45 protein-coding genes and 1 tRNA gene (1 of these 46 cut by a window edge) are annotated in these 57,671 nt (G+C 54.2%); 19 read left to right on the top strand and 27 right to left on the bottom strand.

What is annotated here, in order from left to right:
* Together BUE18_RS14790 and BUE18_RS14785 are read left to right on the top strand one after the other, a co-directional pair.
* A protein-coding gene (locus BUE18_RS14790) for an acyl-CoA reductase (RefSeq protein ID WP_073476885.1) crosses the window boundary here: on the top strand, window positions 1-1,358 show its 3' portion. 313 nt of this gene lie to the left of the window's left edge; the window shows 1,358 of its 1,671 coding nt (coding positions 314-1,671); its start codon lies beyond the left edge, outside the window; its stop codon occupies window positions 1,356-1,358.
* Between the two features lie 22 nt (window positions 1,359-1,380).
* Complete coding sequence (locus BUE18_RS14785) at window positions 1,381-2,613, top strand: oxidoreductase (RefSeq protein ID WP_073476884.1); 1,233 nt, start codon at window positions 1,381-1,383, stop codon at window positions 2,611-2,613.
* A 16-nt stretch (window positions 2,614-2,629) separates the two neighbouring features.
* Here the strand turns inward: BUE18_RS14785 and BUE18_RS14780 are convergent, their stop codons facing one another.
* Both BUE18_RS14780 and BUE18_RS14775 read right to left on the bottom strand, forming a co-directional pair.
* The gene (locus tag BUE18_RS14780) at window positions 2,630-4,627 is read right to left on the bottom strand and encodes a PAS domain-containing hybrid sensor histidine kinase/response regulator (protein ID WP_073476883.1); all 1,998 of its coding nucleotides are present in this window, start codon (window positions 4,625-4,627) and stop codon (window positions 2,630-2,632) included.
* A 306-nt stretch (window positions 4,628-4,933) separates the two neighbouring features.
* Complete coding sequence (locus BUE18_RS14775; protein ID WP_073476882.1) at window positions 4,934-7,228, bottom strand: methyl-accepting chemotaxis protein; 2,295 nt, start codon at window positions 7,226-7,228, stop codon at window positions 4,934-4,936.
* 446 nt (window positions 7,229-7,674) lie between these two features.
* On the opposite strand from BUE18_RS14775, the gene BUE18_RS14770 reads away from it, so the two are divergent.
* From BUE18_RS14770 to BUE18_RS14760, 3 genes are read left to right on the top strand one after another with little or no spacing between them, the layout of a single operon-like run.
* Window positions 7,675-9,168, top strand: coding sequence for a B12-binding domain-containing radical SAM protein (locus BUE18_RS14770; RefSeq protein ID WP_083611041.1), 1,494 nt, complete (start codon window positions 7,675-7,677; stop codon window positions 9,166-9,168).
* Between the two features lie 15 nt (window positions 9,169-9,183).
* Complete coding sequence (locus BUE18_RS14765) at window positions 9,184-10,593, top strand: B12-binding domain-containing radical SAM protein (protein WP_170868375.1); 1,410 nt, start codon at window positions 9,184-9,186, stop codon at window positions 10,591-10,593.
* The gene (locus BUE18_RS14760) at window positions 10,590-11,843 is read left to right on the top strand and encodes a B12-binding domain-containing radical SAM protein (protein WP_073476879.1); all 1,254 of its coding nucleotides are present in this window, start codon (window positions 10,590-10,592) and stop codon (window positions 11,841-11,843) included. The genes BUE18_RS14765 and BUE18_RS14760 overlap by 4 nt, the downstream gene beginning before the upstream one ends.
* A gap of 42 nt (window positions 11,844-11,885) precedes the next feature.
* On the opposite strand, the gene BUE18_RS14755 is transcribed toward BUE18_RS14760, so the two are convergent.
* From BUE18_RS14755 to ectA, 6 genes are all read right to left on the bottom strand, one after another.
* Complete coding sequence (locus tag BUE18_RS14755; protein WP_073476878.1) at window positions 11,886-12,227, bottom strand: hypothetical protein; 342 nt, start codon at window positions 12,225-12,227, stop codon at window positions 11,886-11,888.
* A gap of 319 nt (window positions 12,228-12,546) precedes the next feature.
* Entirely contained in the window at window positions 12,547-13,428 is an 882-nt protein-coding gene (locus BUE18_RS14750) for a YitT family protein (protein ID WP_073476877.1), read from the bottom strand.
* A gap of 84 nt (window positions 13,429-13,512) precedes the next feature.
* Window positions 13,513-14,931: an aspartate kinase gene (locus tag BUE18_RS14745; RefSeq protein WP_073476876.1), complete on the bottom strand. Its 1,419-nt coding sequence runs from the start codon at window positions 14,929-14,931 to the stop codon at window positions 13,513-13,515.
* Between the two features lie 35 nt (window positions 14,932-14,966).
* Window positions 14,967-15,359 carry an ectoine synthase gene (locus tag BUE18_RS14740; protein ID WP_073476875.1) on the bottom strand — a complete coding sequence of 131 codons (393 nt, stop codon included), beginning with the start codon at window positions 15,357-15,359 and terminating at the stop codon, window positions 14,967-14,969.
* The gene (ectB, locus tag BUE18_RS14735; RefSeq protein WP_073476874.1) at window positions 15,353-16,633 is read right to left on the bottom strand and encodes a diaminobutyrate--2-oxoglutarate transaminase; all 1,281 of its coding nucleotides are present in this window, start codon (window positions 16,631-16,633) and stop codon (window positions 15,353-15,355) included. Before ectB ends, BUE18_RS14740 begins: the two co-directional genes overlap by 7 nt.
* A gap of 15 nt (window positions 16,634-16,648) precedes the next feature.
* Window positions 16,649-17,119, bottom strand: coding sequence for a diaminobutyrate acetyltransferase (ectA, locus tag BUE18_RS14730; RefSeq protein ID WP_280173701.1), 471 nt, complete (start codon window positions 17,117-17,119; stop codon window positions 16,649-16,651).
* Between the two features lie 421 nt (window positions 17,120-17,540).
* Here ectA and BUE18_RS14725 point away from each other — a divergent pair, with 421 nt between their 5' ends.
* The 4 genes from BUE18_RS14725 (at window position 17,541) to BUE18_RS14710 (ending at window position 25,277) form a co-directional block, all read left to right on the top strand.
* Window positions 17,541-19,364, top strand: coding sequence for a bifunctional diguanylate cyclase/phosphodiesterase (locus tag BUE18_RS14725; protein WP_073476872.1), 1,824 nt, complete (start codon window positions 17,541-17,543; stop codon window positions 19,362-19,364).
* A 90-nt stretch (window positions 19,365-19,454) separates the two neighbouring features.
* Entirely contained in the window at window positions 19,455-21,893 is a 2,439-nt protein-coding gene (locus BUE18_RS14720) for a glycosyltransferase (RefSeq protein ID WP_073476871.1), read from the top strand.
* Between the two features lie 2 nt (window positions 21,894-21,895).
* Window positions 21,896-23,215: a radical SAM protein gene (locus BUE18_RS14715; RefSeq protein ID WP_073476870.1), complete on the top strand. Its 1,320-nt coding sequence runs from the start codon at window positions 21,896-21,898 to the stop codon at window positions 23,213-23,215.
* 751 nt (window positions 23,216-23,966) lie between these two features.
* On the top strand, window positions 23,967-25,277 hold the full coding sequence (locus BUE18_RS14710; protein WP_073476869.1) for an acetyl-CoA hydrolase/transferase family protein: 1,311 nt from the start codon (window positions 23,967-23,969) through the stop codon (window positions 25,275-25,277).
* Between the two features lie 449 nt (window positions 25,278-25,726).
* Here the strand turns inward: BUE18_RS14710 and typA are convergent, their stop codons facing one another.
* Entirely contained in the window at window positions 25,727-27,577 is a 1,851-nt protein-coding gene (typA, locus tag BUE18_RS14705) for a translational GTPase TypA (RefSeq protein WP_073476928.1), read from the bottom strand.
* A 260-nt stretch (window positions 27,578-27,837) separates the two neighbouring features.
* Between typA and BUE18_RS14700 the strand changes: the two genes are divergently transcribed.
* On the top strand, window positions 27,838-28,254 hold the full coding sequence (locus BUE18_RS14700; RefSeq protein ID WP_073476868.1) for a hypothetical protein: 417 nt from the start codon (window positions 27,838-27,840) through the stop codon (window positions 28,252-28,254).
* 106 nt (window positions 28,255-28,360) lie between these two features.
* Window positions 28,361-28,615, top strand: a complete 255-nt coding sequence (locus BUE18_RS14695) for a dissimilatory sulfite reductase D family protein (protein WP_073476867.1) — start codon at window positions 28,361-28,363, stop codon at window positions 28,613-28,615.
* 59 nt (window positions 28,616-28,674) lie between these two features.
* Here the strand turns inward: BUE18_RS14695 and BUE18_RS14690 are convergent, their stop codons facing one another.
* The 11 genes from BUE18_RS14690 to BUE18_RS14640 form a co-directional block, all read right to left on the bottom strand.
* Window positions 28,675-29,316: an OmpW/AlkL family protein gene (locus tag BUE18_RS14690; RefSeq protein ID WP_073476866.1), complete on the bottom strand. Its 642-nt coding sequence runs from the start codon at window positions 29,314-29,316 to the stop codon at window positions 28,675-28,677.
* Between the two features lie 422 nt (window positions 29,317-29,738).
* On the bottom strand, window positions 29,739-32,009 hold the full coding sequence (gene topA / locus BUE18_RS14685; protein WP_073476865.1) for a type I DNA topoisomerase: 2,271 nt from the start codon (window positions 32,007-32,009) through the stop codon (window positions 29,739-29,741).
* Window positions 32,006-33,133 carry a DNA-processing protein DprA gene (dprA, locus tag BUE18_RS14680; RefSeq protein ID WP_073476864.1) on the bottom strand — a complete coding sequence of 376 codons (1,128 nt, stop codon included), beginning with the start codon at window positions 33,131-33,133 and terminating at the stop codon, window positions 32,006-32,008. Before dprA ends, topA begins: the two co-directional genes overlap by 4 nt.
* 18 nt (window positions 33,134-33,151) lie before the next feature.
* The gene (secF, locus tag BUE18_RS14675; RefSeq protein ID WP_073476863.1) at window positions 33,152-34,198 is read right to left on the bottom strand and encodes a protein translocase subunit SecF; all 1,047 of its coding nucleotides are present in this window, start codon (window positions 34,196-34,198) and stop codon (window positions 33,152-33,154) included.
* Between the two features lie 13 nt (window positions 34,199-34,211).
* Window positions 34,212-35,813: a protein translocase subunit SecD gene (gene secD, locus BUE18_RS14670; protein ID WP_073476862.1), complete on the bottom strand. Its 1,602-nt coding sequence runs from the start codon at window positions 35,811-35,813 to the stop codon at window positions 34,212-34,214.
* A gap of 152 nt (window positions 35,814-35,965) precedes the next feature.
* Window positions 35,966-36,283, bottom strand: a complete 318-nt coding sequence (yajC, locus tag BUE18_RS14665; protein ID WP_083611038.1) for a preprotein translocase subunit YajC — start codon at window positions 36,281-36,283, stop codon at window positions 35,966-35,968.
* 77 nt (window positions 36,284-36,360) lie between these two features.
* Window positions 36,361-37,656, bottom strand: a complete 1,296-nt coding sequence (purB, locus tag BUE18_RS14660) for an adenylosuccinate lyase (RefSeq protein WP_073476861.1) — start codon at window positions 37,654-37,656, stop codon at window positions 36,361-36,363.
* An 18-nt stretch (window positions 37,657-37,674) separates the two neighbouring features.
* A complete protein-coding gene (locus BUE18_RS14655) occupies window positions 37,675-38,712 on the bottom strand; it encodes a LysM peptidoglycan-binding domain-containing protein (RefSeq protein ID WP_073476860.1) in 1,038 nt (345 codons plus the stop codon).
* 210 nt (window positions 38,713-38,922) lie between these two features.
* Window positions 38,923-39,258, bottom strand: coding sequence for a hypothetical protein (locus BUE18_RS14650; protein WP_073476859.1), 336 nt, complete (start codon window positions 39,256-39,258; stop codon window positions 38,923-38,925).
* Window positions 39,259-39,277: 19 nt separating this feature from the next.
* A complete protein-coding gene (locus BUE18_RS14645) occupies window positions 39,278-40,426 on the bottom strand; it encodes a sodium ion-translocating decarboxylase subunit beta (protein WP_170868374.1) in 1,149 nt (382 codons plus the stop codon).
* Window positions 40,427-40,542: 116 nt separating this feature from the next.
* Complete coding sequence (locus BUE18_RS14640) at window positions 40,543-42,006, bottom strand: Rne/Rng family ribonuclease (RefSeq protein WP_073476858.1); 1,464 nt, start codon at window positions 42,004-42,006, stop codon at window positions 40,543-40,545.
* Window positions 42,007-42,262: 256 nt separating this feature from the next.
* Here BUE18_RS14640 and leuS point away from each other — a divergent pair, with 256 nt between their 5' ends.
* Both leuS and lptE read left to right on the top strand, forming a co-directional pair.
* On the top strand, window positions 42,263-44,854 hold the full coding sequence (gene leuS / locus BUE18_RS14635; RefSeq protein WP_073476857.1) for a leucine--tRNA ligase: 2,592 nt from the start codon (window positions 42,263-42,265) through the stop codon (window positions 44,852-44,854).
* 30 nt (window positions 44,855-44,884) lie between these two features.
* Window positions 44,885-45,412: an LPS assembly lipoprotein LptE gene (gene lptE, locus BUE18_RS14630; RefSeq protein WP_073476856.1), complete on the top strand. Its 528-nt coding sequence runs from the start codon at window positions 44,885-44,887 to the stop codon at window positions 45,410-45,412.
* A gap of 95 nt (window positions 45,413-45,507) precedes the next feature.
* Here the strand turns inward: lptE and rpsT are convergent, their stop codons facing one another.
* Window positions 45,508-45,774 (bottom strand): 30S ribosomal protein S20, encoded by a 267-nt coding sequence (gene rpsT, locus BUE18_RS14625; protein ID WP_073476855.1) that lies wholly within the window; start codon window positions 45,772-45,774, stop codon window positions 45,508-45,510.
* 183 nt (window positions 45,775-45,957) lie between these two features.
* On the opposite strand from rpsT, the gene BUE18_RS14620 reads away from it, so the two are divergent.
* Entirely contained in the window at window positions 45,958-46,680 is a 723-nt protein-coding gene (locus BUE18_RS14620; protein ID WP_073476854.1) for a metallophosphoesterase family protein, read from the top strand.
* Between the two features lie 176 nt (window positions 46,681-46,856).
* Window positions 46,857-47,354 (top strand): hypothetical protein, encoded by a 498-nt coding sequence (locus BUE18_RS14615; RefSeq protein WP_073476853.1) that lies wholly within the window; start codon window positions 46,857-46,859, stop codon window positions 47,352-47,354.
* Window positions 47,355-48,322: 968 nt separating this feature from the next.
* Here BUE18_RS14615 and BUE18_RS14610 read toward each other — a convergent pair.
* Together BUE18_RS14610 and BUE18_RS14605 are read right to left on the bottom strand one after the other, a co-directional pair.
* Window positions 48,323-49,642, bottom strand: coding sequence for a TIR domain-containing protein (locus tag BUE18_RS14610; RefSeq protein WP_073476852.1), 1,320 nt, complete (start codon window positions 49,640-49,642; stop codon window positions 48,323-48,325).
* A 337-nt stretch (window positions 49,643-49,979) separates the two neighbouring features.
* Window positions 49,980-50,489 (bottom strand): hypothetical protein, encoded by a 510-nt coding sequence (locus BUE18_RS14605; RefSeq protein WP_073476851.1) that lies wholly within the window; start codon window positions 50,487-50,489, stop codon window positions 49,980-49,982.
* A 532-nt stretch (window positions 50,490-51,021) separates the two neighbouring features.
* Between BUE18_RS14605 and BUE18_RS14595 the strand changes: the two genes are divergently transcribed.
* The 3 genes from BUE18_RS14595 to BUE18_RS14585 all read left to right on the top strand — a co-directional run bounded on the left by BUE18_RS14595 (window position 51,022) and on the right by BUE18_RS14585 (window position 53,695).
* Complete coding sequence (locus BUE18_RS14595) at window positions 51,022-52,143, top strand: epoxyqueuosine reductase (protein ID WP_073476849.1); 1,122 nt, start codon at window positions 51,022-51,024, stop codon at window positions 52,141-52,143.
* A gap of 18 nt (window positions 52,144-52,161) precedes the next feature.
* Complete coding sequence (locus BUE18_RS14590) at window positions 52,162-53,184, top strand: 4Fe-4S binding protein (protein ID WP_073476848.1); 1,023 nt, start codon at window positions 52,162-52,164, stop codon at window positions 53,182-53,184.
* A gap of 435 nt (window positions 53,185-53,619) precedes the next feature.
* A tRNA-Phe gene (locus tag BUE18_RS14585) sits at window positions 53,620-53,695 on the top strand.
* Between the two features lie 208 nt (window positions 53,696-53,903).
* Here BUE18_RS14585 and BUE18_RS14580 read toward each other — a convergent pair.
* The 3 genes from BUE18_RS14580 to BUE18_RS14570 form a co-directional block, all read right to left on the bottom strand.
* Window positions 53,904-55,232 (bottom strand): sodium-dependent transporter, encoded by a 1,329-nt coding sequence (locus tag BUE18_RS14580; protein WP_073476847.1) that lies wholly within the window; start codon window positions 55,230-55,232, stop codon window positions 53,904-53,906.
* Window positions 55,233-55,301: 69 nt separating this feature from the next.
* The gene (locus BUE18_RS14575) at window positions 55,302-55,619 is read right to left on the bottom strand and encodes a cupin domain-containing protein (RefSeq protein WP_073476846.1); all 318 of its coding nucleotides are present in this window, start codon (window positions 55,617-55,619) and stop codon (window positions 55,302-55,304) included.
* A 97-nt stretch (window positions 55,620-55,716) separates the two neighbouring features.
* Window positions 55,717-56,322, bottom strand: coding sequence for a VOC family protein (locus BUE18_RS14570; RefSeq protein ID WP_073476845.1), 606 nt, complete (start codon window positions 56,320-56,322; stop codon window positions 55,717-55,719).
* 203 nt (window positions 56,323-56,525) lie between these two features.
* Here BUE18_RS14570 and prxU point away from each other — a divergent pair, with 203 nt between their 5' ends.
* Window positions 56,526-57,251 carry a thioredoxin-dependent peroxiredoxin gene (prxU, locus tag BUE18_RS14565; protein WP_083611036.1) on the top strand — a complete coding sequence of 242 codons (726 nt, stop codon included), beginning with the start codon at window positions 56,526-56,528 and terminating at the stop codon, window positions 57,249-57,251.
* A 166-nt stretch (window positions 57,252-57,417) separates the two neighbouring features.
* Here prxU and BUE18_RS28315 read toward each other — a convergent pair.
* A partial coding sequence (locus BUE18_RS28315) for a hypothetical protein (RefSeq protein WP_211482814.1) occupies window positions 57,418-57,671 on the bottom strand: 254 nt, incomplete at its 5' end.

Here is a 57,671-nt window from a genome sequence, read left to right as displayed (position 1 = left end):
TGCCTGTTTTCTCGCCCGGGGAGGTATTGGAAAACGACTTTTCCGCCATTTGCGAGTTATACAACACGCCCTTTCAGGAGATCCTGGAGCTTTTAAAAAGCCTTGGCGCCGTGTTCGTCCAGGAACAAGCACTCCTGAACTCCCTCCGGGACCTCACGATCCACACGGCCCAACTTCCTGACCAATGGCATAACCTGGGCTTCGACGCCCTGGGCATGCTGATCGATCCTCATTCCGCGAAAGTCATGGTGGATAAGGACCTTGGCGTATGGGGACAGGCGGGTTCACGCTTTTTGGACGGCTGGGTGGAATTGCCCGGCGCCGCGCCCCTGCCTGCGCCCGTGCATTTGATTGCAGCCCAGGCCCTGGGGGCAAAGGCCCCTGCCTGGGAGAAGCGCAAGCCGTCCATGCGGGCCATGCCAACCCGGCAACTGCATATCACGGCCGGCAATGCGCCCCAGATCCCCTTTATTTCGGCTTTGCGGGCTATCCTCACCAAATCGGCGGCGGTGATCAAATCCCCTTGCGGGGCGACCCTGCCCGGCGCATTATTGTCTCTGGGGCTTCTGGCGGCGGCCCCGGATCATCCCGTAACTAGGCATTTGTCCATCGTCTACTGGCCGGGAGGAGAGGCCGCCGTGGAAGACGCCTTTTTTGCGCCCAACGCGTTTGACAGGATTGTGGTGTGGGGAGCGCCTGACGCCGTGGAATCGGTCAAAAAGCGGGCCTTATTCACCAAGGTGCTCACCTTCAACCCCCGCTATGGCGTCTCCATGATCGGCCGGGAAGCCTTTGCTGAAAGCCTGGAAGACCTGGCGGCCGCGGCCGCCGCGGATTCCCTGGTCGCCAATCAAAAAGCCTGCATCGCCTCCCAGATTCATTACATAGAAGCCGAGGAAGATCAGGCCAAATCCTACGCCCAGGCCCTGCAAAGGGCGCTGGCCGCCTTTGACCGGGCGTCTCCCAATTATGTGGACCCGTTTTTCGTCGGAGAGATCAAACGGGTCATGCGCGGCGTGCTTATCGACGGAGACTGGTTCGTCAACAGCGAGGAGGGCCGCTTTTGCTCCGGGGTCGTTTTGGTGGACAGGGAAATTCCCTTGTCCGCCGTCACCATGCAGCGCATGATCATTGTCCGAAGGCTGGATAGACTGGAAAGCGCCCTGCCCTATTTGCATTCCGGCGTTTCCACCGTCAGCATGTCGCCCCTTTCCGTAAAGGAGCGGCTGCGGGACGAAATCGCCGCCCGGGGAGTCAGCAACATTGTGGATCTGGGCCATAGCGGGACCATGTTTCCGGGTATGAGCCACGACGGCATGATGGCATTAAGCGAACTTGTGGACTGGAAAAACGGCTGAACCGCCGGAAAGGACTCCAACCATGCAATCATCCTCCATCCTGGCTCAACCTTTAATAATTGGAAAACTGACTGCGAACGGCCGGGTATTCAAGACGGCCACGTCCGAAACCCGCGCCACCGAGGACGGATTCGTCTCCGACGAACTGCTGGGCTTTTACAAGCCCATCGCCCAAGCCGGCACGCCCCTCATCATCACCGGCAATCTGTACGTGACCGAGGAAGGCAAATCCACCTACCGCATGTGCGGCGCCGATCATGTGGATAAGATTGAAGGCCTGAGCCAATGGGCGGAGCTTGTCCACAGCCAGGGCGGCCTGCTGTTCGGGCAGATCAATCATTGCGGCAGGCAGGTTATGGCCAAAGCCATGGGCCTGGACTCGGCCGTCTCCGCCTCCGGCGTGGGGGAAAAGGTCATGGGCGTCAAACCAAGACCCCTCACCCGGCAGGAAATCAAACAGGCGGTGGAAGCCTACGTGCACTCCGCCGAAATCTGCGAGCAGGCCGGATTTGACGGCGTGCAGATACATGCAGGCCACGGTTATCTTATCAATCAGTTTCTCACGCCTTATACCAATCGCCGGGACGACCAATACGGGGGCAGTTTTGTCAAACGCATGCGCCTGCTTTTGGAAATCTACTGGGGAATCCGGGAGCGCACCAACCTGACCGTCATCATGAAAATCAACGGAGCCGACTACCTCCCAGGCCGGCAAGGCCTTTCCACGGCTCAACTGACGGAAGTCGCCCGCATCCTGCAAGATGAGGGATTGGACGCCGTGGAGGTCACCGTGGGGCATTATGAATCCGGATTTCCCATGATCCGGGGGAATTTCGGGCCTTTCTTCAAAGGATTGATGGAGGAAGGGATAGGAGATCAACTGCCCTGGTTCCGGCGTTTTGGCGTGACTTGGTTTCGCCATCCCCTGGCCTTTATCTTCGACCGGATATGGCCCGCCCAGGAAGGATTCAACCTGCATTACGCCCGGGAGTTCAAGAAAAAGTTGCGCATTCCGGTCATCTGCGTGGGAGGCTTTTTAACCCGGGAGCATATGGAACAGGCCATTGACGGCGGCGCCTGCGACGCCGTGTCCGTAGGCCGCGCCATGATTGCGGACCCGTATTTGTTCAGGAATGTATTGAACGGCGGGAGCGGCCCCAAATGCTCCTTCTGCAACGCCTGCATCGCCCGGGCCGGCCGCCTGCCCGTGGACTGCTACGATCCGGAGGTTAACAATAAGAGGTCATTGATTTAAGAAGGAAAACTATGGGTTATTCAGAAGGTTGCGCATCTCCGCTGTCCAAGGCCTGGCGAATGGCGGCGGCCATGGCTTGGGTGCGCAGGGGCTTGGCAAGGAGTTGGCACGCTCCCAATTCCAACGCACGGTCCTTGCTCATAAAATGGTCGTTGCCGGTGAACAGGATGCACGGAAAATCCGGTCTGATTTCCTTGATTTTTTTCAGCAAGGCGTCCCCGGTCATTTCCGGCATGGAAACGTCCAAAATAGCCAGGTCGAATCCATCGGGATCGGCGGAAAATGATTCAAGAGCGGCGGCGCTGCTGGTGTAGGCGTCAATCCGGTATCCCAGGCGTCCCAGGGCCCTTTCCAGCAGCATGGTTATGGAATCTTCGTCGTCAACCAGCAGGATTTTTTCCTCGCCTCCCTGCGCCTGGACTGTTTCCCGTGGCCCTTCGGAAAGGCCCTCCATGTGCAATACGGGAAAATACAGGGTGAAAGTGCTGCCGTATCCGGGAAGGGTATCCACACAAACCTCTCCCTTATGCTGAGTCATGATGGTGTGCACCATGGCCAAGCCCAAGCCGGTTCCTTTCCCCTTGGGCTTTGTGGTGAAATAAGGCTCAAAAATCCTGGACGCCACATGAGGCTCCATGCCGCCTCCGGTATCCTGGATCTCCAGTTTGGCGTACTCTCTTAGTGTAACGGAGGGTAAAGAAGCCATGTCGCCGGGAACGCGGGATTCCATTTTCAGGGAAACCTTGAGCAAGCCCCCGCTTTCCTTCATGGCCTGATAAGCGTTGGTGCACAAGTTCATCACCACTTGATGAACCTGGGTCGGATTGCCCATTATCAGAAAGGGCGCCGACTCAAATTCCTCCTGAATCCGGATGGCCGCCGGAAGGCTTGCGCGAATCAGAGCCAGGACTTCTTTGACGACGTTGCTCAGATTAATGGGCTTTTGCTCCTCCTTTTCGAATCGGCTGAAGCTGAGAATCTGAGAGACCAGGCTTTTGGCCCGCCCTGTGGCGCGGACGATCTCCCGGACGCATTCGCTTGCCGGATTTCCGGAAGGGATGTCTTCCAAAGCCAACTCCGCATACCCCATCAATGGATGAAGTATATTATTGAAATCATGTGCTATCCCACCTGCAAGAACCCCTATGGCCTCCATCTTTTGCGCATGGCGAAGCCGTTCCTCCATTCGCAGAGAATGGGTAATATCCTTGGCGATGGCCAACAGGGCCACATGCTTGCCGGAGTCGTCCTTAATAATAGAGGTGCTCATGCGGGTGGGAAACTCAGCGCCGTCCTTTTTAAGATGAGTCACCTGGGCGTCATTGGCGCCGTCGTATACAGGGTCCGTCAGATTAAACCGGATCTGCGATTCATACTGATCGGGCGAATGAAATGTTCGGAGATTTTTGCCGGTCAGTTCCTGAGCGGTTTCATAACCGTGCATGTCCGCCCAGGCCTGATTGACGAAAATGACCTCGCCCTCCAAAGTAAAGATGCCGATTCCATCAAAACTCTGCTCCAAAGCCATTGCTTGAGATCGCAAGGTTTCCTGCGCCCGCCACTCGGTCGTTACGTCCCTGACAATGACCACGGCTCCCACAGGCTGGCCGTCTTTATAAACGAAGCGGTTGTTCAACAGGCATCGTAATTCCTCGCCGCTTCGCGTGCGGATGGTATAGTGCACTTCGGCGGAAATCTCTTTTCCGGATAAAAAATCCTCCATTCTTTGCTCATACAGTTCCCTGCTTTCAGGAGTCAGCAAGTCCCATGGTTTAAGGTTTAAAAACTCCTCCCTGGTATATCCTGAATAGGCGCACATGACGTCATTCACATTGGAGATTCCGCCTGTTCTGAAGTCGATTTCATAGATCCCGGCGGGAATCATATCAAACACATGGTCCAGCCTTTCCTCCAAATCGGCGGCAGTCTCCTCGGCTTCCAGGCGGAGCTTCTTCTCCTCCTCCAACTGCTTGAGGATGTCCTGATATGAATCTTGGGTTGGATGGCTTTCCACTATATTACCTCATAATAACTGATCGTTATAGTACTTCATATCATCTTTTAGCGGGAAGGCAAAGCAACCATTCAGCTTTCCGGATGTTTTTAAACACCATCTTGGCTCAAGCTGCGTTCTGCAAGGCTGGAGGCATGGCTTTTGATTGCGGAGGATCTCGTTATGAAAGGCCTAATCACAATGCAATATAATCACTGATATTTCAGATAAAATAAGGACCTAAAAACATGAAAACCGCGGCCGGTCAGCCCGGCCGCGGTATATTCCCTCATATAATGGAACGCCGTTTATGTCATTGTTGGGGGATCAGGCCGTGCCTAAAGCAGGGCGGCTTTCCGGCGCTTCCAGCATTTTTCTTTCCTGCCCCTTGAGCGCCCTCCTGGAAACGGCTTTGCCGGAGGAGTTTCCCCCCACCAAAACCATCAGTTCCTCAACGATTTGTTTCATCTGCTCGGCCTGGGCGTTTAATTCTTCGGCTGCGCTGGCGGATTCCTCGGAATTGGCAGCCGTACTCTGCGTAACCTTGTCCATTTCAGACACGGCCTTGCGTATTTGCTCATAGCCCTGCGTCTGCTCATTGGAGGCGGCGGCGATCTCGCCTACGATCTCCCCGACCTTGATGGTGGTTTCGGCCACTTCGCCAAAGGCCTCGGTTGTGGAGTCAAGCAATTGGGCGCCGTCTTCCACGCGCTTGACCGTGCCTTGGATCAGTTCCGTTGTGTTTTTGGCGGCCTCGGCGGCCCTGACGGCCAGATTGCGCACTTCGTCCGCAACGACCGCAAATCCGGCCCCTGCCTCCCCCGCCCTGGCCGCTTCCACGGCGGCGTTCAAAGCCAGCAAATTCGTCTGAAAGGCTATCTCGTCAATCGTCTTGATAATCTTTGAGGTTTCAGCGCTGGCGTTGGAAATTCCCTCCATGGCGCCGGTGAGATCCTCCATGGTCTGGCTGGCCTTCTCCACCACGCTCTTGGTTCGTTGCATAAGCACATCGGCTTGATTGGCGTTTTCCGAGTTGCGCACGGTCATGGAGGCCATTTCCTCCATGGAGGAGGAGGTTTCCTCCAGGGACGCAGCCTGCTTGGAGGCGCCTTCGGCCAAAGACTGGCTGGAGCCGGCCACCTGATTGGAAGCCGAAGCCACCTGATCGGCGCCTTCACCCAAATTTTGGCTGATTCTTGTAAGCACATTGACAATGCCACGTGCAATGACTATCGCCAGAAATAGTCCGGCAATGATCGCTGCAAGCCCCACGATGCTGACGTTTCTTTGCGTGCCCTGGGCGGCGTCCAGCATGACTACGTCCGTCATGATGTTTTTCTTGGCCTCCTGACGGATTTCCCCCAGCAGCTCCTGAACCGTCCTCAGGCTGGGCATGGTCTGGGATGCGTATATTTTATTGGCTTCCCGCTGGCCATCCAGCAGGGCCGCCGCTTCATGGTGCAAAACCTCCATGGCCGCCTCGGTTTTTTCCAAAGCGGGCAGGGTTTGTGTACGATAGGCTTGCAAAGCCTTATCGCGCCCGTCCATCAATACGGCTTCCGCGTCGATGGCCTGTTTAAAGTATTTTCCCACCTCTTCCAAGGCCGGCAAAGTCACCATGGTGTATACATCCCGGGCGGAGAAGGCGTCTCCGGCTTTTAAAGAAGCATCGATGTCCATGGCTGATCTGTGCAAGGCTTCATGGGGCGCTTTGCAGGCGTCCAAAGCCTGTTTTAAAGCCGGAAACGAAGCCATGTACTCCTGAGCTTCTTTGGACTGCAAAAACTTGCCAAAGGCGCATTTGGCGGGATCGGTCTGTACATCCAACGAATTTTTACGCTCCAGAATGGCCTGAGACACTGTTGCGGCCCAAACCCTGTGGTCGTCCAGCCTTTGCTGCAACATGACCATCAGCCCGGGATGGATTTGCCGGTACTCGGATTGAATCAGCTTTGCGGATTCATGAAGCTGCCTGTGAGGCTCCTCCAACGCCTTAAGCAGGGGCGCTAAAGAAGGATTTCTCGCCACCGCCTGCTTGGCTTCCTCTCCGTAAAGCCACTTGCCCAGAGCGCACTGATGATCATCGGTGATCACATCCAACTTTGCATGGTTTTCCAGGAATAAATCATCAATGGTTTCCATCCACTTAAGATGATCTATCTGGCGAGCCTGCAAATAGGCGGGCAAATTCGGATCCGCAGGCTGATACGCCTTGCCAATGGAGATGGCTGATTCGTGCAGTTTGGCATGGGGCTCTTCAATCCGCTTGATAATCGGCGCCAGGGAGGGAACCAGAGCTTCGGCATTTTTACGCCCTTCCCCATAAAGCCATTTGCCGAAACCGCATTGGTGGGGGTCGGTCTCCACATGCAGTTCCGTGATATTTTCGTCCGTAAGCAACGCGTTGACGGATCCGGCCCAGTTCAGGTGATCCACCTCGCGTTGAGCCAAAACGCCGTCCAGCTTGTTGCCGTCTATCACCATGCCGGCGTTGCGTACTATACCGCCTACCCCGGTGAAACTCAGCAGCCCTACGGCCGTAAGCAAAACCAAAACCACGGCAAAGCCAAATGCAATTCGTTTGCCTACAGTCATTCGTTGCCAGAAGGAATTACTCTCCATTTTAGGCTCCAATCATCATTAGTTTTTTTTCGACCATCCTGCATCCGGATTCAAAGGTTGCATTGTCAAGTATTTGGCCTCACAACGCATTATAAACATGGGAAAATCCATTCCCGGCCCCATTGGCGATTTGGCCGCGTCTTCCCGCAATACCCTGAAAAGCCGGACAAGATTTCACAAAATCGCCGCTATGTCCGAAATAAAAATTTCATGTGAACACTGTAGAAGCAATATTCAGGCCAATTTAAAAAATACCGCGCAAGCCCGCTTGCTTATCAATAGTTGATAAAAAATAAGACGGTTACAAAGACAAAACACCCAAAACCATGCCAATTTCTTGTCGAATCCGCCAAAATTGTGACCTGTCCAATTCCACGATTGACTTTCAACGGCCATGGACCTAAAACTAATCCAAGACTCACCTGGAGGGGGGATTCGGGAAACCAATGGCAGATGCAGTATTGATTTATCCTTACATAGGGGACATGGATGTGGTTCGCGACAAACCCCATCTTCCCTTGGGGCTGATCCAAACAGCCTCTCTGGCGGCGAAGCATTATTCATTTTCCATCATTGACCTTCGGATCGAATCCGATTGGCAGGCCAGATTAAAAAGGGAGCTGGCGGGGGGCCCCTTGTTCGCGGGCCTGTCGGTCATGAGCGGGCAGCCGGTGGCCAGGGCCTGGGCCGTATCCCGTTTTATCAAGGAACACAGTGATATTCCGGTCCTATGGGGAGGCAATCACCCCAGTTTAAGCCCTCAGGAAACCCTCCAGGACCCCCACATAGACATGGCGGTCATAGGAGACGGCGAGGAAACCCTTTTGGAAGCCATGGACAGATTGTCCGCGGGAAAATCCCTGAAAGGCGTCCGGGGGATGTGGTTCAAACAGGACGGAAAAATTGTACAAAACGAATTGCGTCCGCCCGTGGACCTGGACTCCCTGCCCCTGCCCCCTTACCACCTGGTGAATGTGGAAGACTACGTGCAGGTCTATCGGGGCAAGCGCATGATCAACCTGGAAAGCTCCAGGGGGTGCGCGCACCGGTGCAGGTACTGCTATCACACGGGCCAGTCGGGAAATCATCGCTTCCGCGCCATGAACGCGGAAAAAACCCTGGAGCGCATGTTCTGGGCCCGGGATTCCATGAACCTGGACGGCGTGTACCTGGTTGACGACAATTTTTTCCTGAATAGAAAACGAAGCGCCGCCGTGGTCGACGCCTTGAAAAATCAGTCCCGCCAGTTTTATTGGCAAATCCAGGGCGTGGACGTGCCCAGCATGCTGAAGTTCGACCAAGCGGGCTTGCAGGATCTGGAGAAAAGCGGTCTCCAGCGGGTTTCCGTGGGAGCGGAGTCAGGCAGCCCTAAAATTCTCAACTATGTCAACAAGCCCCATACCGTGCCCATGCTGCTGAAGGCCAATAAGTTATGGAGCGGGTTTGGCATCTATATTTTTTACTCCTGGCTTTCCGGATTGCCCGGAGAAACCCTGGCGGACCTGAAAAAAACGGTCAAGGTGATGTTTCGAATCATGGAGGACAATCCCAACGCCAGGCTGTCTCCCATTTACAATTTTCTGCCTTTTCCCGGAACCTCCATGTGGGATGAGGTCATTGACAACTACGGATTCAAGCCGCCTGAAAGCCTGCAGGAATGGGGAAATTACGACTGGAGCCGCGTCAACGTCGCCTATCTTGACCCGGCTTTAAAGCGCACGTTGGACAACCTGTATTTTCCAAGCCTGTGCCTGGATCGCAAATTCGAGGATTTCCCCGCTCCCTGGTGGCTTCGCCTGGGAGTCAAGCTATACAGGCCCGTGGCCAAAGCCAGAATGAAGACCCTGTTCGCCGGATTCCCGGCCGAAAGGGTTGCAGCCTCCATTGCGGAAAAAATCCTGGTTGCCGGCGTCCGGATGAAAACTCCCTGGACGCTCTAATTTGACGCCATGAATATGAGCCAGAAACCGCATCTTTTACTCGTCAAGGTTCCCAGTTACAGCGACGTCATAGCGCCGCCCCTTGGGCTGGGCTATTTGGCGGCCGCCGTGCGCGACTCCGCCCGGATAAGCCTGCTGGACGGCGTGCGGCTGGGCCTGACGCCTGAAAAGCTCTACAGCATAGCCAAGTCACTCACCCCTGACATGGTCGGATTTTCCGTGGTTTCCGCGGCCAAAGACCCGGCCGTTCAATGCATTGACGCCGTCCGAAAGGCCCTGCCCAAGGCGGTCATCCTGGCCGGCGGCCCCCATCCTACCGCCATGCCCACGGAGTTTTTGGAGGAAAACGCGCCGCATCTGGACTTTGTCCTGCGGGGGGAGGCTGAGGAAGGCCTGCGCATCTTGTGCCGGGAGCTTCCGGCCCAAGGGGTTCGGGACATCTCGTCTGACGCTCTGAATAAAATTCCAGGAATGGCCGCCATTTGCAAAGATACGCTCATTTGCAGCCCGCCGGCGGTGCGGGAGGATATAAACGACCCGGCCATGCCGGCCTGGGACCTGATGCCGCCCGGCCAATACCCCAAAGCCCCCCACGGCGCCTTTTTCCGGCGGTTTCCCGTGGCGCCCGCGCTCACCAGCCGGGGATGCTCCTACGGCTGCGGCTTTTGCAGCGTCCCGGCCCTGACCGGGGGTAAGATCCGGTTTCGCGCCCCCCAACTGGTCGCAGAGGAGTTGCTGACGCTGAAAACCCGATTCGGCGTACAAGAGGCCCAAATCATCGACGACAATTTTACGGCCAACAAAGCCCACGCCCTTGCTGTCTGCAAAGCTATTGTCAACTCGGGCGTCAATCTCCCATGGACCTGCCCCAACGGGGTTCGCATGGAAAACCTGGATGAAGAACTGATCCAGGCCATGAAAGGCGCCGGCTGCTATTCCGTCTCCCTGGGCTTGGAGTCCGGCAGCGCCAAGGTTCTAAACAGGATGAAAAAGGGCCTTTCCCTGGATCATGCCGGGGAAAAGGTCGAGTTGCTGGCAAAAGCGGGGCTGGAGGTCAACGGGTTCTTTATCCTGGGATACCCCGAAGAAACCCGGCAGGATATGAAAGCCACCCTGGATTTCGCCAAAAGCCTGCCCCTGACCCGGGCCAATTTCTCCCTGTTCACCCCCCTGCCCGGCTGCCCGGAATGGGAAAGGCTGTCCGCCGATCCGGCCGCCATGGAAGGTTTGAGCACCACCTTTTCCCAGGTGGGATACGTGCCCAAGGGATTCTCCCGCTCCAGCCTTAAGCGGCAGCAAAGAAAGGCATTTATTGGCTTTTACCTGCAACGGCGGAATGCAAAAAGGCTCCTGGCCTCCTTACGCTCCAGGGAGGCGCTCTATTACTTCGCCCGCCGGGCCTGGCACTGGATGGGAGCCTCATGAACGCCGGAGCCTTGGCCATAAGCTCCCTGCCCAGGGTGCTGCTGCTCAACCCGCCGGCGTCCTCCCCGGTCTTACGGGATTATTACTGCTCCACCCGCCCCAAGGCCAATTATTACTGGCAGCCTATTGACCTTTTATGCCAGGCGGCCCAACTTGGAGGCCGCGCCCGGTTCATGATCCTGGACGCCGCGGCCCAACAGACGCCCGCCAAACAGGCGCGGAAAATCGTCCAGGCGTACCAGCCGGAGGCAATCTATTGCCTGGCTTCCACCCTGTCCTTTCAAGAAGACATGGTCTTTCTTAAGAAAATAGCGAATGAAAAAACCCGCGTGATTTTAGGGGGGGAAGCCGCCCTTGATCCGGATTTTCCCTTTGAGGATTATCCTTTTATCGATGCTCTGGCCCTGGACTTCACCGCTCCGGAATTGCCCGAGTTTATCCTGAAGGGAAAGGCCTCAGGACGTTTGCGGACCAGGGACCGGGCGCCCGACCCTCCGCCTAAAGGCGGGGAATATTCCATGGGAGTCACCCCCCACAACCTGGTGGACAACGCCTTATACAAGCTGCCTTTATGGAAGGGAGTCTTCCATTCGCTGCTGACCGATTTCGGATGCCCTTATAAATGCTCCTTTTGCAACTCCGGGCTGGACGGCCTGGGATACAAAACCAGAAATCTTGCGGAAATCGAAAAGGAGCTGAATCTTCTGAAAACCCTGGAAGCCCGCCAAATATACCTGAGGGACATGACCTTTGGGGCGGAACTGAGCAGGGGCATGGAAGTGCTGGATTTGCTGTCCCGCTATTCCTTCGCCCTGCGAGGCTATCTGCGGGCCGACCAAATCACCCCGGCGTTCGCCAAAGTCCTGAAAAAAGGCGGGTTCCTAATGGTTCAGATCGGCGTGGAAAGCCCTTCTGCTTTAACGCGGCAAGCGCTGGGAAAAAATGTTAGCGACGAGGTTTTTCACCAGGCTTTCAGGCTGCTTCAGGAACAAGGGATTGAGGCGGGCGCCCATTTTATAATCGGGTTTGAAGAGGACCCGCCCCTGGCCGCCATGGACTGCCTGACCATGGCGAAAAAACTGAACGCCGCCTATTGCTCCGTCAACGTGGTTCAGGACCGCTTGGGCGCCAGGCCCAATCTGCTTCCGGACCCGCTCCGCCGCCCCTGGTTTTCACTCCAATCCCAGGCCGCCATGGCCCTGTTCAACGCCCCCAAACAGGCAAGATTTCTATTTAGCAAACCTTGGTGAGCGAAACTTGAGGAGGGGAGTTCCGCCCTGATGGAGGGTTCTTTAAGCGTCTTCAACGGTAATCTTTTTCGCGGACAGGTCGTAAACTTCGGAATTGATTTCACATGCAAACCATTCACAGAACATTTTATAAGTCAGCTTTCCAGGAAAATTTTTGGGGTCAGTACTCCAACCCCCAAGCTCAAGCCTGAAAATAGTCTTAAAATTCCTCTTGATAAATCCCTGCGCCTCCTCAACCATGTCGTATTCGGGAATCAGGAAGACAGTGCATTCATTGCGAATATCCTCCAGAGAATAAGCTTCCTCCGGATAGAGTTTTTTAAGCCAATTCAAAAAGGGCTCGTTGGGTTTCACTATAACGGCTGATCGATTAACGCTTCTCATCTATTTCCCCTCGTTGCAGAACTATCCCAGACATGAATATTGAACTCCAATATTAGGTATGATACTTAAATGGCAAATTCAATTACTTTTTCAAGTTCTCCACACTCCTGCGCTCCGCGCCCAGGCAAGGTACTGCTTTGCCTGGGCCACCCATTATTGGCGGCGGACAAGGCGAACCGCCTATCACGATTGGGCCGATAGCCGGAACCCAGCTTCCTGTTGAGCATGCCATAGAATATGGCAGTTACTTAAATGAAACCTGGCATTAATGTCGTTACGGCTTCATCGACAATAAAACCCACGAAGCACTTTGCACTCTTTAGTACAACTTCCTTTTTGTAAAGCTGCTGCCAAGGACGGCGAAGGTGTTTTCCACGATGAAAATGGCCTGGGGGTCTTTAGTAAAGACGATCTCCTCCAGCCTCCTTAATTGCACGTTGTTGGTGATGGTCATGATCACCGGACGGGGCGTGCGGGAATAGCATCCTTGCCCCTGAAGCATGGTGGCGCCTTGATTCAGATGGGTCATGATGTCGTCCACAATGCATTGGGCTTCCTGGGAGATGATCATCACCATCTTTCTGTTGGAAAACATGGACAGGACGTAGTCAATCGTCACGGAGGCCACGAACACCGTTAATATGGAGCCGATGACCAGGTCCTGGTCTATCACCGCAGCGCTGGCGCAAAACAAAAGCAAATTAAACACAAAATAGGTCTTGCCGATACCGATGTTGTATTTGCGATTCAGGATAATCGCGGCGATATCCATCCCCCCGTTGGAGCCTAAGGTCCTGAGCACAACGCCCATGCCAAAACCCATAATCCCGCCGCATGCGATGCTGGCGTAAATGGGGTTTTCTATTCCGAAATTCAAATCCATGACTTCATAGGCTATGGTGGACACGGCCATGGCCCATATGCTGTACAGGATAAATCGTTTGCTAATATTCAAATAACCCAGGATGGCCAGGGGGATGTTCAGCAGCATGAATAGAATGCCGGCGCTGATCCCCACTCCGGCGTAATGAATCAGCAGGGCCAGGCCGAACGCGCCGCCGGGGACCAAATGCTGATGCACTGCAATGCCCTTGAGCGCGGCCACGGCGATCAAAGAGCCGGCAAAAATCAAAAACATGTTCCAAGCCGGGGAATAGGCAATGCCCCGGCTTGAATTATCAGAGCAAGTTTCGCTCACCATATATATCTTCCTCTCCATTGCTCCCAAGCAAAAAGCCGCGGTCTGCAACAGGCCGCGGCTTCTCTGTAATTCGTAATTTTTTGTTTATATGGCGCATTCCTCCACCAGAACCTGATGCAGGACCTTGACCGTTTGCTGCAAGTCGCTTTCCGGCACAATGAATTTGGCTTCCACATTGCGCCGGTCCTTTTGCATGGCAATGACGTAAACGCCGGCCTCGTCCAGAGCCCTGGTGGCGCTGGCCATCAGGCCCGGAGTGGCCATATTGCTGCCGATGGGCGAAACCATGGCCACCGGTCCCATGTCGATATCAGCCTCAGGAAATTGCCTTTTCCAGCTTCGCACCAGCTCTCCGGCCCGTTTCATGGACACGGGAAGATAATGCACGATGGTGTTGGCGCTGGTGGTTTTCGCCACATAGCGCAAGTCCTTGTCATCCAGATCCTTGCACAATTTCTGATCGTATCCCGTGAGGCCCACCATGTCCTGATCCATAAACCGGACTTCGGTCAAGCCGGTCCTTCCTGCAATGATTTCCACGCAGGGGGACTCGCTCACATAGTCATTGGTGATGAGCGTTCCGGGATGGTCCGGTTCAAAGGTGTTTTTGATGCGAAGGTCTATGCCCGAGTTCCTGAGCCCTTTGGCGGCCCCGGGATGAATGGCTTCCATGCCAAGATCCGCCAGTTGATCGGCCACGTCGTAATTGGTATGTCCGATGGTCTGCACCTTGTCCTCGCCCACCATTTTGGGATCGGCGCTGGAAAGGTGGAATTCCTTGTGGATGATTGCTTCCCGCGCCTGAGTTACGACGGCCACCTTGCTGAAGGTGATCTCGCTGTACCCGCGGTCGTAGGTGTGCATAAGGCCTTCCTTGCACTGGGTGTATCCAGTGACAATGGGCAATTCCTCGTCGTAATTGGTCCCGTCAAAGAACTTTTTGATCTTCTCGGTGAACCCCAGGTTCTCTTCTTCGCGCCACCCGGTAAGGTCCATAAAGCGGGCGTTGACGCCTTTATCCTGCAGGATCATCGTGGTGTTATAGGCGCTATGAGCCTCGCCGATTGCGGAAAGAAGCTCCCGAATGGTCAGCAAGTGTTCAGAAAGCTGAAAATGCCCGTAGGAACATAAACGATGCAGATCCAGCAGGCAGCTTCTTACGCCTTCTATGCGCTCCTTGACAAAGAGGTCCGCCTGATCCAGGTCCAACCCCAGCGGCTCCAGCTCCGCGTTGATGGAAAGCATTTTTTCGCCGACTTTGGTGATGGCGTCGCCCCAGGCCCAGGAGGAGGCGTTGTCATCCACAAACAGCCCGTACACCCCGGGTTCGCGGGTCTTTTTATGCTCCAACAGCAAGTCCGTCAGGCCCGCGTAAGCCGATACGACGATAATCCGCTGGTACAATTCCGATTCCTTACGGTTTCCTACAAGAACGTTGTCCAGCACGTCCTTGAATCGGGACATAGAGGTTCCGCCGATTTTTTCCACGGTATGGGATCTCATGGTATTTTTTTCGCCTTCCTGTGCTTTGCCTGCGGTTAATCGTCCAGAACGGGATAGGCCCCATCCTCGTCATGGTCCTCCCGGCCCGTAAGCGGAGGGTTGAACACGCATACCAATCTCAACTCTTCGCTGGCCCTGAGCAAATGTTCGTCGTGCTTGTCCAAGGCATACATGGTTCCGGGCTTTATGGGAATCAATTCTCCGGAGGGGACCAGTTCTATCTCGCCCTTTCCGTGAATGCAGTACACGGCTTCCAAATGATTTTTGTACCAAAGGTGCGTTTCCGTTCCCGGATATATGATGGTGTCGTGCAGCGAAAAGCCCATGCCGTCCTTTTTCAGCAAAAGACGGCGGCTGGCCCAGGTTCCGGTTTCGCCTTTAACGTCTGCATCGGTTCCTAAAATATCATCCAACTGCCTGACTAACATACAAACTCTCCCTTCAAACGTTCTTCTTTTTGTTCCAAAATCTCGCCGATGGCTTCGTCCACAATCCCGATGCCTTTGCGCAGAGTTTCTTCATCAATAATCAGCGGAGGCAGGAATTTCAGAACCTGATCGTCGGCGCCGGCCAGCTCGATCACCAGGCCTTTTTCAAAGCACAGGCTGGACACTTCGCTGGTAAAGCCCTTTTCAGGGATCTCCAGGCCCCAGATCATGCCCCGACCGCGGACGTTGGCTTCCAATTCCGGGTATTTGGCGGCGATTTTTTCCAACTCTTCCTTCATGACGCCGCCCTTGTACTTGACAGCCTCGCTTAGATCGTTGGTCTCCCAGTACTTGAAGTTTTCCGCCGCAGCCACAAAGGCCAGGTTGTTGCCCCGGAACGTCCCCGTATGCTCGCCGGGCTTCCACTGGTCCAGGTCCGGCCGCATGAGCATGAGGGCCAAAGGCAGGCCTCCGCCAATGGCCTTGGACAAGGTGACCAGGTCCGGCTTGATTCCGGATTCTTCAAAGCTGAAATAATCCCCTGAACGGCCGTTGCCCACCTGGATGTCATCCACGATCAGCAGGATGTCCCATTCGTGGCAAATTTCCGCCAATTCGGCCAGCCATTCGGGACGGGCTACGTTCACGCCGCCCTCCGCCTGGATGGTTTCCAGAATCACGGCTGCCGGAAGATCCAGTCCGCTGGAGTTATCGTTCAGGAGCTTTCTGAACAAATCCAAGGTATTGATATCCGGCCCCATGTAGCCGTCAAAAGGCAGAAAGCTCACGTTGCTTCGGCTGATGTGCGCTTCGTCGCGATAAAAGGTGTTACCCGTCACTCCAAGGGAGCCCATGGAAAGTCCATGGTATCCGTTGGTAAACGCCACTACGTTGGAACGCCCCTTGACCATACGAGCCAGCTTGAGGGCGCTTTCCACCGCATTGGTGCCGGTGGGGCCTGTAAACTGCACCTTGTATTGCAGGTTGCGAGGCTCCAAAATTCCGTAAACCAGGCTCTCCAAAAAACGCTCCTTGGCCTTGGTGGCCATGTCCAATCCGTGGACTACGCCCTGGCTTTTCAAATACTCGATCATGGCGTTGGAAACGTTGTCGTTGTTGTGGCCGTAGTTAAGGGTTCCCGCTCCGGCGAAAAAATCAATGTACTCCTTACCCATGGTGTCCGTGAGTATGGAACCGTAAGATTTTTCAAAAATTACCGGAAAAGCGCGAATGTAGCCCCTGACGCGGGACTCGTAGTTTTCAAATATACGCATTGTAATATCCTCTTTTTATTTAAGTTTTTGGCTTGGAACAAACCGGAAAAGAATCTCTTCCTCATGGAGCCCCTTTTCCGTTTCATAAGCTTCGATAAACGTCTCTCGCCGAACATCCAGACTCCTGTCCTCGGCGAATCGCAAAAACAGGCTTTGGCTGGCCTTGTTGGATGGACTGATCGTAGTTTCGAATTGCTTGCAATCGGTTTGATCCGCAAGCCAGTGAAGCATGGAGAGGCCCAGCCCTCTCTTGCGGAAATCAGGCGAAACTGCCACCTGCCAGACAAAAAAGGTCTGATCGTCGCTTGGCTTGATGTATCCCGAAATAAACCCGGCTATGCGGGATTCCAACTCGGCGATAACGCACGTAGACGCAAAATGACGGCATAGCAAGTGATATGCATATTCCGAATTCAGATCCAGCGGCGCGCAATTGCGGATGAGTTCATGCACTACGAGGCCTTCCCCGGGCTTGGGGGGCCTCATAAGTGGCGGTTGGTTGTCGGTTTCCATTGTCTCCTTTACTTCCTTGATGGCGCTTTTTACTGTTTTTTCAGGCGCTTTCTACGGCGTCTCCCTCAGTCCGCAACAAGCCTTGCTTTTGCGAACAGCTCTTTCGAACAATTTATTTTCTGTTCAAATCTTTTTTATTGCAAAAATAACACCACAAAGCACTAATGTCAAGAAGGCAGATTATTACGGGTAAATCATCACACCGAAAAGAGGAATGTAAACGCCGAAAACGTATTTTATTTGTAAAAGCTCCCTTCGTCCCAAGTCCCTTTATCGAGTGAATAATCCGGTTAACGGAATATTATTTCGCCCCTAATGCTTCCCTAACACCTTGGGCGCACAGTGCCCTTGAGAAAAAAGGATCGCGAACAATCAAGGGGATGATGGGCGCGCTATGTTTCAAGCTCTAACCACATGGGAACAGGAAATTCTGGACTTCAAACAAGTCAGTGACAATTTGAAAGTATACGAAACAGGCTGCTACCAAAGTTTGGTGGACATCATTGAAAACCAAAGCATAGAAACGGTTTTTCAGCCCATCGTCGATTTGCACAAAGGGGATGTTTTCGCATACGAGGCCCTGAGCCGCATCAAGGGCGAGTCCAGTTTTCCCAATACGGAATCTCTGTTCCAGGCCAGCCAGTTTTTTCAAAAAACGCTGCAACTGGAGCGCGTCTGCCAAAGAAGCGCCATGAAAAAGGCCGAGGATCTGGGCCTGACGCGTCCGGTTTGCATCAACCTATGCCCCTCCGTTTTTCGCACGCCGGAGTGCCGTCACGGCGACGTAACCTGCATGCTGGACGAGTTGTTCGGCATTCGGGACAAGATCATCATTGAACTCACCGAGCGCTTTTGCATCCGGGACGACGAGCTTTTTAAAAGAACCATCGATTCTTATCGCCAGCAGGGATTCCGGATCGCCATTGACGATCTGGGCTCAGGATACGCCGGGCTGAAAATGCTCGCCCAAATCGAACCGTTTATCGTCAAGATGGATCGTTTTTTGATTGCCGGCATCGATAAATCCACCAAAAAGCAAATGCTTCTTTCCGCCTTTGTCTCTTTCTGCCACAAAATAAACGCCCTGGTAGTCGCCGAAGGAATTGAAACCAAGGAAGAATTGGAAACCGTGGCGGCCCTGAAAGTGGACCTTGGTCAGGGGTATTTTTTGGCAAGGCCCAATAAAAAGCCGGTGTCCTGCAGCTCCGAAGCCAAAAGCGAAATCCTCAGAATAAATCAACCCGCGGTTAACGGCTTGGAAGTGGGCAATTTTATCGGCTCCCTAGCCAAATACATTGCTCCTGTAAACAATGACCACAAAGTGGAAGGCATCCTCAAGCGATTTGACCTTGAGAAAGATCTTTCCTCGGTCCCTGTAGTCAAAGACAATCGCCCTGTAGGCATCATCCACAAGACCAAAATTTTCTACAAACTGGGCCATAAGTACGGCTACGATCTGTTCGCCCGGAAAAACGTGGAAAATATCATGGAAACGGGCATGATCTTCGAAGCCTCCACGCCCCTGGACGACGTGGCCCGGACCATTATCACGCGGGACTCGACCTCTGTATACGACGCCCTGATCATCGTCCTTAACGGATCGTACATGGGCGTCGTCCAGATTCATGATTTGCTGGAAGCCATCACCCAGCAAAAGATCAACATGGCCAAACAGGCCAATCCGCTCACCGGCCTTCCGGGCAACAACCTGATCAAAACGGAAATCGCAGACAGGCTGAACGCAAAAAACATTTTTGCGGTCATGTACTTTGACCTGGACGACTTCAAGCCTTTTAACGACAATTTCGGGTTCGACCAGGGAGACCAGGTCATCCGCCTGGTGGGAAACATCCTGAGGGACATGACCCAGGAGTGGGACCCTTTGGGGTTTGTGGGCCACATAGGCGGAGACGATTTCGTGGTGATCTGCCGGGCCGGAGGCATCGAGCGCTTTTGCGAGGCCGTCCTCCATCGCTTTACCGTGGAAAGCCGTAAGTTTTACCCGGAAGAGGTCCTGGAAAAAGGATCTTATACCAGCAAGGACCGCAAGGGAGAGCAAAGGGATTTCCCCCTTCTTTCCTTGTCCATCGCAATAATCACCACCCAGAACCGGGTGATAGAATCATACGGGCGCTTGGCGTCCCTGGCTTCGGAAGTAAAGAAAAAAGCCAAAACCATCCAGGGCAATTCGTACTACATCGACCAACGCCGTCAATAAGGCTTAGCAAGCAGTGGGGCGTCTCAATAAAAAAGCGCGGCACGCCAAGGAGCATCCACCCACTCTAAAATAAAAATTGAGGAAAACGCCATGAAAACCATGATGCTTAAGACAGACATGCACGTGCACTCCAAGTATTCCAAAAGGCCTTCCGAATGGGTCTTGAGGAAACTGGGCGCGGCGGAAAGCTACACCGAACCCACGGAACTCTACCGCATCGCCAGGGATCGAGGCATGAACCTGGTGACCATTACGGATCACAATTCCATCGGCGGCGCCCTTGAAATCGCCCATCTGCCGGGAACCTTCATCAGCGAGGAAGTGACATCCTATTTTCCCGAAGACGGATGCAAAGCCCATGTGCTGGTGTACGATATAACGGAAAGCCAGCACCAGGAAATCAGCCTCATCCGCAAGAACATCTACGATCTGGTCAAATACCTCCGGGATCAGGATTTGCTGCACGCCATCGCCCATCCTCTGTTTCCCATCAACGACCGGCTCACGCCCCAGCACGTGGAAAAATTTCTGGTGCTCTTCAATATCCTGGAAGCCAACGGCGCCCGGGACGTACTCCAGAACCAATTCATCACGAATCTGGTGAAAGGGCTGACCAAGGAAAAACTGGAGGAACTGGCGGACATGCACAATCTGGAGCCCTGCGGAAAAGCGCCCTGGAAAAAGCAGCTTATTTCCGGCTCCGACGACCATTCCTCCCTGACCATCGCCACAACCTATACCCAGGTGGAGTGCGACCTGGACGACAAAAACTCCTTTCTCCGTGAGATTGCGGCGGGAAGGGCCGTGCCCGGCGGCGAGGCCTCCGAGCCCAAAACCCTGGCCCACAACATCTACAGCATCGCCTTTCAGTACTATAAACAAAAATTCAGCCTGGACCGCTTTGTGGAAGGCGAGGTGCTGACCAAGTTCATTGACCAGGTCATGAGCCCCTGCCCCGCCGGCGTAGAACCGGACGCAGGGTTTGTGGATCGACTCAAAGGCCTTTTCCATAATTCGCGAAAAGGCCGTTTTTTTAAGGCCGAGCCTCAAAACCTTCAGGAAATGCTTCAAATGGAAGCCAGGAAGGTCATCCTGAACAACTCGGCCATGTACCGGCTGGTCAAGGATCCGTCCCCACCGCCCATTCAGAAGCCCGAGGTGTGGTTCCGCTTCGTCAACAAAATGAGCGAAACCGTGCTCAAGGCCTCGGCGGACAAGGCCCTGGACAAACTCTCCACGGGCAACTTCTTCGACCTCTTCCACATGCTGGGCTCGGCGGGATCGCTTTACACCATGCTCTCCCCTTATTTGGTGGCCTGGGCGGTCTTCGCAAACGGCAGAAACATGGTCCGCAACTGCAAGCTCCATTTTGCGCCGGACAATAAAAGCGTGTCCAAGCCGGAGGTCCGCATGGGCCATTTTACGGACACCCTGCACGAGATCAACGGCGTGGCCCTGACCCTGAACATGCAGATAGACATCGCCAGGAAAAACGAAATCCCCCTGACCATGATCACCTGCGGCCCTGAAAACGGCAAGCCCGGCGTCAAGCACTTCAAGGCGGTGGGCGAGTTCGGCCTGCCTGAATACCAGGAAATCAAACTGTACTATCCGCCCCTTATGGAAATGATCGATTACTGCTACGAAAATAACTTCACCCATATCCACTCGGCCACTCCAGGCCCCATCGGCCTGGCCGCCCTGGCCATTGCAAGGGTGCTCAAGCTGCCCATCTACGGCACCTATCATACCGCCCTGCCCCAGTACGCCAGCCTTATCACCGGCGATCCCAATATGGAGGACCTGGGCTGGAAATACATCGTCTGGTACTACGACCAGATGGACAAAATCTACGTGCCTTCCAGGGCCACGGGCGCGGAGCTGGCGGAAAAAGGCATTTCCAAAAACAAAATCAAATTCTATGAACGCGGCATCGACATCGACCGGTTTCATCCCAGAAACCGCAACGGCTTTTACAACTCCCATTTCAACCTGGACGACTCAGTCACCAAGCTCCTGTACGTGGGCCGGGTTTCCAAGGAAAAGAACCTGCCGTTCCTGGCCGAAACATTCAAGGAAATGCGCCGCGAAAACGACAAGCTGCACCTTATTGTGGTGGGCGACGGTCCTTATCTCAAGGAGATGAAACAAGTCCTGCAGGGAGAAAACGCCACCTTCACCGGCTACTTACAGGGCAATGACCTGGAGCAGGCCTACGCCTCGGCCGACGTCTTTGTGTTCCCCTCCACCACCGACACCTTCGGCAACGCCATCCTGGAAGCCCAGGCATCGGGCGTGCCCGTTGTCGTCTCGGACGAAGGCGGCCCCAGGGAAAACTGCGTGTCCGGCAAAACAGGGTTTATCGTGCCTTCCCACGACGCGGCGGCCTTCAAGGAGGTAGTGCTCAAGCTGGCCTCGGACCCGGAGCTCAGAAAGCAAATGGGCCTGGACGCCAGGGACTACATGCAAAGGCATTCCTTTGAATCCAAGTACATGGAACTCTGGGAAAGCTACGGGAGGGCTGCCTGATTATGGCGACTGCAAAGAATATTTTCGGAGGAATCAAAACCGCTGCGGGCGTGTTCAAGGGAATCAGCCCCGGACAATTGATCATCCAGTTCACCAATAAATGCAATGCTACCTGTCCTCAGTGCGGCATGAACAAGGGAAACAAGTTCTCACGCTCCACACTAAATATGGACGAGTGCAAACGCATCATCGACGCGGCCGCGGTCAAGGGCGTCAAAGCGCTTTCGCTCACCGGCGGCGAGCCTCTCCTGTACCTGGACGAAATCGCGGAGCTGCTGAAGCACGCCGGGCAGGCGGGAATCGAATACACGCGCACGGGCACCAACGGCTTCTTTTTCGCCAATCCCGGCAGCCCGAATTTTGAGGACAGGGTAAAAAAAGTCGCCGACGCCCTGGCTGACACGCCCTTGCGAAACTTCTGGGTGAGCGTGGATTCCCACGCTCCGGAATACCACGAGAAAATGCGCGGCTTCCCCGGCCTGGTGGAAGGCATGGAAAAGGCCATCCCGATTTTTCAGGAGCGCGGGATTTATCCTTCTGCCAACCTGGGCATAAACAGGAATACGGGCGGCGACTCCACGGCCAAGCTCTTCATCCCGCCCGGAATCACGGACGGACAAACCAGCGAAACCGTCCTGTTTTACACCGGATTTAAAAAGGCCTTTGATAACTTCTACCATTTCGTGAACGACCTGGGGTTCACCATGGTCAACACATGCTATCCCATGAGCATCAACGAAGAGGAAAGCGAAGGCCTGAGCGCAGTGTACGCCGCCACGTCCACCGAAAACATCACGGGATTCACCCCCCTGGAAAAATCCCTGTTGTTCAAGGCCCTGGCCGAAACCATCGGCAAATACAGGCCGGTCATCCGCATCTTCTCGCCGGTGACATCCCTCATGGCCCTCCAGGGAGACTATTCCAACGGCCATAAGGAATCCCGCCCCTGCCTGGGCGGCATCGACTACTTTTTTGTGGATGCGGAAGGCGGCAACACCTATCCCTGCGGTTTCCGCGGCAAGGATAATATGGGCAAATACTACGACCTGGATATGAAAACCATCGACCGCAACGCCGCATGCAGATTGTGCGACTGGGAATGCTTCCGGGACCCCTCCGAACTTTTCTGGCCCTTCATGCAAATGGCCCGGCATCCTTTCACCCTGGCAGGCCGGTGGATGGAAAACACCACCTCCCTGAAAAACTGGGTCAAGGACCTGGCATACTACCGCGCCTGCGGATACTTTAACGGACGGGAAGCGCCCAATTACATCAAAATGGCCAAGTTCGCCAAAACCATTTGGCAGCCGGCTTTGTATTGAAGATACTCTGCCAAAAACAGGGCTGGCCAAGACGGGGGAGCGCGCCGGTGCGGAGCAAAACGCTTGGAACCCTCTGCCTCCCCTGTTTATTGGGTTTCACGGGTCTCCACCCAACCTGCTTTTTATTCATAAAAACAGTAGTTTGTATAGAATAAGCACCGCATTAGAAAGGGCCTTCGGTTGAATCTGTTATTAAGGACGCTCGAAGCCTGGGGTGCTTCAAACGAAACCCAACAAAAGGAACTCGACCCGGGCCGTCCGTCCGCTCATCGTCTCCAATTCCAAGATGCTTAATCAGCCGCACCTTTTGGCCTCCGGCCCCAGGCAAATAAAAACCTTGCCAGGGCCACCCTTTCCAAAAATCAACCTCGGTTCCCGCCAGTCCATTCGCGTTGGAGCCTTTCCCGGCCGCGCTTATGCCCCTGGCATTGCAAGCCGTGGCGTGAGTACTTCGTATAAAACAATGCGCACCAAGGTATTAGTCCCCAATTTTTTAGGCCGTCTCCTCTTTTGATTTTACATATTGTAAATTCTTTCAACATTCCACATGCTTCACCTGCGTACGCACGACCGCGCATTAATGGCATTTTTTATCTTAATATCAAAGCATTAAACTCATAAGTGTTCACAGGCTCTTCCTGGCACAAGCGTTGCTCAACGAGTGGTTAACTAGTTCGGCAAAGCCCGGCGACAGTTTTGCTTATCCAAAACCGGGCGCAGCGTTCAAACTCATATGAAAAGGAGAGCCGCCATGGAATGGATGAGTCTTTACAAGCAGAAGCTGACCACTGCGGAAGAAGCCATGTCCCACATCAAATCAGGAGAGAACATCACCTTTTCAGGCGCCAACAGCGCTCCTCCGGACTTGGTCAACGCCTTGTGCAAACGCTATCAGGAACTGGAGAACGTCACTTTGTGGTCCGGGCTGTTGATGTATCCTTTTGAATTTCTGAAAAGGGAGTACAAGGGGCATTTGAACTACATCACTACTTTTTACGGGCCCGTGGAAAGAATGTTCGCTGCGGAAAAAAACACGGAGAATTTTTCCTTTCATTTCTCCAATGCGGATAAAGCCTGCTACGGCGTGGCGGACTGGGATTATCTCATGTGTGAAGTATCTCCGCCGGACGCCAAGGGTTACATGAGCTTCGGCCCTACGGGCATCTACCACAACGGGTTCATGCGCGACCTCGTGAAAAAGGTGGTCGTCCAGGTGAACGATCAATGCCCATACGTAAACGGCGTGGAAAACGTCATCCACGTGAGCGAGGTGGACGCCATTGTGGAAAGCAGCCATCCTATTCCCGAAATGCCCGAGATAAAAATCGGGGAAGCGGAAATGAAAATAGGCCAGTTGATCGCCGAGCAGGTTCCGGACCGGGCCACAATCCAGATTGGAATCGGCGGGGTGGCCAACGCCGTGGGACACTTTTTGGACCACAAAAAGGACCTTGGCATACACACGGAATTGCTAACGGATTCCATGGTGGACCTGGCCGAGCGGGGAGTCATCACCAACCGGGCCAAGAACTTCCACCACGGCAAAGGGCTTATCGGCGGATTATGCATCGGCTCCAAAGCCACCTATGAGTTCATCGACCGGAACCCCACATTGACTTTCGCCCCGGTATTTTACGTGAACAACCGCCAAAACATCGCCCGGAACGACAACTTCATCTCCATCAACAACGCTCTGTCAGTGGATCTGACCGGTCAGGTGGCCTCCGAGTCCATAGGCTTTTCCATGTACAGCGGAACCGGCGGCCAGGCTGACTTCGTCCGGGGCGCAACCCAGTCCAAGGGCGGCAAATCCTTCATCGCCCTCAAGTCCACTTACAAGGACAGAAACGGCGGCCTGCAGTCCCGGATCGTCTCCGTCTTTGCTCCGGGCACCGCCGTCACCAGCGTCCGGGCCGACGTCATGTACATTGTGACAGAGTTCGGCATCGCCTATTTATGGCAAAAAACCACGTCCCAGCGGGTGCAGGCCATGATCTCCATCGCCCATCCCGACTTCCGCGGGCAGTTGGAAAGGGACGCCGTGCAGTACGGATTGTTATAGGTGTTATGCTTAAGTGCTTGGAGTGCGGAATTGGTTAATCAGCCCTGGTAAAGCAACATCTTGCCAGGGCTGGCCGGGGTGAGGAGCTGTGCTCTGAAAACCGAGGCGCCTGGACGCTTTGTACGTCCTCATTTGTTGGGTTTCGCGGGGCTCTGCCCAACCTACGTTTTATTTATAAAGACGGCAGGTTGGGTAGAGTATGTTCGGTTTTAAAAAGGCCTAACGGTTAAATCCGTTAGTGAGGACGCCCGAACCCAGGAAAGATTCAAACGAAACCCAACAAAAGGAACTCCATCCAGTTTTGTCGGTTCGATGTATGCGCCCGCTTCCGCCTGACATTCTCTTGCGCGAAGCGCCATGGAAAAGTTTTTGTCGAACTTTTTACAAAAAGTTCGCCGCCGGAGGCGCAGCTAATCTTTTATATTTTCGCTTTTCCGTCGTTCTCTTTGTTACTGTTCCTTATTCAAGGCTTTGGCTTTGGCGTTGCGCATCTGGTAGCGGGCCTGGGCGGAAAGCACGGCTTTACGCAAACGCAGGGATTTCGGCGTGACCTCCACCAGCTCGTCTTCCTTGATAAAGTGCAGGGCCTGCTCCAAAGTCATTTTTTTCACAGGAGTAAGGGTGACGGCGTCGTCCTTGCCGGAGGCCCGGATGTTGGTCAGCTTTTTCTCCTTGCAGGGATTGACGTTGATGTCGTTTTCGCGATTGTGCTCGCCCACGATCATTCCCTCGTAGACGGGATCGTTGGGAACCAGGAACAGGCGGCCTCTGGGCTCCAGGTTAAACAAGGCGTACGCCACGGCAGAGCCGGCCCGGTCGGAGACGATGGAGCCGGAAAACCGGGAGGGGAAGTCGCCGCGGTATTCGCCGTATCCCTCCAGGATGGAGTTCATGATGCCCGTGCCCTTGGTGTCGGTGAGAAACTCGTCCCTATAGCCGATAAGGCCGCGAGACGGCGTGGAAAACTCCATGCGGACCCGGCCGGTGCCCTTGTTGACCATGTTGGTCATTTTGCCTTTGCGCATGGAAATTTTTTCCGTGACTACGCCCATGAACTCCTCGCTGCAGTCGATGAACAAGTGCTCGATGGGCTCCATGAGCACGCCTTCTTTCTTCCGGAGGATGACCTGGGGCCTGCCCACCGTGAGTTCAAAGCCCTCCCGGCGCATGGTTTCCACCAGGATGGCCATCTGGAACTCGCCCCGGCCCTTGACAATATAGCTTTCCCTGTCTTCGGCCAACTCCACCTGGATGCCCACGTTCAGCAGGGTTTCCTTGAAAAGCCGCTCCTCGATCTTGGAGGACTGCACCAGCTTGCCTTCCTTGCCGGCCAGGGGCGAGGTGTTGGGGCCGAAACGCATGGACACGGTGGGCTCGTCCACCCGTACGCGCGGCAAAGCCTTGGGGGCGTCCAGGGTGCAAATGGTGTCGCCGATGGTCACGTTTTCGATGCCGGCCAACACCACGATATCGCCGGGTTCGGCGCCGGTGATTTCCGCCAGGGAGTTTCCTTCGTAAGACTGGAGCTTGGTCACCTTCAGGGGGATGTGCTTGTCCTTTTCAGACAGGCAAACCAGTTCCTGGCGCTGTTTCACGCGCCCGTTAAAGACGCGGCCCACGGCCAGCCTGCCCACGTAGTCGGAATAGCTGAGGTCGGCCACCAGCATCTGAAAAGGTTCATCAGGATCATAGGACGGAGGCGGAACCTTTTCTAAAATGGCGTCGAACAGCAGGCGCAGGTCTTCGCCTTTATCCTCAGGGGATTCCATGGCGACCCCGTCCCGGCCGATAGCGTAAAGATAGGGAAAATCAAGCTGCTCGTCCGTGGCGTCCAGGTCAATGAACAGGTCGTATATTTCGTCCAGGACTTCGTCCGGGCGGGCGTCTTTGCGGTCGATCTTATTGATGACCACCAGAACCGGCAGGCCCGCCTGCAGGGTTTTCTGCAAGACGAAACGGGTCTGGGGCAGCGGGCCTTCCGACGCGTCCACCAAAAGCAGGGCGCCGTCGGCCATGGTCAGGGCGCGCTCCACCTCTCCGCCAAAGTCGGCGTGGCCGGGGGTGTCGATGATGTTGATCTTGATGTCTTTGTATTTCACGGAGCAGTTCTTGGCCGCAATGGTGATGCCGCGCTCCCGCTCCAGTTCCAGATTGTCCATCAGGCGGTCCTGGACCACCGCTCCTTCCCGGAACATGCCGGATTGACGGAACATAGCGTCCACCAGGGTGGTTTTTCCGTGGTCGACGTGGGCGATGATCGCCACATTGCGGATGCCGCTGTTTTGCTCTTTATTTGCCATGGCTAATTTTTCCAGCCTCTTTTGAATAAAAATAAAAACGCGCCTCGGACAGATGCCGCCTCCCATTTCCAGGCGTCCCTGCCCCAAACGCGTGAATCAACTTCCGGAGCGGTTGTGCAACAATTGACGAAATTTTGCAACCCCTATTTTGTTTGGATTGCGTTTACCCATGAAGACTTGATAGATATACGGTTTCAAGGTATAAAATCCATGCAGCCTTTCTTAACTTGGAATTTAATCAGGAAGGAGAGCTTGATTCCATGGAAGAAGCTCAACTTGATGAAATTGAAGCATTAAAAGCCCGCATCGCCTCCCTTGAAGCCGAAAACAAAAGGCTCAAAGACCGTATTGAAAAACTAAAGTCCGGGAAAGAAGGCTTCTACACGCTGAAATCGGGACTTTCCAGCCTTGTCGATCTGGGGGAAATCACCGAAAAACTCCCGCCGGAAATTCCTGAGCACAAAAAGTGGAAAGCGACCGACTACCCAAAGGATTGGCCGCCTAAGCAAAAGGCCGCACACTATTTGGAAACCTTTTGGAAAAACTATCCAGTCTCCCGCAGCTACTTTTCCAACGTCAAAGGCGGACAATCATTTTACAAATACATCTCCCGCAATAACCTCTTTGAATTGCTGCCTGATTCGTTCCAATTGGAGTTTAAAAAACGGATGGGTTAGTTAAGGCGCAAAATTTTTTATTGACAAATGTACTTACTTAAGTACATACTTTCTCCCAAGAGAGGCGGAACTTGCCTCTTTCCACTCAAAAACAAAGGAGATGCATATGAACGAGATACAGGAAAAAATTCTGGCCGCTCTGAAAGACAGCTCCAAACGGGGAAAGCCCATGTTATATCCGAAAGACCTGGCCAAAAAGGTGGGGATGAGGTTCCGGGCCATCAAACCCGAGGTGCAGTCGCTAATCGAATCCCAGGCGCTGGCTTATTACTATCCGGGAAGTTCCACATACATCATGCTGAAAAGCGACTATGACGCAAGAAACGCCATCGAGGAAAAGGGAAAGGCTCTTGAAGAATAGGACGCAAAACGCCCCGGACCGCTCGGCGGCCGGGGCGTTTGATCTAAAGGAGAAAAACTCTATTTGAAGTAGTATTTGAACCCGAGAGTGACCGAGAAAGCATCCAGATCTGTGCTTTCATGCAAGGTTAAGACTCCGTAATCAAACTCATATTCCGAAGAGTGATCCGTATATTTCAATTCCACATCCACTCCGAAATTCTCCGTAAAACGGGTTTCCACGCCGCCCACTGCGTGAAAGCCAAAATCATTCTTAAGCTCGACAGAGGGACCCGTGACTTTTTGATCAAATTCGTTGAAGTAGTAGCCCATGCCTATGCCTGCGTAAGGCGTGCAAATGGAGTCGTTGGCCCAATGCCCCCGCACGGTGAAGTACACCGGGATTTGCTGAATATCGCCGGCCTCGAGGGCAACTCCGGCCGTTTCCTCTGTAAATGTGTATTCGGAATAATCAACGCCGAAAGCCAGGGAGCAATATTTGTTGAAATAATAGGTTCCGTAAATCCCGAACACGGCTGTTTCGTCGTATACGTAGTCAATATCGCCGGACTGGGTTTCCAGCTTGGTATCATCCAATATGTTATTGTATCCCGCCTTAACGCCCACAGCCCACGTGCCGGTTGCATCGTCCGCCATGGCGGGCGCGCTGAAAAATGCAGCCATGATAATAACTGTTGCAACAATCCAATAAATCTTTTTCATATTTTCCTCCGAGCTGATAAAATGATTATGTTTTGATGTACGATCAGGCTCCGCTTTGCTGCTTGGAAGCCTTGCATCCCCCTCTTTTCGTTTTAGGGCGGCAAGACCGCCGCAGTGTTTAACCCGACCCAGGCATTACCACAAAATTTCAGCCAATTTGAAAGTTGCTGAAATAAAGTCGCCTATAGTGTCACAAACAAAAGGGATTGTCTACATAATTATCCCACTATTAGGCTATATTCATTCGCACTGCCCCCGAATAACATCTTTCTTTTTCAAATTCTTTGCTAATAAACAGATGGATATACAAGAAGCTGAATCGCCCCATCAAAAACAAAAAACGCCTTGAAGCAGGGGACGCTCCAAGGCGTTGCTAAGCATGAAAACAATTCAAATAAGGCTAAGCCATTTTCCCAAGGCGGCTATTGGTGGTCCTCCCTGTATTTACAGCCGCGGGTCGGGCACTTTAAATATACGCCGCTTTTCTTGGTGGATTTTTCCACAAGAAAGGGAGATTGGCAGACCGGGCAGGGTTTGTCCACGGGCTTGTCCCAGGTTGCAAAATCGCATTTGGGATATCTGCTGCACCCGTAAAAAACCTTGCCCCGCTTGGACCGTCTTTCATGAATTTCGCCGTCGCAGCCCTCCACCGGGCATTTGATGCCCGTGGCCTGATTCTGCTGGGCGCCGCCGTTCATGGTTTTGGTGTTTTTGCAATCAGGATATCCCGAGCACCCGAGAAAGGTTCCATACGGGCCGCTTTTGACCAGCATGGGCTTGCCGCACTTGTCGCAGACCTCGTCGGTCTCCTCGGTCTCGGGGGGCGTTTCCATGACAATGCCGCCCTTTTCGTCCCGTTCGTAATTCCGTGTAAAGCGGCAGTCGGGATATCCCGAGCAGGCCAGGAAGGGGCCGTTTTTTCCAATTTTGATGTGCAATTCCTTTTCGCACTGGGGGCACTTGATGCCGGTGGGCACGCCCACGCCCTTGACGCTGACCATTGTGTCGCCGGCGTTTTCCAGGTCCTGTTTAAAGGAATTATAGAAAGCGTTCAGAATTTCCAGGGAATTGGCCTGGGAGGTTTCCACCTTGTCCAGGTTGTCCTCCATCTGGGCGGTGAAAGGCACTTCAAAGATGTCCCCAAAGCTGGAAACCAAAAGATCGTTGACAATGAACCCCAACTCGCTGGGCCGGAAATAGCGCTTGACCAGTTCCACGTAGCCTTTATCCCGAATGGTGGATAAAATGGCCGCATAGGTGCTGGGGCGGCCGATCCCGTTTTCCTCCAGCTCTTTGACCAGGCTGGCCTCTGAAAAGCGCGGAGGCGGCTGAGTGAAGTGCTGTTTGGGCTCCAGCTTGGTGCACTGAAGGATCATTTTTTCCTCCAGCACGGGCAGCATGATCTTGTTGGCGTCCTTGTCCCCATCGCCGGAATCGTACACCATGAGATATCCCTTGAACTTCAAGGTGCTCCCTGTGGCGTGAAACATGTAGCGCCCCGCCTTGACGGAAACGGAAGTCTGATCAAACAGGGCCGGATTCATCTGGGAGGCGACAAAGCGCTGCCAGATCAACGTGTACAAGGCCAGTTGATCCTTGGACAAGACGTCCGACACCTGATTAGGAGTGCGGAGCACGTTGGTGGGGCGAATGGCTTCGTGGGCGTCCTGGACCTTTTTCTTGTTCTGAAAAAACCGGGGTTTGTCCGGCCGGTATTCGGGCCCGTACACCTTGCCGATGTAGCCCAGAGCTTCCATGGCCGCCTCGTTGGAAACGCGGGTGGAGTCCGTACGCATGTAGGTGATGAGGCCCACGGGCTCTCCCGGTCCCAAGTCGATGCCCTCATAAAGCTGCTGCGCCAAAAGCATGGTCTTTTTGGCGGAAAAACGCAGCTTATGGATGGAGTCCTGCTGGAGCTTGCTGGTGGTGAACGGCGGCAGAGGATTTCTTCTGACCGTTTTCTTGATAACCCGGTCCACCACATAGGTTTCGCCTTCCAACTCCTTAAGGACGGCGTCGGCTTCCTCCTGATTGGACACCTTGGCTTTTTTGTCGTCGATCTTCAGGAGCTTGGCCGGAAAGACCGGAGGTTCGTCCTTTTGCAGATGGGCGGTGATGCTCCAGTATTCCTCCGGATCGAAGGCCTGGATCTCCCGCTCCCGCTCGCAAATCATGCGCACGGCCACGGTTTGCACCCTGCCTGCGGACAATCCCCGCTGCACCTTCTTCCACAAGAGCGGCGACACCTGATAGCCCACCAGTCTGTCCAGGATGCGGCGAATTTGCTGGGCTTCGAACTTGCTTTTGTCCAGTTCCAGAGGGTTTTGCATGGATTTGAGGATGGCGTTCTTGGTCAGCTCATGAAAAAGCACCCGGTGGAAGCGCCGGTTTTTCCCTTGCAGCAGTTGGGCCGTGTGCCAGGCGATGGCCTCCCCTTCACGGTCCGGGTCAGGGGCCAGAAATATTTCAGCCGCATCCTTTGCGAGCTTTTTCAGGTTGGAGATGACTTTTTGCTTACCGGGAATGACTTCGTATTGAGGCTCGAAATTATTATCAATATCAATACCGATATTCTTCTGAGGCAGATCCCTCACGTGGCCCACGGTGGCGGCCACATTATAATCGTTTCCCAAATACTTTTTTACGGTACGAACTTTTGTGGGTGATTCCACAATGACTAAAGGCTTGCTCACTGTAAACTTGTTCCTCGGGAAAACAGCTTGCCGGGCTCCTGCCTGGCAAGCCCTTTAAGTTCCAATTGAAGTAATGACGCGGACAAAGTCCCCACCGGCATACCCAGGCGCTGCACCAGGACGTCGATGTGAATGGGATACGGCCCCAGCGCTTCTAACACGGTTTGCTCGTCTTCCGCAAGTCCCATGGCTGGCGCCGGCGCCGGATTCAATGGTTCTTCCAGGGCCGTGGCCGATCGCGCAGCGGGCTCATGGCTGGAAAGGGCCAGGGCTTCCAAAATGTCCTGGGCGCTTTCCGCCAGGCCGGCGCCCTGCTTGATCAACCGATTGGTTCCAGCGCTTTTATGCGACTCCACGCTGCCTGGTACGGCGAAAACCTCCCTCCCCTGCTCGGCGGCCAAATTGGCAGTGATCAGGGATCCGGATTTTTGGGCGGCCTCCACCACCAGGACGGCTTTACACATGCCGCTGATAATCCTGTTTCTTATGGGAAAATGGCGGGCTTCGGGCTCCGAGCCCACAGGAAACTCCGAAATCACCGCCCCGTTTTGGGCGATCTTCTGATAGAGATCCTCACTTCCCCGGGGATACACCTTGCCTAGGCCGCAACCCAGGACCGCCACGGTTTTTCCGCCTCCCTCCATAGCGCCCTGATGAGCTCGGGTGTCTATCCCCCTTGCCATGCCGGACACCACAACAACCCCCTGATCGGCAAGATCGCGGCAAATTTTAAAGGTGGCGTCCAGGCCGTAATACGTCGCGCTGCGGGAGCCGACAACCGCCACGTTCCGCTCCCCCTTCGGCAATTCGCCGTAAACGTACAGCAATGGAGGCGGGTCGGGAATGTGGCGGAGCAGAGGAGGATATCCCTCATCCGCAAAGGTGACGATTGCAAAGCCGCTTTGCCGGGCGGCTTTCATGTCGTCCAGCACATGGCCGGGCATCTTATGGTTCAAAATGGCCCGGGCCAGCCTGGGGGATATCCCCTGGACGGCCGTCAGCCTTGACTGGGAGGCTTTAATGACCTCCTCAGGATGCGAAAAGCGCTCCAGTAAACGGCGAAACAGGAGGTTTCCGATTCCAGGAACGCTTTTCAGAAAGAACCATGGATAGTATTGGTCCATGCGCCCTCGTTCAGTTATTTATTGCGCCGCCTCCCCGGATGCTTTCTGCCAAGCCAACAAAATGGGACTGGCGACAAAAATGGATGAGTACGTTCCAATGAGCACGCCGATAAGCAAAGCAAAGGCGAAATCCGCAATAATGCTGCCGCCGAACACATACAGGCATATTACCACGACCAGCGTGGTCAGGGAGGTCAGCAAGGTGCGGCTGAAGGTTTCGTTGATGCTTCTGTTGATGATGAAATCAAGCGCCCTGCGTGTATGCCTGGTCTTGTTTTCGCGAATCCGGTCGAACACAATGATGGTGTCGTTCAGCGAGTACCCAACAATGGTGAGCAGAGCCGCAATAATAGGCAGGTTGAACTCCTTGCCCACCAGGGAGAACACGCCTACTGTGATGATCACGTCGTGAATCAGGGCCACAATGGCGCCCATGGCGTATTGCAGCTTAAGCGCCCAGAACCCCGCCACGGCGATCACCAGGGCCACGGCGATTTGCGCCGGAATGCCCAGGTCGAACTTATCCATAAAATAGGCCACGCCGATAATGGCCAAAGCCATGACCAGGGGCGGAATCCATTTGAGTTCGAACCGGCCGGAAATGTAAACCGTGATGAACAAAAGCGCATAAAACATGGCCATGAGGGCTTGTTCCTTCAAGTCCTTGCCCACCTGCGGGCCGACCATGTCCACCTTGCCGAGCTCCACACCGGTTCCCAAAGCCTGTTCCAGGACGGCTTCAATTTGTTCGGCAATATCCGAGCCTTTTCCTTCTTCCACATCCGTCCGGATCAGGAACTCGGTCTGGCCTTCCACATGGGTTTCCTGAACCGTGGCCTTCTCAAGCCCGATGGCGCCTAAAGCGCTGCGCACCTCCTGCGCCGTGGGCAGTTGCTCGAATTTAAAAATCATTTCCGCGCCGCCGGCGAAGTCAACGCCCATCTTGGGGCCGCCGTGCATGACCAGAGAAACCAAGGATACGGCGATCAGAATTGCTGAAAACACATAGGCGATAAAACGTTTGCCGATGATGTCAATGTTTATGCCGGGTTTAATCCACTCCATAATTACGCCTTCCTTATATGCTCAGTTTCCGCACGTTGCGATAGTACAGGAAATAGTCGAAAATCAACCGGGACACCACAATGGCCGTGAACATACTGGCTGCTATGCCGAAGCATAATGTGACCGCGAAGCCCTTGACCGGACCGGTTCCGAACTGCAGCAGAACGAATGCCGCCACAAAGGTGGTCACGTTGGCGTCCAGAATGGTGATGGTGGCTTTGGAGAACCCGGAGTCCACGGCGAAGGCCGGGGCCTTGCCTGTCCGTATCTCTTCCCGGATGCGCTCGAAAATGAGCACGTTGGCGTCCACCGCCATACCAATGGTCAGGATGATGCCTGCGATGCCCGGCAGGGTCAGGGTGGCGTCCAGCAAGGCAAGGGAGGCCAAAATCAATACGACGTTTAATACAAGCGCCACATTGGCGATAAGGCCTGCACCCATGTAATAGACCGCCATAAAGATCACCACCAGGACAAATCCGATGAGCATGGCGTTGGTGCTGGTCTTGATGGAGTCCTTACCCAAGGATGCGCCCACGGTGCGCTCTTCCAGAATCTTGAGGGAAACCGGCAAGGCGCCGGCCTGGAGGATGATGGCCAGGTCGCTGGCTTCCTGCATGTTCCCGATTCCGGTGATCACGGCCTGTCCGCCGCTGATCTTCTCCTGAATAACCGGCGCGGAGAATACCCTGCCGTCCAGGACGATGGCCAGGGGCTTGCCCACATTCTCTCCGGTAATCCGGGCGAACTTGAATCCGCCTTTTTTATTGAATTCAATCGAGACCACGGGTTCGGAAAACTGGCCTTGCATGTTGGCGTAAGCCTTTTCCAGGTATTCACCGGTCAGGAGGACCTTTTTCTTCACAAGATAAGGCCTGGAAGACACCCGGCCTTCGGCGTCCACGTTCTTGGAGTACAGAATTTCCGTGCCCGGAGGGGGCCTCCGGTTGATGTAGTCCCGCACCTGGTCTTGCCTGTCGTCCAGAAGCCGGAACTGAAGCTGGGCCGTGCTCACCAAAATATCCTTGGCGCGCTGGGTGTCGGTGACGCCGGGGAGCTGAACCAGGATGCGCTTCTCGCCTTGCTTGCGGATGTCAGGTTCGGACACGCCCAGCTTGTCAATCCTGTTGCGAATGGTCTCCAGGGCCTGATCCCGGGAGGAATCCATGATGGCCTTTTGGTCGCTTTCGGGCAGGGTGAATGTGCAAACCGTGTTTTCCCCCTGGGTGTCGTAGTCGGGAACCAGTTCGCTCATCTCCTCGCCGGCCCATTTCTTGAACTTATCCAGAGCTTCGCTGCCAATGATGGTGACGGTCAGAGTGTCTCCATTGATCAAGTCCTGATCCTTGCTGCGGATATGCTCCCGCCGCAATCCCTCCTTCAGGTCGTCGGAGTAACGGTCCATGGTGCTGACAACCGCCTCTTGAGTCTGCACCTCCAAAACCAGATGCATGCCGCCTTGCAAGTCCAGCCCCAGATTGATGACCTTGTGAGGCCAGGCTGTATGATCTTTATCTTTATCGACGAACCATTGATTTACGGTCGGCCACAAGAATAAAAGCGCCAGAGCCAGCACAATTGCAACCAAAGTTAAACGGAATGTGAAGTTTTTCAAAACGGTGAACTCCCTTTATGACCGGTCGCCTCCAAAGGCGGCGACTCCAAAATTCCCCCCAATTATCAGGCCGAACCCCCTGGGCTGATCCTTGGAGCAACGAATAGGCGAATCGCCCGTCCGCTGTTTTTGTAAACGCCTGACTGGGCCGCCTATTTTCCGGGTTGAGCCAGTCCTGCGATGCCGCTCCGGGCGATCTTCACGCGTACGCGATCCGCAAGCTCCAAGGTGACGGTGCTTTCATCCAACCCAGTGATTTTTCCGTAAAAACCGCCGTTGGTGATAATCTTGTCTCCCTTTTTCAAAGCGTCCAGCATTTGCTGGTGCTCTTTTTGCTTTTTCTGCTGGGGCCTCATGATAAGAAAATAAAAAATTAAAATCATCATGCCCATCATGCCGAAAAAGGCAAGATTGTTCTGCTGGCCCGCCGCCTGTCCAATTACCATGGTGCTTAACAATGAATCGATCAAAACTGCCTCCTTTTAATATCCGCCTACGGGCTAAGGCTTTTCCCTCGGGCGTCGAATTTTTTCAAAACCCGGATTGATTATTCGCCGAAGACCCTTTTGAAAATCGTGTCCACGTGTTTGAAATGATAATCCAGGTCGAAAATTTCCTCAATAGCTTCTTTGCTCAGGTGCGCCCCAATGTTCGGGCAGGCCAGGACCAAGGTCTTAAAATCAGCGCCTTCGTCCCAAACGCGCATGGCCTGGGTCTGCACCATCTTATAAGCGTCCTCCCTGCTCACTCCGGCCTCGGCCAGAGCCAAAAGAATCTGCTGGCTGAAAATAAGGCCCTTCATGAGGTTCAGGTTTTCCATCATGCGGTCTTTGTTGACCACCAGGTTGCCCACCAGGCCGGAAACGCGGTGGAGCATATAGTCGATAAGGATGGTGCTGTCCGGGCCGATAACCCGTTCCACCGAGGAATGGCTGATGTCCCTTTCGTGCCACAGGGCCACATTTTCCATGGCCGCAATGGCGTTGGCGCGCACAACCCGGGCCAGGCCGGACATGTTTTCCGATCCGATGGGGTTGCGTTTGTGGGGCATGGCCGAAGAGCCTTTTTGGCCCTTGGAAAAGTATTCCTGGGCTTCCAGGACTTCGGTCCTTTGAAGATGCCTGATTTCCACGGCGATTTTGTCGATGGTGCAAGCCATGATGGCCAGGGCGGAAAAGTACTCCGCATGCCTGTCCCGCTGGATGATCTGGGTGGATGCAGGCGCCGGCTTGAGGCCCAGCTTCTTGCATACCAGGGCCTCCACCTCGGGCGGGGTGTTGGCGAAGGTGCCCACCGCGCCGGAAACCTGGCCGTAGCTGATAGTCTCAATGGCATGCTCGATGCGCACCCGGTTGCGTTTGACTTCATCGTACAATACGGCCATTTTCAGGCCGAATGTGATGGGCTCGGCGTGAATGCCGTGGGAGCGCCCCACCATGGGGGTGAATTTATGCTCCATGGCCTGCTTTTTGATGGCGGCCAGGAGCTTGTCCACGCCTTCGAGGATCATCTCGCCGGCTTTCTTCAAAAGCCAGGCGAAACTGGTGTCCAGCACGTCCGAAGAGGTCATGCCCTTATGGACGAAACGGGAGTCCGGTCCCACGTACTCGGCCACGTTGGTCAAAAAAGCGATGACGTCGTGCTTGGTTTCTTTCTCAATCTCCAAAATGCGCTCGACGTTAAAGTCCGCTTTTTCCGCTATATTTTTGGCCGCTTCCTTGGGGATGATCCCCAATTCCGCCATGGCTTCACAGGCGGCGACTTCCACCTTAAGCCAAGCCCTGAAACGATTTTCGTCGTTCCAAAGAGCTCCCATTTCTTCCCGGGTGTAACGTTTGATCATGTTTTCCTCAATTTTTCATTATTTGCCGCTGACCGGCAGCCAAAGCGTATCTCCGTCAAACTGAATCATATTGACCTGGCTGTAGTCGATCTGGCGCAACAGGTCGAACACATGGGTCATATTATAAACAACCACCTTGCTCAAGGGCTGGATCATATTCAGGTCCTGATCCACCTGCCGGGTCTTCAAATTATAGATGGCTACCATATTTTCGGAAAATTTCAAGATTTTACCGACGCCGGAACTGAATCCGTTATTTGAAGGCTCGTCCGCCAGAGGCGAAAGCCTGACGCCCTGATGGGCGAAAAATTCGTCCAAAAGTTTAAAATGAATGTTCCAAATGTTGTCTCCGGGCTGGACGACGTAGACGCCGAACTCGGCGCGGCCTTTAGGAGCGGCGGCGGGCTTGGCAGGGCTGCCCGATCCGGTGGAAGCGCGGGCGCCGCCGGCCTCTTTGGAAGCCGTCCCTCCCTGCCGTAGATTTGCTTCTTGGGCTTCCGCAGCGGTTGCGTTTTGAGCCCTGTCTTGACCGGCGCCGTCTGCAGTGGTTGCGCTTTCAGCCCTGCCTTGACCGGCGCCGTCAGCAACAGGCTTGTTTTGCGCCATCCTGAGGCCGCCTTTTCCGTCCGGATTGATTTCATCCACGACAATTTCACCGCGGCTCAGCTTGACGTCGTCCATAATCTCTTTCATGGACACCGTGTATTCGCCCACCTTGATGGACTCATCCTCGTTCACGATCATGTCCAGGCTTTGATCCACTCCATACTTGGCTTTGCGCTCATCCATGAGGTTGGCCATGTCCTGGTCCTGATCCCCCTGCCCGTCTACCTTATTATAATCAATGACGACAGACTCTTTTTCCTGTGCGGCGCCTTGCCGGGCCGCCGGGACGGGTTCTTGGGCGGCGGGAGCTGGCGCCGTCTGCGGTTTTTTGGCGTCCTCGCCGCCTTGATAAACGAGCAAGACAATGACGCCGGCGGCTATAATAACCAAAATCAAAGCTAAAACGCCGCTCTTCGAAACCCTTTGCCCTGAGGATGCTGTTTTGGCCATGAATCGCTTTCCCCCCGGTGCTGGATTAGTATTCAATGCGGGATTTGAGTGTTCAGTTAGGGGTTTTATGGTTTCCTGAGACCGGGAATCGCCCCGGTCTCAGGATGGTTTATCAAAACCGGCTCTCCAGGCTTGTCCGCACTATCGCTGAGCGGGTCTTGCCATGGAGGCCTTGGTTTGTCAAGGGGATGCGCCTGTTTTAACGCACTGCTATTTTGACGCCTGGGCCTTCTTCTTGGCGTCTATGTTCGTAAAAATGCGCCCGGAGACCTGCATGATCACCTGGATGACGCCCAACACAATAAAGATGCCCACAAACCGGATAATGAGGGTGTAAATGGCGATGCCCCAATCAAAATCCGGATCGCTGGGACGGCTGTTTCCGTCAATGAGCTTATTTCCGGCGTCAGCGGCCTTTTCCACAGCCTGGCCGCTTGCGTGAGCGGCTGCAGGGGTCAGCGCCATGAAGCCGCCCAGGGTTATTGCCAGACAAAGCCCCAAAACCAGGAGGGCCTTGCCAGCGGAATACTTCTTATTTGCAAACATTGTAAATTCCCTCCTTTGATTAGCCGAACATGGCGATGAACATACCGGCCGCAGCAGCGCTGCCGATAACCCCGGCCAGGTTGGGGCCGATGGCGTGCATAAGCAGGAAGTTCTGCTTGTCTTCCTGCTGGCCCGTGACCTGGGCCACGCGAGCCGCCATGGGCACGGCCGAAACGCCCGCCGCTCCGATGATGGGATTGATCTTGTCTTTCAAAAACAGGTTCATGATGTGGACCGTCAACACCCCGCCCATGGTGCAGATCATGAAGTCCAACAGACCGAAGCCGAAAATCATCAAAGGCTTGGCGCTGAGGAACTTGTCGCCTGACATGGTGGCGCCCACCGAAATGCCCAGGAAAATGGTTACGATGTTCATGAGCGAATTCTGCGCCGTCTCGGAGAGCCTGTCCACAACCCCGGACTCACGCATGAAATTGCCCAGCATCAACATACCCATCAGGGGGGTGACCGCCGGAATCAGGATGGAGATGACCATGAATACGGACAAGGGGAACATGGTCTTTTCCAGCTTGGAAACCGGCCGAAGCTGCTTCATGCGGATAAGGCGTTGCTTTTTAGTGGTGAAGAGCCTGACAATCGGCGGCTGAATCAGCGGCACCATGGCCATATACGAGTAGGCCGCCAGGGCGTTTGCCCCTAGTAGGTCCGGCGCCAGCTTGGCCGTCAAGTAAATGGTGGTGGGACCGTCCGCGCCTCCGATAATGCCGACCGAAGCGGCTTCTCTCAAGGAAAAATCAAAGAATAAAACGCCCAGGAAGGTGATAAAAACCCCGAGCTGCGCTCCGGCGCCGATTACCATGGTCCGCGGATTGGCGATCAGAGGCCCGAAGTCGGTCATGGCGCCAAGGCCCAAAAAGATCACGCAGGGGATGACTTCCCATTCCACCCCGTAGTGATAGAATATTTCAAAAAGATGGCGATGGCCAGCTTCATTGAAACCCATCAGCGGCACATGGGGAAAGTTCACCGCCACGATTCCGAACCCAATGGGTAAAAGCAGCAGCGGCTCATATTTCTTCGCCACCGCCAGATAAATGAAAAAGAACCCGATGGCCCACATGGCCACCATTTTGATGTCCAAGGCGAATAATCCGGTCTGTGTTGTGAGGATCTGCATCAACACATCGATAAAATCATGCCAACTCATTTGTCTCCCTCTCTGAAAGTCTGTTTTTCACCATATGGCGTCCCCCCGCCAATACGAACACGGCTTTTGGAGCTTAAGTCGAGAAGTAGTAGAAAAAAAAGGAGAGACCGTCAAGCCTATTTTTCGGCGTGAATATGGGATTCGCCTGGGACAAGACCTTTGTCCGGCCTAATGACTATGGTCACATCATGCCGTAATTCCAGGTCATTCAATTCCCGGCGCTTCTTGTTCAACAGGTACTCCGCCACATTGGCCGGAACCATGCCTTCCATGCTTTTAACGCCTTCTTTGATGATCTGAGACCTTAGCTTACGCAGAAAATCCAGGGCCATGGTTTCCAGGGACGGCACCCTGCCCTTGCCGCGGCATTGGGGGCATGTAAGGTAGCTTCCGTAATCAATAGAAGGACTTATGCGTTGGCGAGACATTTCCATAAGCCCAAACTGGGAAATGCGGCCGATTTTCATGCGCGCCTTGTCCAGTTTGGCGTGCTGGCGCATGGCCTTTTCAACGGCCGTACGATTCTTTGCGTCCCGCATATCGATAAAATCCACCACAATCAAGCCCCCCAGGTCGCGCAAGCGCAGTTGCCGTGCGATTTCCTCGGCCGCTTCCAGATCGGTCTTGAGGGCGGTTTTCTCCACCGACGCTTCCTTGGTGGACTTGCCTGAGTTCACATCAATGGATACCAGGGCCTCCGTGGGATGGATTACAATGCTTCCGCCGGATTTCAGGTTGACTTTGCTCTCAAAAATGGAGGCGATCTGCATTTCCAGTTGATACTTGGAAAATATGGGCCGCTCCTCTTTGTGCAAGCGCACCACTTTTTTTCTGCGGGGCGCGATGACGGACATAAACTCCTTGATTTCCTCGTAGGCGTTGGGATCGTCCACCAGGATGCTGCTTATGTCCGCATTGAAGTTGTCCCGCAAAGAGCGAATGGCGAGGCTTTGCTCCTTATTGAGCAGAGCCGGGGCCTTTTCTTCAATGCCCTTTTTGTTGATGGTCTTCCAAAGCCTGAGCAGGTGCTTGATGTCCTGGGAAATGACGGACTTGGTGCCCTTTTTGCCCACGGTGCGGACAATCACCCCGAATCCCTCGGGAATCTTGCAGGAATCCAGGATCTTTTTCAGGCGGACCCGTTCCTCCTCCTCCTCGATCTTCCGGGACACGCCCCGGGTCTTGCTGCCCGGCATGAGCACCACATAGCGGCCGGCCAGGGAGATGAAGGTAGTGAGCATGGCCCCTTTTTTATCCACAGGGTCTTTGGTGATCTGAACCAAAAGCTCCATGCCCGGCTTAAGCAGGTTTTTAATGGCCGTGTCCCCGGAATTGGTGTCCATAAAATAGTCGCTGTGAATTTCGTTTTTCTGCAAAAATCCGTGACGCTCTGCTCCGTAGTCCACAAACACGGCCTGAAGGCTAGGCTCCACCCGGGCGATGACGCCCTTGTATATATTGCCGCGGGTGATTTCCCGGGCGGCGGTTTCTATATGAAATCCTTCAAGATTGTTGTCTTTGACAATCGCGATGCGGCACTCCTCCGGGTCTACCGCATTTACAAGAATCCTTGTTGTCATTGGCGTTAAACTTTCATTATGGTTAAGGTTCTTTCTTGCTTGCCTATTAGATAGAAATAAAACGCAATGAAGTCAACGGAATTCTGGGGGTTATAACATGACGAAATAAAAGCCTGCTCCTTGCCAAACGCCCTGAGTTGTGGCATGGATGAAAGGTGATAGCATTGCCCCCTGACTATGGAACGCCGGGAGGGACCAACCCGGTTTATATTGCTGACAACTCTCTTAAGCCCCTGTATGTGAAAGGCATTTTGGCATGGATGAACGCTACGACCCCAAAAAAATAGAAGGCAAATGGCAAGCCCATTGGGACGCCGCCGGACTGTTCAAAGTGAAGGAAGACCCCTCCAAAGAGAAGTATTTTCTTATGGAAATGTTTCCCTATCCGTCCGGAAAAATCCATATGGGGCATGTTCGCAACTACTCCATCGGCGACGTGGTGGCCCGTTTTAAGAGGATGCAGGGCTTTAACGTCCTTCACCCCATGGGCTGGGACGCTTTCGGCATGCCCGCCGAAAACGCGGCCATCAAAAACAACACCCATCCTGCCAAGTGGACTTACGAAAACATAGCAGCCATGGGCGCCCAGTTGAAAGCCATGGGCTTTTCCTACGACTGGGACCGCGAAATCGCCACCTGCAAGCCCGACTATTACCGCTGGGAGCAATGGCTCTTTGTGCAGATGTTCAAAAAAGGCATGGCCTACCGCAAGGAAGCCAACGTCAACTGGTGCCATACCTGCCAGACCGTTCTGGCCAACGAGCAGGTGGAGCAGAACATGTGCTGGCGCTGCGGAGACGAGGTGGAGCAGAAAAAGCTGAAGCAGTGGTTCTTCCGGATTACGGACTACGCCGACGATCTGCTGGAGCACTGCGACAAACTGCCCGGATGGCCCGAAAAGGTCGTCACCATGCAGAAAAACTGGATCGGCAAAAGCCACGGCGCCGAAATCCTCTTTTCCGTCAAGGACAGCGACGTAAAAATCAAGGTCTTCACCACCCGGCCCGACACCTTGTGCGGCGCCACCTTTATGTGCCTGGCGCCCGAGCATCCTCTGGTTGAGGAGTTGAGCAAAGGCACGGCCCAGGAGGCCGTCGTCCAGGAATTCGTCTCCCGCATGGCCAAGCAGGACAAGGCCAAACGCACCGCGGACGACAAGGAAAAGGAAGGCGTGCCCATTGGCGCCCAATGCATCAATCCCCTGACCGGCAAGACCATGGAAATCTATACGGCCAACTTCGCCCTCATGGAATACGGCACCGGCGCGGTCATGTCGGTTCCCACGCACGACCAGAGGGACTTTGAGTTTGCAACCAAATACGGCCTGGAAAAAATCGTGGTCATCCAGCCCGAAGGCGAGGCGCTTTCGCCCGAAACCATGACCGAAGCCTATACGGACCCGGGCGTGCTGGTGAATTCCGGCCAATTTGACGGCATGAAAAACACCGACGCCATGGAGGCCATCGCCCAATACCTGGACGAAAACGACATGGGCAAAAAGACGGTCCAGTACCGCATTCGCGACTGGGGCATCTCCCGGCAGCGCTACTGGGGCGCTCCCATTCCCATGATCCACTGCCCGGACTGCGGCATTGCGCCCGTGCCCGAAGACCAGCTGCCCGTGATTCTGCCCGAGGACGCCAACCTGCTGGAAGGCGGCAAGTCGCCCTTGTCCGAACTGGATTCGTTCGTAAAGACCACCTGCCCCCAGTGCGGAAACGAAAACGCCCGGCGCGAAACCGACACCATGGACACCTTTGTGGAGTCAAGCTGGTATCCGGAACGCTACTGCAGCCCCAAATGCGACGACGCAATGTTCGACGTGGATGCGGTCAAATACTGGATGCCCGTGGATCAATACATCGGAGGGGTGGAGCACGCGGTCATGCACTTGCTCTACTCCCGCTACTTCACCCGGGTGCTGAACGACTTCGGCCTGGTGGACTTTAAAGAGCCCTTTACCCGGCTCCTGACCCAGGGCATGGTCTGCAAGGAAACCCTCAAGTGCCCCGAACACGGCTGGCTGTTCCCCCACGAAGTGGAAGGAAACGGCGAGGAACGAACCTGCACCAAGTGCGGCAAGATTGTTGAAGCCGGCCGTGTGGAAAAAATGTCCAAATCCAAATTGAACGTGGTGGACCCGGAAGAACTGCTGGCGAAATACGGCGCGGACACCATCCGCCTGTTCTGCCTGTTCGCCGCTCCTCCGGAACGGGACCTGGACTGGAGCGAGGAAGGGGTGGAAGGGTCTTACAGGTTCCTCCAAAGGGTCTGGCGCATGTTCGCCGCCCATATGGACGAGGTCAAGGACGTGCAGCCCTACGAGGGAAGCCCGGACGACCTGGACGGCTACTTAAAGGACCTGTACAAAAAAACCCACCAGACCATTAAAAAGGTCACCGAAGACATTGACGGCAGGTTCCATTTTAACACGGCCATTGCCGCGGTCATGGAACTGGTGAACATGGTCTACGGCCTGGACGACGACCTGCAGGACGAAAAACGGGCCGGCGTGCTTCGCGCCGCCGTGGAAGCGGTCATCCTGCTGATTTCGCCCATGACGCCCCATTTTACCGAAGAGCTGTGGAGCATGTTCGGAAAAACCCAGTGCGTTTTGGAAACCCCATGGCCCGCGTGGCGGGAAGACGCCCTGACCGCCGATGAGGTGGTTGTGGTGCTTCAGGTCAACGGCAAGCTGCGCAGCAAGCTGAATGTGCCCCTGGACACGGAGGACGAAAAGATCAAGGAAATGGCTCTGGCCGATGAAAAGGTCCGGAAGTTCATGGGCGGCAAGCCCATTCGCAAGGTGATTGTGGTCAAGAACAAACTGGTCAATGTAGTGGTTTAGCCGCTGCAGGAAAGGTTCAGGGACCGGCCCATGCAAAAGGCTCTTTTGCGATTGGTTTTACCCGTATTGATATTAAGCCTGTGCGCCTGCGGATATCATTTTTCCGGAGGCGCCAGGCCCGGCGACCCCGTGCGGACGGTTTTCATACCGGTTTTGGATAACGAAACAGCCGAAACCGGCCTGGAAACCATGATAACAAACGGCCTGATAAGGGAGTTCACCCGGGAGCAAAAATTCACCCTGGCCCACAGCCGCGCCGAGGCCAACGTGCTTTTGGCGGGGTCCATCGAGTCTTTGTTGGATGAAAATGCAGCGCGCAGGTCGTCCGGGGATTCAGCCCTGCGCAGGGTGAGAATGATTTTGTCTCTGGAACTGCTTGATGAAGACGGCCGGGTGTTGTGGGCGGACGACAAGATTTCGGAACACGAGACCTATCAGGTGGTGAGCGGAAACCTGGCGGCCACCCAGGCAAACAAAAACCAGGCGTTGTCGGTGTTGACCACGCGCCTGGCTATGAAGATCCGCCATCGGATGGAAGCATATTTTGAAGGATTTTAATGGGGTATCGGTCGGCGCGCTGCCATGTCGGCCAAGGGTTTGAAGCCTGGCCATGCAGCGCAGCCGCCGCACCCATTCACTACAAGTTCGGTAACCTAACCGGCCAGGGCCTCTACCTTTTTGGCAAGGCGGGAAATCTTCCTGGAAGCGGTGTTTTTGTGGATAACGCCCTTGCTAGCGCACTTATCGATGATCGACTGAGTTTCCACCAAAATAGCTTTGGCTTCATCGGCGGACTGGGCTTCCACAGCCTGGTTGACCTTCTTGACCATATTCCTGAGACGGGTCTTGTAGGAACGGTTGCGTATTTGCTTGATGGTGTTCTGTTTTGCTCTTTTCAAAGCGGACTTATGATTCGCCAATGTTGCATCCTCCTTGGCCGGCGTTGTTTTTTCAATCGCCGATTTATTTATTTTTCACTTTCGTTAGCTGGTGCGGGCCTATATTCGGTAGACACCACAACATAAAAAGCGGTATGTAAGGAAAATAGCCTTTCTTGTCAAGGCCTAAATCATTCAACCATAATTTTTCAAGGGCGGGCGACTGTGCGAATTGCTGTTATTTCTGATATTCACGCCAATCTGGAAGCATTTACGGCTGTCCTGGAAAATATGCAAATCCGCAATGTACACGCCTGCGTGTGCCTGGGCGACGTGGTGGGGTACGGCGCCGACCCCGAACCCGTCCTTCAGCTTCTGTGGGAGAATAAAATCCCCTCCATCCTGGGAAACCACGAAGAAGCCGTATACGACGACGACATTTTACATTATTTCAACCCTCAGGCCAAGAAAACCGCCCTGCTCACCCGTAAAATGCTCAAGCCCGAAAGCGTGGAGCGCATCAGAAAATGGCCCGTGAACATCGAGTTTCACGGCGCTTTGGGCGTGCACGGCTTTCCGCCCGACTCCATCCACAAATATCTGTTTGAAGCGGACCAGGGCGCCATATCCCGCATGTGGGATTCGGTCCCTTACAAGCTGTGTTTTGTGGGCCACACCCACAGCCTGGACCTGGTCGCCTTTGACGGCCACAACGTCATTACTTACCCCCTGCTGGAAGGCGGCTGGCTTCTGGACAACCGCAAGACCATCGTCAACGTAGGCAGCGTGGGCCAGCCCCGGGACGGCGACAACAACGCCAAATACGTGATCTGGGACACCAAAATGAACGCCCTGACCATCTGCTACGTCCCCTACAACATCCAAAAAGCCGCCGATAAAATCATGAAGGCCGGCTTTCCGGAAATCAACGCCAGAAGGCTGTATTAATGGCGAATTCAGGACGTACATGCGCCCTAATGGGGTTGCGAAGCAACAGTAGATGCGTCCGTGAAAGCATATTGAAATCAATGAGTTAGGCGGTTGGACAGTCTTGATCGGAACCATTTATTGTTTTCTTATTTAATCCAATCCGAATAATTTGCTAAAAAATATAGGAGTGATCCGTGAAGTTATGGCCTTACGACAAATTCCATATTGATACAAAATTATCTCGCGACGAACTGGTCGCCCTATTTAAATCCCAAGTCGAAGCCAGAACATTTTTCCATGTATATTTCAAAGAAAACAAACCCTTTGAAGGAAAGGTTTCTCAAGAGGGTTTTAGAATCAAGCGAATCCTTTCCTACTTAAACTCCTTTCAGCCGAATGTTTCCGGAAAATTTCCGACCGGAAACACGGGCGGTCAAGTGGAAGTTCGTATGACGCTTCCTCCAGTCGCCATTGCATTCTTATGCATCTGGTATTGCGTCTTTTACTATTTTATAAGGGGTGTGTGCTCCGGTCTTTTTAGTGGTGCAGCACAGGCGCTTCCCGCCCTGATTTTTTCACTCGGAATGTTGCTCCCAATCTGTGCTTTAGTTTTATATTCTTTTTGGTCTGAAGCGATAAAACAAAAAAAAATGATTATTGAAATTCTGCGTAAAGGGGAAGAAATCGAGTAAACACCGCCCTATCATGACATACCGCAGTTAGCCAAAACGCGACGGAGAAGGACTAAGGCAAAAAATTTTCCAATGCAGCGTAGTTTCAGGGCTTGCCCTGCCATGGACGCGCTTGCGCGTCAATAAGGCGCCCACAGAAGGGGCAGGCTGCAATGCAACCGGGCGGCCCCTTCTTTTGGGTGGCCCTGGCAGCGTTGTTTGCTGCCAGGGTTGCTTTAGCAACATAAGGTGCGGCCTAAAACATATTTTGAAATTTCGGTGTCAGGCGGACGGGAGGCATTGCTTGAATCCCTGATTTTGTTTCATGGTTTTGGATAAATCGTCCGCTCGCCGTAAATTCAGGGATTTCTACCACCCCCTAGGCCGTTCCTTTTGTCCTGTCGGACCCAGGCAAAAACTGCCTTGCCTGGGCCACCCGGGTTGGGTCGCCGAGGCTGGCCGGAACGCACCGGAGAATAATTCAGGGCAATATTTCCCTAAAACAGTGTAAGTTCTAAGGCTTGCCCTGCGCAGAACGCCCAACGCCGCTCCTCACGACAATGTAGTGCAGGCCCCCGTGCCTGCCATGGACGCGCTTGCGCGTCAAACTGGCGCCCACGGGGGGGGCAGGCTGCAATGCAACCGGGCGGCCCCTTCTTTTGGGTGGCCCTGGCAGCGTTGTTTGCTGCCAGGGTTGCTTTAGCAACATAAGGTGCGGCCTAAAACGTATTTTGAAATTTCGGTGTCAGGCGGACGGGAGGCATTGCTTGAATCCTGTTTTTATTGACGGCCGCTCTTATTGCGCTCCGCACCCCGGCAGAATACTGCTCTGCCGCTGCTGGCCTACCCGATCCCCAATTTTTGGCATACGCCCTGCGCGCAGCGCCATTTAAAAAGTTTTGATCAAACTTTTTCAAAAGTTTGCCGCCGGAGGCGCGTAGTTATGTAGTTATGCTGCTATGCAGTTATGCAGTTATGCAGTTCCGCAGTTAGGCTTTGGCGCCGGCGATTTCCGTGAGAAACGGCGCGATGTGGGAGTATTCCCTGACCCAGACCACGTTGAGGCCCAGTTCGTTGGCGTCCTGCTCTTCCAGGAGAAGGGCCAGGCTGTTGATGGTTCCTTCGGAATGGCTGGGAATCTTCTTGATGACGTAGTGATTCAGCTCCCGGGACGGGTTTTTCCGGTAGGCCACGTCGAGCAGCCTGCGCAAATTGGGATCGTTCAAGCTCAGGCCGATGAACAGGCAGGTGTTTTGGCTCAGCTTGTTCAACTGAATCAGGTTGGACCACGAAAAGGGATCGATGAACTGGTTGTGATAGGCGTCCTCCGAGAACACCACGTCCGTGTTCTTTTTGATTCTCCCTTTGCGCGGCAGGTATCCGTGGACGTGGTAAATGGGCAGCTCGCTGCAACTATAGCGCATGCCCTCTTCGTAAATGGCGATGTGCCGGATGTTATTGGCGGACAAAGCCTCTTCGATCAGACCGTCGAAATTGAAGGTCACGATGGAGTCCAGCGGTTTGCCGTCCCGTTGAGGCCGGGCCAGATCCACAATGGCTTCGATGATGGCGCACGACTTGGGATTCTTGGAGTACAGGGCGTCGCGAAGCTGGGGCAGAAAGTCGTTGCCCAGGTTGGTTTTGAGGTATTTTCCAACCACCAGGGCGGAGGGGCTGTAGCTTCTTTGGAACTCCATGGGATCCACTTCCTCCACGGACAGGGAATGCTTCCTGGACATGCGGATCATCATGGACTCCAGCAGCATAAGCAGCAAATTGTCCCATGATAGGATGCCCGCGCCTATGGACGCCCCCGCGCCGCAAAACAAAGACAGCCTCCCGGCGTTTAGCGCCCGGGTCAGGGCGGCGATGGCCTGGGCGTAGGTCCTTTCCCTGCCCTCCCCTATTTTGGCGGCCGGCGGCTTGTCTGACAAAAAGCCCAGGACCTCGTTCAGGCCCCGGTCCAGGTTTTCGGACAAGTCCACGTACTGGTATCGGGCCAGATATTGGGGCACCGTGCTTTTATCCACCAGGACGGGGATGATCCGGGTGGAGGGGCTGGACAGCTCGCCGAAAGCCAGGGCCGAATACTCGTGCATGGACCACTTGGAGCTCAGGGAGTCCTTGCTGATAATGATGATGAAGGCGTCAACCTCCTTCACACCCTGATTGATTTTTTCCAGCAGGTTGTCCCCGGCCTTGATCTTCCATCCGTCGTACCAGACTTCATGCCCGGCGCCGCGCAGTTTGTCCGCAATGAGGTCGGCGTGCTTTTTATCCTGCTGGGTGTAGCTGATGAAAACTTTCATTGCATCCTTCTTGTGTGGAAGTGGATTTTTTTCCTGGAAGAACGACCGGAAAACAAACACAGGGCCGCGGGCGGCCTTGCGTCTTTCAAAACGCAATACGAGCCCCGCGCCTGCATTTTCATTTAATGGCAAAATTTAGCACAAGCAGGGAGAATCAACAACGGTTTTAACGCCGTCCTGGATCCATGCTGCAGCGGCGCTGAAAGCCGCAGCAATCAGCGCCGAAAAAATGAACGATTCTGTTTAGATGCGAAAAAATAATGCATGGCTGTTTTGCAGGCGTTAAGAAATCCGGAACGGAGTCTTTCCGGTTCCCGCGCTCTGAAAAAGAGACGTATCATCCTTGGGAGTTGGAAAACAAGTGGGCGCCCAAAATGCCGTATTCTTCGTCATCAACGGAAATGGTGATTTTCACCTCGCCCGCATTGCCTAAGAGAGAATCCGGCAGTTTGACAGCGTAATATAAAACAAAGACTTTTAAATTTCCTTGCCTTTGCACATAATTATAGTGGGAATACACACCGTCCTCCACTTTTCCGAGCGAGGACAACAGTTGATCGTGGGTTCCTCCCAACGCCTCCTCGTCAATTTGCGCTTTGGCCAAATCACTGAATAAATTATAAAAGGCGTCATGGCTCCCGCTATTATAAGCAGCCTGAAAATCATTGAAGATCTTTTTCTTAACGTCCTTGGTGATGAAATCAGGCAGGACTTCCCCAGGCTGCTCCCCGCTGACGTGTGTGGATGGCGAGGAGACTTTAACCGCCACCCAGGCCGTGGCGGCCAGGTTGGCGATCAGCAAAACAGCGATGACAATAAGCAAAGGAGTGGCTTTATCGGATTTCATGGACTCATGATCCTTTCCTGTTTAAGATGCTGGGAACCGAATATCAATTTTTCGGTTCATATCAGATGTCGACGCCATTTTACAAGAATGATCGTATCAAACCACAAGATTTCATCTTGAAAATCAGAAGAAAAAACGCCAAGCCGAAAAAACAGCCCCGAAAAATTAGCAACGCCTGGCTTGCAGGGGCGTCTGCGCGCGCCCGGTTGAGGCTTGAATTTGCGTTGACAATCAAGGGGATTTTTCGGATACTATACCAAGCGGTATATTTAATTGCAGGTTTAAATTAAGCGGGGAAATAAAAGGTTATACAAAAAATTCTAACGAGCGCTCTTTATTTTAGAGCAGGAAGCATGTATAATTAAAACGCATGGATCGAAAGGGAGAAGGAGCGGTCTCAAGCCTTTCGTCCGGGGTTCGGGAGTTTCCTCAAGCGCTGAAAATTTCCCGCCGCATCTTCAACCAAAACGGGTCGGCGATGGTGGAATAATCCGCCCAAGACATCCCTAATTTTTTCGCCAAGGAGACAAACGTGATCACCAAACAAGACGTGATGCAAGCCGCCTATGACAATGGATTCGTGGACGTGGGAATCACCACCATGGAGCCTTTCGACAATTCCAAAGAATACCTGGAGGCCCACCAGGAGGAATACGGCTGGGCTGAAAAAATGGGCCTATCCTTGTTAAAGGGTACGGATCCCGCCTCCGTCATGCCGGAAGGCAAGTCCATCATCGTGCTGCTGGAGGGGTATTTCCAAAAGGCCTTCCCCCCTTCCATGGAGCGCCATTTCGGACGCTGCTATCTGGATGACGACCGGGTGACCAAGGACGGCCTGGCCCTGCGCATCAAGGCTTTCAGGAGCTTCCTGCGGGACGCCGGAATCAACTCCAAGGTTCCTTTTAACCTCCCCCATCGGGGCGCCGCCACCCGGGCCGGTCTGGGAACCCTTGGCAAGAACTGCCTGTTTTACTCCCGCAAGGCCGAGGCGCGCAGCTCCTTTAATTTTCCCATCGCCGTGGTGGTGGACCAGGAATTTGAAGCGGACGAGCCGACCATGCGATTCGGGTGCCCGGACTGGTGCCGCAACGCCTGCATCGCCGCCTGCCCCACCAAAGCCTTAAAAGGCAACGGCAGGCTGGATCCGCGCAAGTGCATCTCCTTTCTCAGCTATTACGGAAGGGGCATCACGCCAATGGAAATTCGGGAAGCCATGGGGCTTTTCGTATACGGCTGCGACCGCTGTCAGAATGTGTGCCCGCGCAACGCCCCCTGGCTGGCCAAAGACCTGCCCGTCAATCCAAAAGTCGTCGCCAAAGCCGGAGACTTTGAACTGCCCAAGCTCCTGCACATGGACAAGGAGTATTTTGAGACCAAAATCTGGCCCCACATGTTTTATATGGGCTACGAGCATATCTGGCGCTGGAAGATGAACGTGGCCCGGGTCATGGGCAACACCCTGGACCCGATGTACGTGGACGACCTGGTCACAGCCTTTGGCGAGCATGACGACGAGCGGGTTTTAGGCATGATCGCCTGGGCCCTGGGCAGGATCGGCGGAGAAAAGGCCAAACAGGCTCTGGAAGGATTCGCCCCAAAAGCTCAGGAGCCCGTGCTTGGAGAAATCAGGCACGCCCTGGACATGTTCGATTAATACAAATCAGGAGAACAAATGCAAACACCGGAACCCTTAAAGTTTTATGCAAAAAAATTGGGTTATCCCAAATCGGAAACCCTTGGGACCATCCTTTCCACCTTGTTTGACACCGAAGAAAAACAAAAGGTGGCCGCCGCCCTTCCGGGCGACGCCCCGCAGTTGTCCGAAAAAACCGGCGTTCCGGTGGAGGACGTGAGAAACATCCTTAAGGTCCTTCGCCATTTTGGGGCGATTTGTAAAAACCAGAAAGTGCAAGCGGAAGAAGAAGTTTACGTACTGTATCCCGGTCTGATCGAATTGCGGGACGCGGTGCTGCTCACTCCGGGAATCAACATGGATATGGTGGAGTTGTGGGACCACATGATCCGCCGGGAAATGCCGGAAATCTTCCCCACATGGAAAAAACTGAACGTGCCGCCCATGATGCGGACCATCCCGGTGGAGGCTGCGGTGGATACGCGCTCCACGGTTTTGGACGAGGACTCAGCGCGAAACATCATAGAAAACGCCCGGCAGATCGTGGCCATTCCGTGCGTTTGCCGGGCCACGCGGCATCGTCTGAACAAAAGCCCGGATTGCCCGGCGCCCGAGGACGCCCACATTTGCATGCTGATCAACAAATTCGGCCAGGAAGCCCTGGAGCGCGGGATCGGCGCGGAAATCACCACAAAGGACGCCTTAGCCAAGCTCAAGGCCGCCGAGGACGCAGGGCTGGTGCATATGACCCGCAATAACGTCAAATCGGACGTGGCTTTGTGCAATTGCTGCTCGTGCTGCTGCACGGGGCTCTTTGCCGTCAATCAGGTGAAGTATGAAGCCTTTGCGCCGTCCCGATTCCGGGTGAAGCTGGACGAGGATGCGTGCCTGGGCTGCGGAACCTGCGTGGACCGTTGCCAGTTTCACGCCATCGAGTGCCAGGACGTGGCCGTCATCGACCTGGAAAGCTGCTTCGGCTGCGGCAATTGCGTGTCCACCTGCCCAGGCGAGGCCTTGACGCTGGAGGAATTCCGGCCCAGGGATTTTATCCGCAATACCTGATTGCTTGGACCCGGGTCCGGGAAAATTCTTGCCGGGCGCTTCGTAAGCAAAAGACTGAACTTTTTTTCAAAAAATGTCTGGATCGGCCTTTGGGAAGGGAAAATTTTTTTCGGGATTTCCTGAAAATGTCCTTGACTGGCGGGCGGCGGCGGCGAAACCGGCCCCGCCCGCAAAAAGCGGCTTATTTTCGCGTTAGAACCTGGAATTATTAAATAATACAAGAGCAAAAGAAGGATTTGATCGTGAGAGAGGGATCGGCTCCAAACCAATTGCCGTGCGTCGCTTTCAGGCGTAAAACGGCCAATCCCGGCCAGCAGATAAAAGATCAAACAAATTCTTAACCAGAGCGGATTTTCTCCTTGACATCTTCGGCTCAAACTCCTATATACGGTCCCACTTTGGCGGTAACGCAAACCGGCAAAGACATAAGGCCAAGCCGAGGTAGCTCAGTCGGTAGAGCAGCGGACTGAAAATCCGCGTGTCGGCAGTTCGATTCTGTCCCTCGGCACCAGCCTAACAAAACGCCGCATGATTTCGATCATGCGGCGTTTGTTATTTTCAGCCCCCGAAGATTTATTCCAAGCCTGAAAGTCAGCATTTTAACCACGAAAAACACCGAAAACACGAAATTGAAAACTACCGGATATCAAAACTTTTCGTGGTGTGAATGGAAAGAAGCCTTTGCTCAGGCTGAATGGCATGTCTGTCTTAACGGAGCCTTACCCTATCCCTCCCAAGGCCATGCCGAGGATCCAGACAATAAGGCAGACGGGCACGAAAACCCAGGAAAGGTACTTGATCAGGCCGCGGGTCCAGGGCTTTTTGCATCCGGTGTTTATGGCCTTGAGGGCGGCGTCGGCTCCCAGAATCCAAAACAGGCCCACGGCGATGATCAACGCTCCGGCGGGAAGCATGTAAATGGTAAAAAGATCCACCCATTTTTCAAATACGCCCATATTGAGATCCAGGTACAATCCGATCCCCAAGGCGATGCACGCGACCAAAACCGCCGCTTTTTTGCGCGGCAGCTTTAGCTGATCCATCAACGCTTCCACGGGAACTTCCACCAGATTCAAGGCCGACGACAATCCCGCCAGAATCACGCTGAAGAAAAACAAGGCGCCGTACACCCGTCCTCCGGGCATGACGTCGAAAATCCGGGGCATGGTTACGAACATCAGGTCCGGCCCGGCTGCGGCGTCCACGCCAAAGGCAAAGGTTGCGGGGATGATCACAAAGGCGGCCAGAAAGGAAGCCAGGCTGTTCATGACGGCGGTGGCCAGCGAGGCGCTGGGGATGTCCATGCCTTCGTCCAAATAGCTGCCGTAGATGAGCATGCCTCCCAGGCTGACCGTGAAAAAGCTCTGGCCCAGGGCCATGATCCAGGTTTGGATGTCCCACAGGCATTTCCAGTCCGGTTTGGTTAAAAACGCAAGGCCCTCCAGAGCCCCGGGCAGGGTCAGGCTGCGCACCAGGAGAATGGCGAGTATTCCGAACAATAAAGGCATGGCCGCCTTGTTGATGCGCTCCAGGCCGGATTGCACCCCCTGGGCGGCGATAAACGCGGTTAGGCCTATGGCCAGGACGTGCCAGGGCATGGAAGCTGTGTTGCCTGCAAAACTCCCGAACAAGGCGGAAAAATCGGAGCCGGAAAGGTCGTGGCTGATAAAAAGCCAGAAGTACCGGATGATCCATCCCAACACGATGGAATAAAACACCAGGATGCCCGATACGGCCAGCACGGGAACCAGCCCCAACAGCTTGCCAAGACCGGGATGCAAGCGTCCGAAAACCTGGGACAGGGCGCCCATGGGCCCCCGCTGCTCCCTGCGGCCCAGGGCGAGTTCCGCGGCCAAGCCGAACCGCACCAGTCCGAAGACGAACAACAGGTAGGGGATTAAAAAAGCGGCGCCGCCGTAGCGCCCCAACCGCCAGGGAAAAAGCCAGATATTGCCCAGGCCGATGGCAGCGCCCATGCAGGCGGCGATGAAACCGATTTTACTTCCCCAGGTTTCTCTGGGGGTGTGATTGGAGGAATTCTTATTCATAACAGCGTACCGGCGTCACAAAACAGGCCCGATTGTCAACCCGCACCCAGTCCTTTCCTGACGGGCGACTCAGATAGGGGGCGCTATGGTCACAAGCACGCGCATGTCCGTAAGGGCGTTAATGCCGTGGGGTTCCGAAATCTCGGAGATGAGGATGTCTCCCGGCTTGGCGGGAATGGCTGCGCCTTCGCCTCCCAGGAACTCGCCCTCCCCTTCCAGAACCAATATGGAAAGCTGGCCGTCGATCTGATGGGAGTGAATGGGCAGCTTTTGCCCGGCTCTGAAATTGAAGTTGAGGATCTTGAAGTACGGTGAATCGTGAACCAAGTATTTGCTCAGGCTCAGGTCGTTGAAGTCGTTCACTTCAATAATGTTCAGGTGCTTCATGTTGCGAACCTCCTCATTTAAAAAGCCGTTTTCAATGCCTTGACGGGTGAAATCTACACCTGATAGCCCTGGCTGTCCTTGATTCAAGTCAAAAAACTCAATTTTCTCCCTTTTTTTCAAAATGGTTGGGCTTTTCAAAAAGATCCATGCCCGCGCCGGCGAAAGCGACCCGCCAATCCTGCGGCGTGGGTTTGGAGACCTCAGGCCATTGCCCGGGCTGCGGGTCCGGCCCTTCCAGGGCGGTTTCCGAAGGGCCCCTATCCACCAACACCGGAGTTTTTCTAATATCCCTGCCCGGAACCGGCCAGGAAAACTCGATGGGAATTCCGTTGGGGTCAAAGGCGTATATGGAATGGATGAAGCCATGATCCATGGCGTCGGTAACGGGAAACCCGGCCGCCTCCAGCTTGTCTTTCAGGTCGTACAACTCCTTTTCCGTTTCCACGCCGATGGAAACATGATCAAAAACATACGGCCCGCGAACCGGATAGCCGTGGTCCTTTTTCTCGACCGGCTCCACGCCGTCCCATTCAAAAAAAGCGATGCAGTCATTCTCGCTGATTTCAAAAAAATAATGCCGTAAGCCGGGCCTGCCCAAGCCTGCCACAAGACGCATCCCCAACAGGTCTCTCCAAAAGCGTATGGTTTTTTCCATATCGCCTGTGGCCATTGCCAAATGATTGATGCCGGTAAATTTAGTCATAGAGTCCTCGCCAACCCTCTAAATTGTTCCTTTTCAGCAAGTATATGAACCCATCAGGCTCAGGTCAAGAAAGTCCCATAACTAATTAGGAATGAGTGTCATTTTTTCTTGCCTTGAAAAGGAGAGGCGGCGTATCATAGACAAAATCTTGGCAAGAGCGCGCAAAGAATCATAAATACCAATATAAACCATAGGAGGAACCTATGCCCAAGGAATTCAGCCCCGGTTGCGCCCGCCCCACAGGAGGGCCCGTGGGGGAAGAGGCGAAGGAAACGGCGTCACCGCAACCAACAATCCAGGCAAAAAGCAAGGAGGCAGGCATGATCAAGGTAGGCAAAAAAGCTCCGGATTTTACGGCTCCGGCTTATTTAAAGGGTGAGTTTGTTACGGTGCAATTATCCGAATATTTGGGCAAATGGGTGCTGTTGTGCTTTTATCCGGGCGATTTCACCTTTGTCTGAGCGACTGAAATCTCGGCGGTCGCCGAGAAGAATGCGGAATTTGAAAAGCTGGGCGTGCAGATTCTTTCCATGAGCGTGGACAGCGTGTTTGTGCACAAAATGTGGGATGATCACGAGCTTTCCAAGATGGTGGAGGGCGGGGTTCCCTTCCCCATGCTGTCGGACGCCGGCGGAAAAGTGGGAACCATGTACGGCATTTACGACGAGGACGGCGGAGTGGAAACCCGCGGCCGTTTTATCATCGATCCCGACGGCGTGGTCCAGGGCTACGAGGTGCTGACTCCGCCCGTGGGCAGGAACGTGTCGGAATCCTTTCGCCAGGTTCAGGCTTTCCAGACCGTGCGCCAGAGCAAGGGAACGGAAGCCACGCCTTCCGGCTGGAAGCCCGGCAAACAGACACTCAAGCCCGGCCCGGATCTGGTGGGCAAGGTCTGGGAGGTTTGGAAGACCTCCGAGGCTTTCGACTAAGGCCCGGTTGGATTAGAAACAAGGAACTATTCCACCTTCGAGTTTGGAAGTAACAATCTGATATCAGCTACTTAAACCTGGGGCTAAGATCTGAATTATAAACCGGAGCCCGGGAATCATGATCCCTTCCCCCCATTTCCGGGGGGAAGGACAGGATGGGGGGCCGTCATTCCCGAATGTCCTTGTCGGGAATCCAAGGTCTTCGTCCTTTGCTCTCGTTCCCATGCTGTGCGTGGGAATGCATATAAAAAAATTTTAAATTCAAATGGTTATCAATTTTTATACCGGCTGATTGAAAATTGAACACCCAATTTGTACGTTTGTTTTGAACCACGGAAGTCACGGAAAACCCGTCATCTCCAAACGCCCTGGCTTTTGTAGCGACAGGCCCCCGTGCCTGTCCATGCTTTTTGCCCGTCA

Source organism: Desulfatibacillum alkenivorans DSM 16219 (assembly GCF_900142135.1).
Lineage (GTDB): Bacteria > Desulfobacterota > Desulfobacteria > Desulfobacterales > Desulfatibacillaceae > Desulfatibacillum > Desulfatibacillum alkenivorans.
The sequence above is the reverse complement of the archived record's forward strand: the minus strand, read 5'-3'. Positions and strand labels throughout refer to the sequence as shown.

Coding starts and splice junctions, on each gene's coding strand:
- BUE18_RS14640 (WP_073476858.1), bottom strand. CDS start 42,006: ATGACAACAAGGATTCTTGTAAATGCGGTAGACCCGGAGGAGTGCCGC.
- purB (WP_073476861.1), bottom strand. CDS start 37,656: ATGATCAAACGTTACACCCGGGAAGAAATGGGAGCTCTTTGGAACGAC.
- BUE18_RS14720 (WP_073476871.1), top strand. CDS start 19,455: ATGAAAACCATGATGCTTAAGACAGACATGCACGTGCACTCCAAGTAT.
- BUE18_RS14690 (WP_073476866.1), bottom strand. CDS start 29,316: ATGAAAAAGATTTATTGGATTGTTGCAACAGTTATTATCATGGCTGCA.
- BUE18_RS14580 (WP_073476847.1), bottom strand. CDS start 55,232: ATGAATAAGAATTCCTCCAATCACACCCCCAGAGAAACCTGGGGAAGT.
- BUE18_RS14710 (WP_073476869.1), top strand. CDS start 23,967: ATGGAATGGATGAGTCTTTACAAGCAGAAGCTGACCACTGCGGAAGAA.
- BUE18_RS14570 (WP_073476845.1), bottom strand. CDS start 56,322: ATGACTAAATTTACCGGCATCAATCATTTGGCAATGGCCACAGGCGAT.
- ectA (WP_280173701.1), bottom strand. CDS start 17,119: ATGAGGCCCCCCAAGCCCGGGGAAGGCCTCGTAGTGCATGAACTCATC.
- BUE18_RS14610 (WP_073476852.1), bottom strand. CDS start 49,642: ATGAAAGTTTTCATCAGCTACACCCAGCAGGATAAAAAGCACGCCGAC.
- BUE18_RS14750 (WP_073476877.1), bottom strand. CDS start 13,428: ATGGTGAGCGAAACTTGCTCTGATAATTCAAGCCGGGGCATTGCCTAT.
- BUE18_RS14645 (WP_170868374.1), bottom strand. CDS start 40,426: ATGAGTTGGCATGATTTTATCGATGTGTTGATGCAGATCCTCACAACA.
- leuS (WP_073476857.1), top strand. CDS start 42,263: ATGGATGAACGCTACGACCCCAAAAAAATAGAAGGCAAATGGCAAGCC.
- lptE (WP_073476856.1), top strand. CDS start 44,885: ATGCAAAAGGCTCTTTTGCGATTGGTTTTACCCGTATTGATATTAAGC.
- BUE18_RS14590 (WP_073476848.1), top strand. CDS start 52,162: ATGCAAACACCGGAACCCTTAAAGTTTTATGCAAAAAAATTGGGTTAT.
- ectB (WP_073476874.1), bottom strand. CDS start 16,633: ATGCGTATATTTGAAAACTACGAGTCCCGCGTCAGGGGCTACATTCGC.
- BUE18_RS14775 (WP_073476882.1), bottom strand. CDS start 7,228: ATGGAGAGTAATTCCTTCTGGCAACGAATGACTGTAGGCAAACGAATT.
- BUE18_RS14760 (WP_073476879.1), top strand. CDS start 10,590: ATGAACGCCGGAGCCTTGGCCATAAGCTCCCTGCCCAGGGTGCTGCTG.
- BUE18_RS14695 (WP_073476867.1), top strand. CDS start 28,361: ATGAACGAGATACAGGAAAAAATTCTGGCCGCTCTGAAAGACAGCTCC.
- BUE18_RS14725 (WP_073476872.1), top strand. CDS start 17,541: ATGTTTCAAGCTCTAACCACATGGGAACAGGAAATTCTGGACTTCAAA.
- BUE18_RS14755 (WP_073476878.1), bottom strand. CDS start 12,227: ATGAGAAGCGTTAATCGATCAGCCGTTATAGTGAAACCCAACGAGCCC.
- BUE18_RS14785 (WP_073476884.1), top strand. CDS start 1,381: ATGCAATCATCCTCCATCCTGGCTCAACCTTTAATAATTGGAAAACTG.
- BUE18_RS14765 (WP_170868375.1), top strand. CDS start 9,184: ATGAGCCAGAAACCGCATCTTTTACTCGTCAAGGTTCCCAGTTACAGC.
- BUE18_RS14715 (WP_073476870.1), top strand. CDS start 21,896: ATGGCGACTGCAAAGAATATTTTCGGAGGAATCAAAACCGCTGCGGGC.
- BUE18_RS14740 (WP_073476875.1), bottom strand. CDS start 15,359: ATGTTAGTCAGGCAGTTGGATGATATTTTAGGAACCGATGCAGACGTT.
- secF (WP_073476863.1), bottom strand. CDS start 34,198: ATGGAGTGGATTAAACCCGGCATAAACATTGACATCATCGGCAAACGT.
- BUE18_RS14605 (WP_073476851.1), bottom strand. CDS start 50,489: ATGAAATCCGATAAAGCCACTCCTTTGCTTATTGTCATCGCTGTTTTG.
- BUE18_RS14655 (WP_073476860.1), bottom strand. CDS start 38,712: ATGGCCAAAACAGCATCCTCAGGGCAAAGGGTTTCGAAGAGCGGCGTT.
- BUE18_RS14650 (WP_073476859.1), bottom strand. CDS start 39,258: ATGTTTGCAAATAAGAAGTATTCCGCTGGCAAGGCCCTCCTGGTTTTG.
- BUE18_RS14770 (WP_083611041.1), top strand. CDS start 7,675: ATGGCAGATGCAGTATTGATTTATCCTTACATAGGGGACATGGATGTG.
- BUE18_RS14745 (WP_073476876.1), bottom strand. CDS start 14,931: ATGAGATCCCATACCGTGGAAAAAATCGGCGGAACCTCTATGTCCCGA.
- BUE18_RS14575 (WP_073476846.1), bottom strand. CDS start 55,619: ATGAAGCACCTGAACATTATTGAAGTGAACGACTTCAACGACCTGAGC.
- BUE18_RS14700 (WP_073476868.1), top strand. CDS start 27,838: ATGGAAGAAGCTCAACTTGATGAAATTGAAGCATTAAAAGCCCGCATC.
- dprA (WP_073476864.1), bottom strand. CDS start 33,133: ATGGACCAATACTATCCATGGTTCTTTCTGAAAAGCGTTCCTGGAATC.
- typA (WP_073476928.1), bottom strand. CDS start 27,577: ATGGCAAATAAAGAGCAAAACAGCGGCATCCGCAATGTGGCGATCATC.